The 56,434-nt window shown below is 63.0% G+C and carries 54 protein-coding genes (2 of these 54 running past the window's edge); 24 read left to right on the top strand and 30 right to left on the bottom strand.

Translation table 11 applies throughout. The annotated features are described in order from the left end of the window. The 6 genes from ACSBQT_RS02695 to ACSBQT_RS02670 form a co-directional block, all read right to left on the bottom strand. Positions 1-825: the 5' portion of a CoA transferase gene (locus tag ACSBQT_RS02695; RefSeq protein WP_410709594.1), read on the bottom strand. The gene continues 387 nt to the left of window position 1, outside the view; 825 of the gene's 1,212 nt are visible here — the first part of the coding sequence; the start codon lies at positions 823-825; the stop codon falls past the left edge of the window. Positions 826-837: 12 nt separating this feature from the next. Beyond that, positions 838-1,698: an FAS1-like dehydratase domain-containing protein gene (locus ACSBQT_RS02690; RefSeq protein WP_410709593.1), complete on the bottom strand. Its 861-nt coding sequence runs from the start codon at positions 1,696-1,698 to the stop codon at positions 838-840. A gap of 105 nt (positions 1,699-1,803) precedes the next feature. Then, positions 1,804-2,979, bottom strand: coding sequence for an acyl-CoA dehydrogenase family protein (locus tag ACSBQT_RS02685; RefSeq protein ID WP_435000797.1), 1,176 nt, complete (start codon positions 2,977-2,979; stop codon positions 1,804-1,806). 42 nt (positions 2,980-3,021) lie between these two features. Beyond that, positions 3,022-4,734, bottom strand: coding sequence for an AMP-binding protein (locus ACSBQT_RS02680; protein WP_435000796.1), 1,713 nt, complete (start codon positions 4,732-4,734; stop codon positions 3,022-3,024). Beyond that, on the bottom strand, positions 4,731-5,663 hold the full coding sequence (locus ACSBQT_RS02675) for an alpha/beta fold hydrolase (protein ID WP_435000795.1): 933 nt from the start codon (positions 5,661-5,663) through the stop codon (positions 4,731-4,733). The genes ACSBQT_RS02680 and ACSBQT_RS02675 overlap by 4 nt, the downstream gene beginning before the upstream one ends. 1 nt (position 5,664) lies before the next feature. After that, the gene (locus ACSBQT_RS02670; RefSeq protein ID WP_410709589.1) at positions 5,665-6,429 is read right to left on the bottom strand and encodes a hypothetical protein; all 765 of its coding nucleotides are present in this window, start codon (positions 6,427-6,429) and stop codon (positions 5,665-5,667) included. Positions 6,430-6,488: 59 nt separating this feature from the next. Between ACSBQT_RS02670 and ACSBQT_RS02665 the strand changes: the two genes are divergently transcribed. Continuing rightward, entirely contained in the window at positions 6,489-7,127 is a 639-nt protein-coding gene (locus tag ACSBQT_RS02665; RefSeq protein ID WP_410709588.1) for a TetR family transcriptional regulator, read from the top strand. Positions 7,128-7,129: 2 nt separating this feature from the next. On the opposite strand, the gene ACSBQT_RS02660 is transcribed toward ACSBQT_RS02665, so the two are convergent. Together ACSBQT_RS02660 and ACSBQT_RS02655 are read right to left on the bottom strand one after the other, a co-directional pair. After that, positions 7,130-7,639 (bottom strand): nuclear transport factor 2 family protein, encoded by a 510-nt coding sequence (locus tag ACSBQT_RS02660; protein ID WP_410709587.1) that lies wholly within the window; start codon positions 7,637-7,639, stop codon positions 7,130-7,132. Next, complete coding sequence (locus ACSBQT_RS02655; RefSeq protein WP_410709586.1) at positions 7,632-9,095, bottom strand: MFS transporter; 1,464 nt, start codon at positions 9,093-9,095, stop codon at positions 7,632-7,634. The genes ACSBQT_RS02660 and ACSBQT_RS02655 overlap by 8 nt, the downstream gene beginning before the upstream one ends. A gap of 113 nt (positions 9,096-9,208) precedes the next feature. Between ACSBQT_RS02655 and ACSBQT_RS02650 the strand changes: the two genes are divergently transcribed. Then, a complete protein-coding gene (locus ACSBQT_RS02650; RefSeq protein ID WP_410709585.1) occupies positions 9,209-9,679 on the top strand; it encodes a MaoC/PaaZ C-terminal domain-containing protein in 471 nt (156 codons plus the stop codon). A 20-nt stretch (positions 9,680-9,699) separates the two neighbouring features. On the opposite strand, the gene ACSBQT_RS02645 is transcribed toward ACSBQT_RS02650, so the two are convergent. The 3 genes from ACSBQT_RS02645 to ACSBQT_RS02635 are packed head-to-tail and all read right to left on the bottom strand — an operon-like array spanning position 9,700 to position 13,873. Continuing rightward, positions 9,700-10,848 (bottom strand): acyl-CoA dehydrogenase family protein, encoded by a 1,149-nt coding sequence (locus tag ACSBQT_RS02645; protein WP_410709584.1) that lies wholly within the window; start codon positions 10,846-10,848, stop codon positions 9,700-9,702. Positions 10,849-10,883: 35 nt separating this feature from the next. Further along, positions 10,884-12,626 carry a FumA C-terminus/TtdB family hydratase beta subunit gene (locus ACSBQT_RS02640; RefSeq protein WP_435000794.1) on the bottom strand — a complete coding sequence of 581 codons (1,743 nt, stop codon included), beginning with the start codon at positions 12,624-12,626 and terminating at the stop codon, positions 10,884-10,886. Positions 12,627-12,631: 5 nt separating this feature from the next. Further along, positions 12,632-13,873 (bottom strand): CaiB/BaiF CoA transferase family protein, encoded by a 1,242-nt coding sequence (locus ACSBQT_RS02635; RefSeq protein ID WP_410709582.1) that lies wholly within the window; start codon positions 13,871-13,873, stop codon positions 12,632-12,634. Positions 13,874-14,019: 146 nt separating this feature from the next. Between ACSBQT_RS02635 and ACSBQT_RS02630 the strand changes: the two genes are divergently transcribed. The 4 genes from ACSBQT_RS02630 (at position 14,020) to ACSBQT_RS02615 (ending at position 17,915) form a co-directional block, all read left to right on the top strand. Continuing rightward, positions 14,020-14,718 carry a GntR family transcriptional regulator gene (locus ACSBQT_RS02630; RefSeq protein ID WP_410709581.1) on the top strand — a complete coding sequence of 233 codons (699 nt, stop codon included), beginning with the start codon at positions 14,020-14,022 and terminating at the stop codon, positions 14,716-14,718. A gap of 226 nt (positions 14,719-14,944) precedes the next feature. Next, positions 14,945-15,988: a DctP family TRAP transporter solute-binding subunit gene (locus ACSBQT_RS02625; protein ID WP_410709580.1), complete on the top strand. Its 1,044-nt coding sequence runs from the start codon at positions 14,945-14,947 to the stop codon at positions 15,986-15,988. After that, a complete protein-coding gene (locus tag ACSBQT_RS02620; RefSeq protein WP_410709579.1) occupies positions 15,988-16,632 on the top strand; it encodes a TRAP transporter small permease in 645 nt (214 codons plus the stop codon). Before ACSBQT_RS02625 ends, ACSBQT_RS02620 begins: the two co-directional genes overlap by 1 nt. Next, on the top strand, positions 16,632-17,915 hold the full coding sequence (locus ACSBQT_RS02615; RefSeq protein WP_167193398.1) for a TRAP transporter large permease: 1,284 nt from the start codon (positions 16,632-16,634) through the stop codon (positions 17,913-17,915). The genes ACSBQT_RS02620 and ACSBQT_RS02615 overlap by 1 nt, the downstream gene beginning before the upstream one ends. Before the next feature lie 147 nt (positions 17,916-18,062). Here the strand turns inward: ACSBQT_RS02615 and ACSBQT_RS02610 are convergent, their stop codons facing one another. The 5 genes from ACSBQT_RS02610 to ACSBQT_RS02590 all read right to left on the bottom strand — a co-directional run bounded on the left by ACSBQT_RS02610 (position 18,063) and on the right by ACSBQT_RS02590 (position 23,568). After that, positions 18,063-18,626 (bottom strand): dihydrofolate reductase family protein, encoded by a 564-nt coding sequence (locus ACSBQT_RS02610; RefSeq protein ID WP_410709578.1) that lies wholly within the window; start codon positions 18,624-18,626, stop codon positions 18,063-18,065. Between the two features lie 268 nt (positions 18,627-18,894). Continuing rightward, positions 18,895-19,929 (bottom strand): helix-turn-helix domain-containing protein, encoded by a 1,035-nt coding sequence (locus ACSBQT_RS02605; protein ID WP_410709577.1) that lies wholly within the window; start codon positions 19,927-19,929, stop codon positions 18,895-18,897. An 85-nt stretch (positions 19,930-20,014) separates the two neighbouring features. Continuing rightward, positions 20,015-21,196: a serine hydrolase domain-containing protein gene (locus tag ACSBQT_RS02600; protein WP_435000793.1), complete on the bottom strand. Its 1,182-nt coding sequence runs from the start codon at positions 21,194-21,196 to the stop codon at positions 20,015-20,017. Positions 21,197-21,206: 10 nt separating this feature from the next. Then, positions 21,207-22,166, bottom strand: a complete 960-nt coding sequence (locus ACSBQT_RS02595; RefSeq protein ID WP_410709575.1) for an alpha/beta hydrolase — start codon at positions 22,164-22,166, stop codon at positions 21,207-21,209. Between the two features lie 94 nt (positions 22,167-22,260). Then, positions 22,261-23,568: an Nramp family divalent metal transporter gene (locus tag ACSBQT_RS02590; protein ID WP_410709574.1), complete on the bottom strand. Its 1,308-nt coding sequence runs from the start codon at positions 23,566-23,568 to the stop codon at positions 22,261-22,263. A gap of 216 nt (positions 23,569-23,784) precedes the next feature. On the opposite strand from ACSBQT_RS02590, the gene arr reads away from it, so the two are divergent. Beyond that, complete coding sequence (gene arr, locus ACSBQT_RS02585; RefSeq protein WP_410709573.1) at positions 23,785-24,195, top strand: NAD(+)--rifampin ADP-ribosyltransferase; 411 nt, start codon at positions 23,785-23,787, stop codon at positions 24,193-24,195. A 72-nt stretch (positions 24,196-24,267) separates the two neighbouring features. Here the strand turns inward: arr and ACSBQT_RS02580 are convergent, their stop codons facing one another. The 6 genes from ACSBQT_RS02580 to ACSBQT_RS02555 all read right to left on the bottom strand — a co-directional run bounded on the left by ACSBQT_RS02580 (position 24,268) and on the right by ACSBQT_RS02555 (position 30,603). Further along, on the bottom strand, positions 24,268-24,738 hold the full coding sequence (locus ACSBQT_RS02580; RefSeq protein ID WP_410709572.1) for a carboxymuconolactone decarboxylase family protein: 471 nt from the start codon (positions 24,736-24,738) through the stop codon (positions 24,268-24,270). Between the two features lie 8 nt (positions 24,739-24,746). After that, positions 24,747-25,121 carry a GNAT family N-acetyltransferase gene (locus ACSBQT_RS02575; RefSeq protein WP_410709571.1) on the bottom strand — a complete coding sequence of 125 codons (375 nt, stop codon included), beginning with the start codon at positions 25,119-25,121 and terminating at the stop codon, positions 24,747-24,749. A gap of 59 nt (positions 25,122-25,180) precedes the next feature. After that, positions 25,181-26,236, bottom strand: a complete 1,056-nt coding sequence (locus ACSBQT_RS02570) for a pirin family protein (RefSeq protein ID WP_410709570.1) — start codon at positions 26,234-26,236, stop codon at positions 25,181-25,183. A 73-nt stretch (positions 26,237-26,309) separates the two neighbouring features. Continuing rightward, positions 26,310-26,744 carry a MarR family winged helix-turn-helix transcriptional regulator gene (locus ACSBQT_RS02565; protein WP_435000847.1) on the bottom strand — a complete coding sequence of 145 codons (435 nt, stop codon included), beginning with the start codon at positions 26,742-26,744 and terminating at the stop codon, positions 26,310-26,312. 298 nt (positions 26,745-27,042) lie between these two features. Continuing rightward, on the bottom strand, positions 27,043-29,382 hold the full coding sequence (locus ACSBQT_RS02560) for an MMPL family transporter (RefSeq protein WP_435000792.1): 2,340 nt from the start codon (positions 29,380-29,382) through the stop codon (positions 27,043-27,045). A 9-nt stretch (positions 29,383-29,391) separates the two neighbouring features. Continuing rightward, positions 29,392-30,603, bottom strand: coding sequence for a PucR family transcriptional regulator (locus ACSBQT_RS02555; protein ID WP_435000791.1), 1,212 nt, complete (start codon positions 30,601-30,603; stop codon positions 29,392-29,394). Between the two features lie 164 nt (positions 30,604-30,767). On the opposite strand from ACSBQT_RS02555, the gene ACSBQT_RS02550 reads away from it, so the two are divergent. From ACSBQT_RS02550 to ACSBQT_RS02510, 9 genes are all read left to right on the top strand, one after another. Next, a complete protein-coding gene (locus tag ACSBQT_RS02550) occupies positions 30,768-32,852 on the top strand; it encodes a hydantoinase/oxoprolinase family protein (RefSeq protein ID WP_410709567.1) in 2,085 nt (694 codons plus the stop codon). Positions 32,853-32,862: 10 nt separating this feature from the next. Further along, positions 32,863-34,836, top strand: coding sequence for a hydantoinase B/oxoprolinase family protein (locus ACSBQT_RS02545; RefSeq protein ID WP_410709566.1), 1,974 nt, complete (start codon positions 32,863-32,865; stop codon positions 34,834-34,836). Positions 34,837-34,986: 150 nt separating this feature from the next. Then, positions 34,987-36,816 carry a dihydroxyacetone kinase family protein gene (locus ACSBQT_RS02540; protein WP_410709565.1) on the top strand — a complete coding sequence of 610 codons (1,830 nt, stop codon included), beginning with the start codon at positions 34,987-34,989 and terminating at the stop codon, positions 36,814-36,816. Next, positions 36,813-37,268, top strand: a complete 456-nt coding sequence (locus ACSBQT_RS02535; protein ID WP_410709564.1) for a ribose-5-phosphate isomerase — start codon at positions 36,813-36,815, stop codon at positions 37,266-37,268. The genes ACSBQT_RS02540 and ACSBQT_RS02535 overlap by 4 nt, the downstream gene beginning before the upstream one ends. A gap of 30 nt (positions 37,269-37,298) precedes the next feature. Next, entirely contained in the window at positions 37,299-38,075 is a 777-nt protein-coding gene (locus tag ACSBQT_RS02530; protein ID WP_410709563.1) for a triose-phosphate isomerase family protein, read from the top strand. After that, positions 38,072-38,842 (top strand): GntR family transcriptional regulator, encoded by a 771-nt coding sequence (locus tag ACSBQT_RS02525; RefSeq protein ID WP_410709562.1) that lies wholly within the window; start codon positions 38,072-38,074, stop codon positions 38,840-38,842. Before ACSBQT_RS02530 ends, ACSBQT_RS02525 begins: the two co-directional genes overlap by 4 nt. Further along, a complete protein-coding gene (locus ACSBQT_RS02520; protein WP_435000790.1) occupies positions 38,839-39,783 on the top strand; it encodes a sugar phosphate isomerase/epimerase family protein in 945 nt (314 codons plus the stop codon). Before ACSBQT_RS02525 ends, ACSBQT_RS02520 begins: the two co-directional genes overlap by 4 nt. Positions 39,784-39,818: 35 nt before the next feature. Further along, positions 39,819-40,589 (top strand): SDR family NAD(P)-dependent oxidoreductase, encoded by a 771-nt coding sequence (locus ACSBQT_RS02515; protein WP_410709560.1) that lies wholly within the window; start codon positions 39,819-39,821, stop codon positions 40,587-40,589. A 72-nt stretch (positions 40,590-40,661) separates the two neighbouring features. Further along, positions 40,662-41,552 carry an NAD(P)-dependent oxidoreductase gene (locus tag ACSBQT_RS02510; RefSeq protein WP_410709559.1) on the top strand — a complete coding sequence of 297 codons (891 nt, stop codon included), beginning with the start codon at positions 40,662-40,664 and terminating at the stop codon, positions 41,550-41,552. 15 nt (positions 41,553-41,567) lie between these two features. Here the strand turns inward: ACSBQT_RS02510 and ACSBQT_RS02505 are convergent, their stop codons facing one another. Further along, complete coding sequence (locus ACSBQT_RS02505) at positions 41,568-42,362, bottom strand: enoyl-CoA hydratase (protein ID WP_410709558.1); 795 nt, start codon at positions 42,360-42,362, stop codon at positions 41,568-41,570. Positions 42,363-42,387: 25 nt separating this feature from the next. After that, the gene (locus ACSBQT_RS02500; RefSeq protein WP_410709557.1) at positions 42,388-43,590 is read right to left on the bottom strand and encodes a CaiB/BaiF CoA transferase family protein; all 1,203 of its coding nucleotides are present in this window, start codon (positions 43,588-43,590) and stop codon (positions 42,388-42,390) included. Between the two features lie 131 nt (positions 43,591-43,721). Here ACSBQT_RS02500 and ACSBQT_RS02495 point away from each other — a divergent pair, with 131 nt between their 5' ends. The 5 genes from ACSBQT_RS02495 (at position 43,722) to ACSBQT_RS02475 (ending at position 48,659) form a co-directional block, all read left to right on the top strand. Then, positions 43,722-44,450 carry a GntR family transcriptional regulator gene (locus ACSBQT_RS02495; RefSeq protein ID WP_410709556.1) on the top strand — a complete coding sequence of 243 codons (729 nt, stop codon included), beginning with the start codon at positions 43,722-43,724 and terminating at the stop codon, positions 44,448-44,450. Positions 44,451-44,659: 209 nt separating this feature from the next. After that, positions 44,660-45,505 (top strand): tripartite tricarboxylate transporter substrate binding protein, encoded by an 846-nt coding sequence (locus ACSBQT_RS02490; protein WP_435000788.1) that lies wholly within the window; start codon positions 44,660-44,662, stop codon positions 45,503-45,505. A 140-nt stretch (positions 45,506-45,645) separates the two neighbouring features. Beyond that, positions 45,646-46,521, top strand: a complete 876-nt coding sequence (locus tag ACSBQT_RS02485; protein ID WP_410709554.1) for a 4-hydroxythreonine-4-phosphate dehydrogenase PdxA — start codon at positions 45,646-45,648, stop codon at positions 46,519-46,521. Beyond that, positions 46,518-47,132 carry a tripartite tricarboxylate transporter TctB family protein gene (locus ACSBQT_RS02480; protein ID WP_410709553.1) on the top strand — a complete coding sequence of 205 codons (615 nt, stop codon included), beginning with the start codon at positions 46,518-46,520 and terminating at the stop codon, positions 47,130-47,132. Before ACSBQT_RS02485 ends, ACSBQT_RS02480 begins: the two co-directional genes overlap by 4 nt. Positions 47,133-47,141: 9 nt before the next feature. Beyond that, a complete protein-coding gene (locus tag ACSBQT_RS02475) occupies positions 47,142-48,659 on the top strand; it encodes a tripartite tricarboxylate transporter permease (RefSeq protein WP_410709552.1) in 1,518 nt (505 codons plus the stop codon). Between the two features lie 71 nt (positions 48,660-48,730). On the opposite strand, the gene ACSBQT_RS02470 is transcribed toward ACSBQT_RS02475, so the two are convergent. Together ACSBQT_RS02470 and ACSBQT_RS02465 are read right to left on the bottom strand one after the other, a co-directional pair. Next, positions 48,731-50,221, bottom strand: coding sequence for a PepSY-associated TM helix domain-containing protein (locus ACSBQT_RS02470; RefSeq protein ID WP_410709551.1), 1,491 nt, complete (start codon positions 50,219-50,221; stop codon positions 48,731-48,733). 188 nt (positions 50,222-50,409) lie between these two features. Continuing rightward, positions 50,410-51,129, bottom strand: coding sequence for a hypothetical protein (locus ACSBQT_RS02465; protein WP_410709550.1), 720 nt, complete (start codon positions 51,127-51,129; stop codon positions 50,410-50,412). 97 nt (positions 51,130-51,226) lie between these two features. Here ACSBQT_RS02465 and ACSBQT_RS02460 point away from each other — a divergent pair, with 97 nt between their 5' ends. Both ACSBQT_RS02460 and ACSBQT_RS02455 read left to right on the top strand, forming a co-directional pair. Further along, positions 51,227-51,679 carry a hypothetical protein gene (locus ACSBQT_RS02460; protein WP_410709549.1) on the top strand — a complete coding sequence of 151 codons (453 nt, stop codon included), beginning with the start codon at positions 51,227-51,229 and terminating at the stop codon, positions 51,677-51,679. A gap of 2 nt (positions 51,680-51,681) precedes the next feature. Then, complete coding sequence (locus tag ACSBQT_RS02455; RefSeq protein ID WP_410709548.1) at positions 51,682-52,083, top strand: helix-turn-helix transcriptional regulator; 402 nt, start codon at positions 51,682-51,684, stop codon at positions 52,081-52,083. 75 nt (positions 52,084-52,158) lie between these two features. Here the strand turns inward: ACSBQT_RS02455 and ACSBQT_RS02450 are convergent, their stop codons facing one another. Beyond that, on the bottom strand, positions 52,159-53,436 hold the full coding sequence (locus ACSBQT_RS02450; protein ID WP_410709547.1) for an Nramp family divalent metal transporter: 1,278 nt from the start codon (positions 53,434-53,436) through the stop codon (positions 52,159-52,161). 210 nt (positions 53,437-53,646) lie between these two features. Further along, the gene (locus ACSBQT_RS02445; RefSeq protein WP_435000846.1) at positions 53,647-54,582 is read right to left on the bottom strand and encodes a dihydrodipicolinate synthase family protein; all 936 of its coding nucleotides are present in this window, start codon (positions 54,580-54,582) and stop codon (positions 53,647-53,649) included. Between the two features lie 159 nt (positions 54,583-54,741). On the opposite strand from ACSBQT_RS02445, the gene ACSBQT_RS02440 reads away from it, so the two are divergent. Then, positions 54,742-55,752 (top strand): LacI family DNA-binding transcriptional regulator, encoded by a 1,011-nt coding sequence (locus ACSBQT_RS02440; RefSeq protein WP_259358207.1) that lies wholly within the window; start codon positions 54,742-54,744, stop codon positions 55,750-55,752. 33 nt (positions 55,753-55,785) lie between these two features. Here the strand turns inward: ACSBQT_RS02440 and ACSBQT_RS02435 are convergent, their stop codons facing one another. Further along, positions 55,786-56,319, bottom strand: a complete 534-nt coding sequence (locus ACSBQT_RS02435) for a GNAT family N-acetyltransferase (RefSeq protein ID WP_410709546.1) — start codon at positions 56,317-56,319, stop codon at positions 55,786-55,788. Positions 56,320-56,357: 38 nt separating this feature from the next. After that, positions 56,358-56,434, bottom strand: partial view of an aldo/keto reductase gene (locus ACSBQT_RS02430; protein WP_410709545.1) — the end only. Its footprint extends 790 nt past the window's final position; only the last 77 of its 867 coding nucleotides appear in the window; the start codon falls outside the window, past its right edge; its stop codon occupies positions 56,358-56,360.

Raw genomic sequence — 56,434 nt, 5'->3', positions numbered from 1 at the left:
GGTCAGGTCGACATCCAGTAGCGGACCGATCATCTCGAGCTTCTCGCTCAGCCCGGTCGCTTTCCCCAAGCCTCGCCAGTGCTTGTTCGAGATGACGGCGACCATCACCTGACGTCCATCCGAACACTCGAACGACTGACCATAGGCACCGTAGAGACCATTGCCCAAAGCGCCTCTGGTCTTCCCTGTCGCCTGAACCTCGGCGATATAGCCGAGATTACCGACAGTCGCGAGCATGACATCGGACAGTGCCAGGGTGATCTCCTGCCCCTTGCCCGAACCACGACGATCCAACTCGGCAGCCATGATCCCGTTGGCAATATAGAGCCCGGCTGCGACATCCCAGGCTGGAAGAGCATTATTCACTGGCCGGTCGTCGTCGCCGGTGATGATCGGGAACCCGCTGGCCGCATTCACCGTGTAATCGACTGCCGGCGAACCATCGTGCCACCCACCCAAACGCAACATGACGAGGTCCTCACGATGCTGCTTGAGGTTCTCGTAGCTCAACCATCCGCGGGCCGGCAGGTTCGTCACCAGTGTGCCCGCCTCGGCGATGAGGTCGGTCGCAATCTTCTGCCCCTCCTCGGACTTCAGATCGAGCGTGACCGAACGTTTCCCCTTGTTCAGGGACGCCCAGTAGATGCTTGTGCCGTCATCGCTGATCGGCCACCGATTCGCATCGATGTTCCCACCGATCGGATCGATACGGATAACATCGGCACCCAACTGCGCGAGCGTCATCGCTCCCAAAGGTGCTGCCACGAATGCGGAGATCTCAACAACTTTGAGGCCGGTCAGGGGGGCGGGGCGAATGTCGGTCATGATGGGCTCTCCTCAGTTCTTCGTCGTCACGGTGGCAGCGACAGCGGTCTTCCCACCCGGGGCTATGGCCTGGAGTTCATGAACACCGGGTTCGGTCTCTCGGCCGACGAGGTGGATCTGCTCGCCGGCGAACAACGGGGACTTCGCGGTGAACCGGTATCCGGTCACGACCGCCTCGGGGTGGGTGGTCATGAACGCGTCGAGCAGCAGCGTCGCGGTCAGCGGTCCATGCGTGACCAGACCGGGATAGCCCTCGACCTCGGTAACGTACGGGTGATCGTAATGGATGCGGTGGGAATTGAACGTCAACGCCGAATACCGGAACAGCATGACCTCATTCGGTCGGACCGAGCGCGACCAGTCCCAACCGTCGGGGACGGGCGAGTCTTCTCGTGGGGGTTTCGCCGCTGATCCCTCCGGCGCCGAGGTGGCCTCGCGGTAGACGATCGTGTGCCGATCCGTCGTCGCCAAGACCCCATCCGCAGAAACCTCGTGACGCAGCTTCACGAAACACAGCGGTCCGGTGCTGCCGGTCTTCTCCGTGATCGACTCGATCGTCGTCACCCGCTCGATCGCCTGCCCGGGCAGGATCGGGGCGTGGAAGGTCAGATCACTGCCAGCCCACATCCGCCGGGGCAACGGCACCGGAGGCATGAACCCACCCAGCGCGGCATGCCCATCGGCTCCGAGCTCGCTCATCGGCACATCATCTTCGGAGAAGTGCAGCCAATGCCCGAGCGGGAACAAGGGCGCTGCCTGGTCGCCGTCGTGGCCGAGCAGGGTGGCCAGGCGTGCGGCCCGCTGGCCGTCAGCGGTCTCGGTGGCAGTGGCGCTGCGGCCAACCCAGTCCTGGAGGTTCGGAGAGTCACTCATCGCAGTCATCTTCCTATCGGTAGTTCGAGAAGTATGTCCCAATTGCTACGTGACGGCGGCTCAGATACCTCGCGCCAGGGTGCTGGGCCGCCGTCGGGTAGTAATTCAGCGGCCGAGGAGTTCGTCGGAGATGATGCGCATCTGGATCTCCGACGAGCCCTCGAAGATCTTCGTCAGGCGAGCATCCCGCCAGTGGCGTTCGACGGCGAAGTCCTTCGTGTACCCGGCACCGCCATGGATCTGCAGCGCCTCCGAGGTGACCTTCTCGCTCATCTCTCCGGCCAGGTACTTCACCATCGCCGCTTCCTTGTCACAGCGACGACCCGAATCGATCTCCGTGCACACGTGGTACATCAGCTGCCGGCACGCCTCGATCTGAGCGGCCATGTCCGCGACCTTGAACCGCAGATGCTGGAAATCAGCCAACGGATGGCCGAACTGCTCGCGTTCTTTCAGGTATTTGATCGAGTCCTCAAGTGCCGCCTGCGCCAGACCGATCGACCTAGCCGCCGTATGGGCGCGGCCCACTTCGAGACCGGACACCGCCTGGTAGAAACCGCGGCCTTCCTCACCGAGGAGGGCATCGGCAGGCAGGACGAAGTTGTCGAACGACAGCTCCCATGTCTTCCACCCGTGGTACCCGATCTTCTTCGCCGGCGCCCCGGAGATCCCCTCGGGGAAGGTGCCGCGTTCCTTCTCGACGAGGAACACCGAGATCCCCTGATGTCGCTTCTCCTCTGTGGAGGTGCGGGCGAAGAGGACGATGTAGTCGGCCTGATCGGCATACGTGCACCACATCTTCGTGCCGTTGATGACCCAACCACCATCGGCATTGCGCTCGGCCTTGCACCGCAGGTTCGCCACATCCGACCCAGCCTCAGCCTCAGACAGGGCGAAGGCGCCGAGGTACTCACCACTGGCAACCTTCGGCAACAGACGTGCCTCCTGCTCGGGCGAGAATCCACCACCCATGCCGTTGCCGCGAGCCAACAGCCCGGCCACCGACATCCAGGCACGGGAGAGTTCCTCAGCCACGAGGCAGTACTCGAACACACCAAGCCCCAGTCCCCCGTACTCTTCGGGGATGAGGATGCCGAAGAACCCCATCTCCGCCATCTGCTTGACCATCGACTCGGGGAACTGCCCTTCAACAGGGTCGAGTTCGTTGGCGATGGGCAGGACGACATCACGGGCGAACTCGCGGGCGAGCGCCTGGATCTCGAGGCGCTCCTCGGTCATCATGTGCGGAGTGTCCGGACGCGGACGCGGCTTATGAGTCATCTTCTGCCCTTTCTGGGGTCTTCGTGTCTTCTTCGATTCGTATCACTGTCCGACCACCGCCGGCTGAGCCGCCCATTCTCGAAGGACGGCGGTTTTGATCTTCGAGCCGTTCGTTCCCGCGGTGACGGGCATGGTTTCGACCAGGCGGACCTCGGTCGGGACCTTGAAGCTGGCGAGCTGCTGCCGGCAGTACTGCCGGATGTCCGCAGGTTCGGGAGTAGTTCCGGGCACTGGCTGAACGAAAGCGACGACTTCGGGCTCGCCGACGTCGCTGCTGCGCCCGACGACCTTGACCAACTCGATGTCCGGATGGGTGATGAGGTGCAGCTCGATCTCTGCGGGATCGACGAGGAACCCCCGCAGACGGATGACGTCACCCATTCGGCAGACGTATTCGAAAGCCTCAGGCCCTTGAGCGCGCCCGAGGTCCCCCGTCTGGAACCAGCCGTCGGCGGTGAAGTTCTTCCTTCCTTCTCCCTGATCACCGAGGTAGTGGTCGACGACGTTGGGACCCCGGAGTTGGACTTCACCTTCCGAGCCTTCGGACACAGGCTGGTCCGTGACCGGATCGGCGATGCGGTATTCGTAGCGAGGGTCGACGAGGCGACCGCCTCCCGAGTACCGCAGCTCTTCCGGGGTGTCGTTCGGCCAGAACGAAGTGAGTGCGAAGACTTCGGAGGATCCGTAGACGCCGACGGTGCGGGTGCCGAACTGTTCGGCCGCCCATTCGGCGATGTCGGCGGACATTCCTTGGAAATCGGCCACGCCTGCCCACCGCCACGATTCGAGTTTCGTGCCCGTGTCTTCGCAGACCTTGCGCACTCGGGAGAGCATGTCGTCGGCTCCGACGAAGTGTGAGCCGGAGAAGGTGCTCCAGGCCCGGACGAGTTCTTGTTCGTCGAAGACCGGGTGAAGGAGGACTGCCGCTCCGCCGAAGAGTGCCCCCATTCCCGCCGAGTATCCGAAGACGCCCGAGTACGGGAGGGGTTCGACGAGGACGTCACCGGTGGTGAAGCCGATTCGAGAGGCGACCTCCTGGGAATGAGTGATGACGGCGGACTCCCGGTGAGCCGCGAGCTTCGGCATCCCCGTGGAGCCGGAAGTCGTGAAGGCAACCGACAGCCGGGATTCTTCGGGTGCGGCCGCGGCGAATGAAGTCGCTGCCTGATCGATGGTTGACGACTCCGCTGGGACGAGCACTGCCCCTGCGCCGAGGTCGTAGTCAGCGATCTTGGGTTCGCTCGCGGCTCCCGGCACCGCCCAGACGAATGCCTTCGGCGGGGTGAAAGGCTCCCCCGGTGAACGGTCCTGCTGTGCGGCAGTTTCCTGGTCCACCTCGGCGATGGCCTTCCGTGCGGTAGCGAGGAAGTCGAGGTTGCGGAATCCGTGGGCCACGACGAGCACCTGCGGGCGGGCCTTGGTGAGGACGTGCCCCACCTCGGCGACGTTGTAGCGGGTGTTCACCCCGATCACGTGGGCACCGAGCGCGGAAGCCGCGAACTGCCACGCATAGGTATCGGACCAGCTTGGCAGCCAGACTGCGATGCAGTCGTTCGGGCCGACACCGTGCTCGGCGAACAGATCGGCGAACTCGTTGGTGCGGGCGAGCAGATCCGAGACGCTGATACGCACGTGGCCGGACTCGGTGCTTTCACGGGCGGCACCGGTTGGCACCGGGTCGATGAGGGCCGTCCGTTGCGGGTCGGTTTCCGCCCAGGTTTTCAGATGACCGTAGAGAGTGGCGGGTGAATTCATGAGCGGGCGGCCTCCAATTCTTCGGTCTTTCGGTCAGCGTTGCAGGCATCGGCACTGCCGGAATCGGGAAGATCGGTATCGGCACCGCGAGTGCCGGCACTGCGCACCCAGGAGTCGACCGCCTCGGCGAAGTCCGACATCTCCTCCATCGGATAGTGCCCGATTCCCGGCAGGAGGACGAAGGTGCCTCGGGGGATCGACTCCGCGTCATGGCGGATCGCTGCGGTGTCGATCCACAGGTCGTCCTCACCGGCGACGAGCACCGTCGGGCAGGTGACAGCGGGCAGGTCCTCGCTGACGTCGTGGCGCCCCCAGCCGATGAGATCCGAGTTCGACACGATCGGATCCTCCCTGCAATGCATCCGGGCGATAAGTTCTCGCTGTTCCTCGTCGATTGCCGAGCCGACGACGGCTCGCGTCCCCCAGTAGGTGCGATCGCCGCGGGAGGGCGTCGAGATGTCGACGAGCTCACGTGTCAGGCCTCGCAGCGAGACGTGGCCGGGGCGGGATCCGGCGGCCATGGCGATGGCCGCGATGATGCGGTCCCCGGCGCGCACGGCCAGGTCGATCGTGATCTTGCCGCCGATCGAGCACCCGACGGCGACGAATCGATCGATCCCGAGCTGGTTGAGCACTGTCAGACCGAATCGTGCGTATTCGCCGAGGTCGGTCACCGGCCCGCTCTTCGCCGGCTCGGTGCGGCCGTGTCCGGGCAGGTCGGGAACGATAACCCGGTAGCCGAGGGCGGCGAGGTCGGCCGCCACGTGACGGTACTGGACTCCGGACTGTCCTGCGGTGTGAACTGCGAGCAGCGGTGTCGCGTCGATGTCGCCCCAGTCTTCGACGAACGCGATGCGGTCGTCGATGATCAGCTGGTGAGCGCGGAGGGTCGTCACTGCCGGACCGTTCGTGTGGTTCAGTGTCGTCATCTCAGGCCACCTGCAGATTCGTGTCGAGGACGCGTTCGGAGCCGACATAGCCGGCTGTGACGGCCATGGCTCGAGCGTGGTCGATGATGCGGATCAGTGCGCTGGTCATGCGCAGGTACTCGTACCCGGATCCGGAGGAGCGCATCCTCCCGCTCATCGCGGTCTCCATGAAGCGGTTGCGCTCGGCGGTCACGAGATCAACGAAGACGTCGCCGGGGATGGAGAGCACGAAGTCAGCGCCGAGGATGGAGCGGGCGACGACCTCGAGCACGTGACCGCGGTAGCAGCGAAAGTGCACTGGGCGACCGCCGATGGCGATGCCGATCGTTCCGTCGTAGGCCTCGATGAGTGTGGAGAACTCGGAGTCCTCACGCAGGCGATCGCGCAATGCGCTGTTCCAACCAGCACTGCCTGGGCAGAGCAGATCGGACACGTCGTCGCTGTTGTCGATGGCTTCGGCGAAGGCGAAACGCACCGAGGCGGAATAGGCGGCGTCCCCTTCGAGATGAGCTGTCACCTCGGTCCGCAGCTCCTGTCCCTTTTGAGGCAGGACGGCCGTCACCACCGCAGACGGGGAGACGAGTTCGCCGTCGTCGGTCTGGACCGTGCCGTTCGTCTCCAGCTCAGCCGAGACCAGTCGGACCGACTGCCCCAGCTCCTGACCGATCGCCTCGGCAACGGAGTCGGCCAGCGCCAGCGGACTTGACGCAGCCAGTGCGTCAGCATCGGCGAGCAGTCTTCGGCCGGGTTTGAGCGGGGTGGTCATGACAGTTCCTTCCGGGTGTGCTTATGAGTGCAGGTGAACTTATGAGTAGATTGGTGCCCATGGAGGACACCCCAACCAATGCGAACCGGCGGCGAGCAGCGCCGAGATTCATCGACCGTGACACGGTTGTCCACGCGGCTCTCGAGGTGTTCTCCGCGCAGGGGTTCCACGGCGCGTCGACGCGGCAGATCGCGAAGGCGGCGGGCACTTCCCTGTCGAATCTCTACAACTACTTCGGGTCGAAGAGTGAGATCCTCGAGTTCGTGCTCGAAGAGACGGCGCGAACCCTGGCCGATTCGCTCGAGGAAGCGGTCGGCGCAGCGGGAACGGACCCGTTGTCGAGGCTCGAGGCCGCGGTGCGTGCCTACGTCGATTTCATCGTGGCCCAGCCCCGCGCCTCGGTGGTGGGCATCACCGAATTCCGCTACCTCGAGGGGGAGAACCGCGCCGAGGTGGTCACCGAAAGAGACAGGACGGAAGCGGTGTTCCGGGCTGCGATCTGTGACGCTGCTGCCGCCGGAGAGTGCGAGGTGCGCAATCTCGGCTCGGCGGTGCGCGGCGTCGTCACCCTCTGCAACTCGATGTCGACGTGGTACCGGCCCGACGGTGAACTCTCGCCCGCCGAACTCGCCGATCTGCAGGTCGACCTCGTCTTCGGTCTGGTCCGTGCCGCCACGCGGCCTGTCTCTTCCGACTGACATCATCCGAGCCGTTCGACCGTTCGGGCATCGGCCGCGTCGACGGCGGGTGGGAACGAGAATCGTGCCGCGTCCCATCCGGATTCGAGCGACGACCAGAAGAAGAACGAGACTCGACGCTCCTGGAATCGCCACCCGTGTGCCGTCCTGACCATCGTGTCTTCGTACCGACCGGCCGCGATCTGGGATTCGCCGTCGACGACGCAGGGCTGGAGCAGCCAGGTCGTCCCCGTCGCGGAGTCGCCGTCGAGCTCCACGGTTTCGTTGGAGCTGAAGTGCCACCACGATGTCACGGTCGAGGAATTGAGCTGTGGGAAGAACTCGAGCATCTCCGCACGGCCGCGTGCAGTGGACAGGCCGACGAACGCGCCGTCCTCGGTGAACGTGTCGGCGAGGTCTTCCCAGCGACCGTCATCGAGTGCCTGGCAGTATCGGGCGCGGAGCTGCCCGATCTCGTGGATGTTTTCGAGGCGAGTGATTCTCTCTTCGAGGGTCAGTGTCGTTTCAGGCATGTTCGGCCTCCTCGGGGGTTGTCGACTTCGGCGCGGCATCGAGCTTGCCTGCTTCGCGAAGTTCGCGTTCTTCGATGTCTGCGGCCGTCTCATGCAGGTTCGCCTGGAAGCGTTCCCTGATGGAGTACACGGCGACGAATGTGATGACGGCCATCGCGATGATGTAGAGGGAGACGCTCGCCGAGGTGCCGGTCGCTTCGATGAGCGAGACCATGATCATCGGTGCGAGGCCACCGGCGAAGACGCTCGCCAGCTGGAATCCGAGGGAGGCTCCGAAGTACCGGACATCGGCGGGGAACATCTCGGCGAACAGAGCTGCCTGAGGCCCGAACATCATGGCGTGCAGGGTGAGACCGACGATGATGGCTGCCGCGACGAGGAACGGATTGCCGGTGTCGACGAGCCAGAAGAACGGGAAGGCCCACACGCCCATGAGCACGGTGCCGAGCAGGAAGATCTTCCGACGGCCGTGTCGGTCGGACCAGGCCCCGAAGTAGGGGATCGTGAAGATCTGAGTGGCGACGGCGAGGCAGACGATCATGATCATCGTCGTCTGCGAGAGCCCGACATTCGCGGTGCCGTAGGACAGCATTCCGGAGATCATGATGTAGAAGGTGCCGTTGACGACGAAGAATGCGCCGGCAGCCTGCAGAATCTGCTTCCAGTACAGCCGCAGGGCGCGCAGGAAGGAGACGCGAGGCATCTTCGTACCGGCGGTTGCGGCCTCCGCCTTGGCCTGCATCGACTTGAAGACGGGGGTCTCTTCGATCTTCATCTGCACGAAGATTCCGACAGCAACGAGGAGGATGCCCGACAGGAACGGCACCCGCCAGCCCCACTCGATGAAGGCGCCTTCATCGACGAAGAGCAGGATGCAGAGGAAGAAGGCGTTGCCGATGATGATGCCGGCGACGGTGCCCAGCTGAACGAGGGAGCCGTAGAATCCGCGACGCTTCAGCGGTGAGTGCTCGGTCAGCAGCAGCGTGGCGCCACCCCATTGGGCGCCGACGCCGAGTCCTTGGATCAAGCGTGCGGTCACCAAGAGGATCGGTGCCCAGATTCCGATGGTCTCGTGGCTGGGCAGCAGTCCAATTGAGGTTGTGGCCAGTCCCATGACGATCATCGAGGCGACGAGCGGTCCCTTGCGGCCGAACTTATCGCCGAGTGCTCCGGCGATGATGCCGCCGACGGGACGGGCGATGAAGCCCACCGCGAGTGTGCCGAACGAGGCGATGGTTCCCAAGGCTCCTTCGAGCGAGGGGAAGAAGACATGGCCGAAGACGAGCGCCGAGGCGGTCGAATAGATGAGGAAGTCGAACCACTCGAGCGCTGTGGCGATGACAGATGCGGCAGCGAGGCGAGTCATCTTGCCTTCGTCGGGTGTTTCGAGTTCGGTCGTGGTCGTGCCGGACGTGGTTGCGTCAGGGCCGGTGGGTGAGTTGGGTGCTGATTGCATTTTCACTCCTCATTGAGCAGGGAAGAACGTTCGTTCTTGTATGCTGAGTATGACAGAGGCGCTCCACCCAGGCAACAGGCGCCCGATTTCGGCCCCTGACCCAGGAGGACTCCATGCTCGAGAAGCGCACCACTGACAACAGCCTCTACTTCGAGGACCTCGAGGTCGGCCAGGTCTATCGGTCCCCCGCGCGGACGCTGACGGAAGCCGACCTCACAATGTTCTCGATGCTCTCGGGCGACTGGAACCAAGTCCATGCCGATGCCGAATACATGGAGGACCGAGGCGGACGGCTGTTGCACGGCGCCTTGGGAATCGCCGTCCTCACCGGGCTGATGGACCGAGCCGGCTGGTTCGCGCAATCGGCCATCGCCATGACCGGACTCGACGACTGGAAGTTCCTCACGCCGCTGCGCATCGGAGACACAGTGACTCTCGAGATGGAGATCCTGTCCTGTCGGAAGGTCTCGGCAGGAGACAAGGGCTTCGTCGACCGGCGCTTCACTCTGTTCAATCAGCACGGCGAGAAGGCGCAGGAGGGGAGATCCGGATTCCTCATCGAGCTGACACCGTCCACGCCGTGACCAAATAGGGCCGATGACCCTCAGGCCTTGTTTCGGCCGATGAGCTGTTTGGCGATGACGTTCATCTGGATCTCGTTCGTGCCTTCGCCGACGATCATCAGAGGAGCGTCACGGTAGTAGCGTTCGACGTCGTATTCGGTGGAGTATCCGTAACCGCCATGGACGCGGATGGCGTCGAGGGCCACCTCGGCGGCCATCTCCGAGGCATAGAGCTTCGCCATTCCGGCCTCCATGTCCACACGCGCACCCGAATCGTAGGTGCGGGCGGCGTGGAGGACGAGCTGCCGGGCGGCCTCGAGCTTCGTGGCCATCGTGGCGAGCTTGTTGCCCACGGCCTGGTGCTTCCAGATCGGCTTGCCCATCGACTCGCGCTCCTGCGAGTACTTCACCGCGTCATCGAGGGCGGCCTGCGCGACGCCGAGCGACCGGGAGGCGACCTGGATGCGGCCGATCTCGAGTCCCTTCATCATCTGCTTGAACCCGACGCCCTCGGCCTCACCAAGCAGCTGCGACTGCGGCTGCCGGAGACCGTCGAAGGACAGCTCGCACGTCTCGACGCCCTTGTACCCGAGCTTCGACAGATCCTGGGAGACCGTGAAGCCCTCCCCCTTCTCCACGAGGATGATCGAGATGCCCTTATGACGGGGTTCCGCCTCCGGATCGGTCTTGCACAGCAAAGCGATGAGGTCCGATTTCCGGGCATTCGTGATCCACGTCTTCGACCCGTTGATGACGTAGTCGTCTCCATCCTTCGCTGCTGTGGTGCGCATCGCCTGTAGATCGGAGCCGCCGCCGGGTTCGGTCAACGCCATCGTCGCTCGCAGCTCTCCCGTGGCCATCCGCGGCAGGTACTTATCCTTCTGCTCATCGGTGCCGTATTCCTGGAGGAGCTTCGCGACGACGGTGTGCCCGCCCATGGCACCGGCCAGGGACATCCACCCGCGAGCCAGCTCCTGAGTTATGAGCGCATACGCCTCGGTAGAGACCTTGCCCATCCCCCACGGCTCGTCGATGGCGAGCCCGTAGATGCCCATGTCCTTCATCGTCTGGATCCATGCCTCGGGGTATTCGTTGGCGTGCTCGACCTTGTTGACGCTGGGTTTGACCTGTTCGTCGATGAATTCGGCGACCAGGTCGATCATCATCTGCTCTTCATTGCTCACTGCCATGGTGAAATCCTCTGTTCGTTCGTCATTTGGAAAGTTCAGTCCAGTCGGGTGCCGTCACGCACCGTGCGGGTCCGGCCGAGGCCGAGCGTCGGTGGGCCGGTGCTGTCGAAGAAGTCATTGCCCTTGTCGTCGGTGATGATGAACGCCGGGAAGTCGTCGACGTGGATCTTCCACACTGCCTCCATCCCGAGCTCCTCCATATCGCGGACCTCGACCGAGGTGATGCAGTCCTTGGCCAGCCGGGCGGCAGGGCCGCCGATCGATCCGAGGTAGAAGCCCCCGAATTCGGCGCAGGAATTCTTCACCTGCGCAGACCGATTGCCCTTGCCGAGCATGATCATCGACCCGCCGGCCTCCTGGAACTGCCGCACATAGGTGTCCATCCGCGACGAGGTGGTCGGACCGAACGACCCCGAGGGCATCCCCTCGGGCGTCTTCGCCGGCCCCGCATAGTAGATGGGATGGTCCTTGAAATAGTCGGGAAGCTCCCCACCGCCGTCGAGGCGCTCGCGCAGGTTCGCGTGCACGATGTCGCGGGCGACGACGACCGTTCCCGTCAGCGACACACGGTCACCGACGGACAGTTCGGACAGCTGTGCCTGCAGGCTCGGCATCGGTCGGTCGAGGTCGATGGCGGTGACATTGCCGGATTCGATCTCCTCGACCCGGCCCATCGCGGGCAGGAACCTCGCCGGATCGTGTTCGAGCTCTTCGATGAACACGCCGTCGGAGTTGATGCGGGCGATGATCTGCCGGTCGGCCGAGCAGCTCACGGCGATCGCGATCGGCAGGGATCCGTTGTGTCGGGGCAGCCGGACGACGCGAACATCGTGGCAGAAGTACTTGCCGCCGAACTGGGCACCGAATCCGAGGTTCTGGGTGAGTTCGAAGACGGTCTGCTCGAACTCCTTATCCCGGAATCCGTGGCCCAATTCGGCGTCGCCGGTCTCCGGCAGATCATCGAGGTAGTGGGCACTGGCGAGCTTCGCGGTCTTGAGCGTGAATTCGGCCGACGGCCCGCCGATGACGACGGCCAGATGATAAGGAGGGCAGGCCGCGGTGCCGAGGGTGGAGATCTTCTCGGCGAGGAAGTCGAGCATCGCCGACTCGTTGAGCACGGCCTTCGTCTCCTGGTAGAGGAAGGACTTGTTCGCACTGCCTCCGCCTTTGGCCATGAACAGCAGCTCATAGTCGTCGTCGGGACTCAGCGCCACCTCGATCTGGGCGGGCAGGTTGGTGCCGGTATTAGTCTCGTCGAACAGGCTCGTCGGTGCCAGCTGCGAGTACCGGAGGTTGAGTTCTTCGTAGGCACGGCCGATTCCGCGCGACAGATGCTTGGCATCATCGCCGTCGGTGAGCACGTTCGGTCCGCGCTTGGCCGAGACGATCGCGGTGCCCGTGTCCTGACACATCGGCAGGATCTCCCCGGCCGAGACCGCGGCGTTCTGCAGCAGGTCGAGGGCGACGAAGACATCGTTGTCACTGGCCTCGGGGTCATCGATGATTGCGCGCAGGCTCGCCAGGTGGTCGGTGCGCAGGTAGTGGGAGACCTCTTTGAAGGCCACCTCGGCGAGGTCGGTCAACGTCAACGGTGCCACGTGGAGGAAGGAGCGGGACGCTCCGGCCACCTCGGCGTGGATCTGCTCGACTCCGGCGATGTCGAGCTGGCGCATCACCGGGCCGTCACCGTGCGTGGGCAGCAGAGGTGAGTAGGCGAAGTCATCGGCTCCCGCCGAGGCGGCCCCGCCGTCGGTCGGTTGTGCGGGTTCTTCATTCATCGTCGTCAGATCACCCCGTTGGCGCGCAGTTCGCCGATCGTCTCGGCATCCATCCCCAGCTCGCCGAGGATGGACTCCGAATTCTGCCCCACCGCCGGGATCGGGTCCATGCGATTGCCCACCCCGGACATCTCGACCGGGGGCGCGAGCATGGAGATCGGACCGGCCGGGGTCTCGACATCGTGCCAGCGGTGGCGTTCGGTCAGCTGCGGATGGTCGGCGATCTCGCTCATATCGCGTTGCCGGGAGTGGGCGACGCCGGCTGTCTCGAGCAGTTCGTCGCAGGCTTCGCCGGTGAGCGCGGAGAAGGCTCGCTCGATGATCTCCTGAAGCTCGTGTCGGTGGGCGTAGCGGTGAGCGGCACGGTCGAAGCGTTCGTCGGTGACCATATCGGGGCGGTCGAGGACCTGGGTGGCGAAGCGTTCCCATTCGCGTTCGTTCTGGATCGCGAGCATGATCTGAGTACCGTCGCCACAGGTGAACGCACCGTAGGGGGCGATGGCGGCGTGGGAGGTGCCGGCTCGGGTGGGACGGGTGCCGCCATAGCGGGTGAAGTAGAGGGGGTAGCCCATCCATTCGACGAGAGAGTCGAAGAGGCTCGTCGACAAGGTGGCTCCAACACCGGTGCGCTCGCGGTTGTACAGAGCGGTGAGGATGCCGGAATAGGTGTACATTCCCGCGGCGATGTCTGCCGTCGAGATTCCCGTCTTCGCGGGGAACTCCTCTGTTCCGGTCACGGAGACCAGTCCTGCCTCGGCCTGCACAAGTGCATCGTATGCCTTGGCATCTTTGTACGGCCCGTCCGTTCCGTATCCGGAGATCGACGCATGGATCAGCCGAGGGTTGATCGACCGGAGCTCGTCGGCACCGAGGCCGAGTCTCTCTGCCGCGCCGGGGGCAAAATTCTGGATGAAGACATCCGCCGAGGCGATGAGATCGTGGAGGATCTTCAGCCCGTCGGGACTCTTGAGATCGAGCGCCAGGCTCTCCTTATTCCGGTTGATCCATACGAAATGGCTCGAGAGTCCATTGACCGTCGTGTCGTATCCGCGGGCGAAGTCGCCGACGCCTGGGCGTTCGATCTTGATGACCCGGGCTCCGAGGTCCGCCAGCTGGCGTGAGGCGAACGGGGCGGCGACAGCCTGTTCGCAGCTGATGACAGTGATGCCGGACAGCGGCAGGTTCGAGGCGGTCGCGTCGTCCTGCCCCGCGGGGCTCGGTACGGACGTCGGTGCAGCAGTGGCCATCGGCCCTCCACGACGAGGTGTGAAACGTTGACATCCACATCATACATATCTCCACAGATAATGCATTCTTTAGTCCCGGCTGATGCCTGAGCCTGTAGACTGAGACCATCGAGACATGAAACCGACACCCCGACAGCGGGTGACGTATGAACGAAAGGCATCGGGTGGACCAGGAGTCGGCATCGACCAAACGGGACGTCATCGTCCTCGGCCTGCGCCGAAAGATCCTCTCTCGCGAGCTCGATCGCGGCGAACGACTGCGACAGGATCAGGTCGCCGACTGGTTCAATGCCTCCATCACCCCCGTCCGCGAGGCCCTGCGGATCCTCGAAGCCGAGGGACTCGTCACCTCCGAAGCCCACCGGGGCGTCCGTGTCGCCGGCGTCGACGTCGACCGTCTCAAATCCCTCTTCGTCACCCGAAAGCTCACCGAGACCTTCGCCATCGCCCGCGCCACCACACGGATCTCCAGGCACGAGCTGCGCCAGGCCGAACGTCTACTCGAGGCCCTCGACGAGGCCAGCGCCGAGGGCGATTCACTGGGACGCAACACCCGCAACGAGGAGTTCCACTTCTTCTTCTACGACCGCTGCGGAATGCCCGCGCTGCGCGACGACATCGCCGCACGCTGGCGAGCGTTCCCTTGGGACCTCACCCTCGACAGTCCCGAGAGACTCGACCAGGTGCACGCCGAGCATCAGTCGATCGTCGACGCTGTCCGCGACGTCGATCCGGACGCGGCGGCGCGCCACCTCGGCGATCACATCACGAACGGCTTCCTCCGCCTGGCCGAGTCGACGACCGGTCAGGCAGTCTCCGACCCCTTCGACTTCGACACGGACTGACGCCATCGAGGCAGGCTGCGAACTCACAGTTCAACAAATAATGCATTATTTCGACGATCATATTGGAAATCAGCGAAAAGTCCTCTAGGCTCGTGAACGGTCGATCGAGAACCTGACTCGACATGAACTCTCCTCACGGCAATGACCGGCCGTCGTCTTCGGTGAGCTCGTCCGCACACAGGCTCCCGATCGGCTTCGCCCCTGGCCAACCAGACTGGAGCTGACGATGACGTCAATGAGACGACCGAGGTGGAAGCCGCTCATCGCGGGCCTCTCGATAAGCCTCCTGCTGCTGAGCGGATGCAATCCCGCCCGCAGCGGAGACCAACAGAAATTCGAACTGCGCTTCGCCCATGTGACCTCGGTGGGCACACCGAAGGGACTTGCCGCAGACTTCTTCGCCGAACAGGTCGAGAAGAAGTCCGGCGGCCGCATCGAGGTCGAGGTGTTCCCGAACTCGGAACTCTACGGCGATAAGGACGAGATGCAGGCCATCCAGTCGAATGCCGTCCAGGTCCTGGCCCCGGCGAGTGCGAAGTTCACGACGATCGCACCGAGCCTGCAGGTTCTCGACCTGCCGTTCATCTTCGACGACCCCGACGAGATCCCCGAGGTCGCCAGTCCCGATACCGAGATCGGCAAGGCCATCTACGCGAACCCCGATCTCGAGGAGAACGGGCTCAAAGTCCTCGGTCTGTGGGATTCGGGCATGAAGCAGATCCACTCGAACAACAAGACGCTGAAACCCGAAGACATGAAGGGCAAGAAGTACCGCATCCAGCCTTCAGACGTGCTGCGCACCCAGTTCGAGACCTGGGGTGGGATTCCGACCCCGCTCGCGTTCGCCGAGGTCTACAGCGGACTGCAGCAGGGACTCATCGACGGAGGCGAGAACACCTACTCGAACATCCAGTCGCAGAATATGCACACCGTCCAGAAGTACGTGACCGAACTCGATCACGGATACATCGGCTACATCCTCACTGTGAATAAGCGCTGGTACGACGAGCTTCCCGACGATCTGCAGACCGCAGTCGACGAGGCCGCCGATGAGGCCAGCGAATTCAACCGCAAGGAAGCTCAGAAGGTCAACGAAGAGTCGAAGAAGACCATCGAGGAATCCGGCGGCACGGAGATCGTCATCCCGAGCAAGGACGAGCGTCAAGCCTTCAAGGACATGGTCGTGCCGTCCGAATACGAGAAGTACCGCGACGTCATCGGTCCCGAGGTCGTCGACGAGCTCCTCGAACGCAACGAGAAGAGGGGCTGATGATGAAGACCATCGACAAGTACCTCAGCCGGCTCGAGAACGTTCTCGCCGGCGGCTGCCTCATCGCGGCCACCGCCTTGGCGGTCTTCGCCGTGCTTCTGCGCAACATCACCGGTGACGTCATCTTCTGGTCCGAAGAAGCCGTCATCTACCTCATCATCTTCTCGACGTTCTTCGGCGCGGTGGTCACCCTGCGCCACAACGAGCATGTGGCCGTCGACATCATGCCTGCTCTGCTCAAGGGCAAGGCGAAGAAGTTCTTCGTCGTCCTCGGCGGACTGGCCACGCTGGTCTACGCCGGCTTCATCGCCTACCTGTCCTGGGCACTCATCACCGAACCGTTCTCGCGGACGACGATCACCCCGGCGCTCAAGCTGCCGCTGTGGGTCGTCGAGCTCTCGCTGGCCGTGGGCATGACGCTGTTCTTCATCCGCGCCGTGGAGATGACCATCCGCGCCCTGCGCACTCCTGCGGCGGAGCTCGACAAGGATGTCCTCGCCGAGGAGGCCGCCGCCGTCGGCATCGATGTTGAGGACCTCGCGATTGTCGATGACGGAAGCGACCGCGCGAACCGCGCGGACGGGGACAACGGGAATGACCGCCTCGGCGATGGCAGGAACGATGAGAAGGGAGGCGATCGCTGATGTTCGAAGCCACCATCGTCCTCGTCGTCGTTCTCATCGCACTGCTCGTCACCTCGGCGCCCATTGCGGTCGCCTTGGGCCTGACCAGCCTCGTCTACTTCTACTACTTCACGCTCATTCCGATGACTCAGGTCTCGGAACGGCTGTTCAACGCGCTCAATTCGTTCCCGCTCATGGCGATCCCGTTCTTCATCCTCGCCGCGAACATCATGTCCCGCGGTGGGATCTCGAGGCGGCTGACCGACTTCGGTGCGGCCATGGTCGGGCACCTGCGCGGCGGTATGGCGATCACCACGGTGCTCGCGTGCATGTTCTTCGCCGCAGTCTCCGGATCATCGCCGGCCACGGTCGTCGCGGTCGGTGCGCTGATGATTCCGGCGATGATCAAGAACGGGTACCCGAAGGAATTCTCCACTGGGCTCGTCGCCACCTCGGGGTCGTTGGGAATCCTGATCCCGCCGTCGATTCCGCTCATCGTCTTCGGCATCGCCACCGAGCAGAACATCGGCGACCTGTTCCTCGCGGGCGTCCTGCCGGGCATCCTCGCCGGCGTGATGCTGCTGGGCATGGCTGTGTTCGTCGCTTGGAAGAAGGGCTACGGTCACGCCGGGGTCGGCTTCCGGATGTCGAACAAGGACAAGTTGAAGGCGTTCCGGGATGCGATTCTCGCCCTTGCGCTGCCGTTCCTCGTCCTCGGCGGAATCTACTCCGGATGGTTCACCCCCACCGAGGCGGCCGCCGTGGCCGTCGCTTATTCGCTGGTCGTGTCGCTGCTCATCTACCGCGAGATCAAGATCTCGCAGCTGTGGGAGGTCACGCTGGCGTCGGTGAAGACCTCGGCGATGGTCATGTTCATCATCGCCAACGGCATTCTCTTCACCTTCGTGCTCGCCAGTGAGCGGATCCCGGGTCAGATCTCGACGACGATCACCGAATGGGACCTGCAGCCGTGGCAGTTCCTCATCCTCGTCAACATCCTGCTGCTGTTCGTCGGCTGTGTGATGGAGACATCCTCGGCGATCCTCATCCTCGCCCCGATCCTGCTGCCGATCGCGATGGAGCTGGGCATCGACCCGATCCACTTCGGGATCATCGTGGTGATGAACCTCGAGATCGGCATGATCACACCGCCGCTTGGGCTCAACCTGTTCGTCGCCTCTGGCATGTCCGGTATGAGCGTCGTCGGAGTGGCGAAGGCCGCGATCCCGAGTGCGCTGGTGCTGCTGGCGGCACTCGCGCTGGTCACGTTCGTACCGTTCTTCGCCACGGCGTTCGTGGGGTGAGCGTGTAAGTCAGAGCGAGCCGCGCGATTCGATTGGGACCGCGGGCCGGGTCGGGGCACAGTGAGTGCAGTCGACCTGGCCTGCGGTTTTCTGTCTCCGGAGGTCTCTGTCACAAGTGACAGTGAGTCGTCGCTCGCCGCAGACGGCCTATTCGGATGCGCGAGGCGTCGGCCCATCCACGACGCGGTAGGTGGTCTGCACCATTCCGCCGTCGAGGACCTCAGTCCGGACGTGTTCCAGGTCGACATCGCCGCCGAGCGGACCGAACAGTGATGGCCCATCGCCGATGAGCACGGGTACGTAGGAGAGCGTGATCTCGTCGACAAGTTTCGCAGCTAAGAACCAACGAATGGTCTCCCCGCCATCGGCATAGACCCTCCGACGACCATCTCTCTGCAATGCGTCGATGGCGGATTCGGGGCTGCGGTGCACGGTGATTCGAGAGTCGACACCCGGTGGGAGGGTCGTGCTGATCACGTGGATCGGGCGGTCGAGGTACGGCCAGTCTTCGTAGGCTGCGATGGCTTCAAAGGTCCTCCGCCCCATCACCAAGGAATCAACCGACTCGAGGAACGGAGTGAACCCCGCGTCTCCAGCAGCTGCGCCTCGTCTGGTCAGCCACTCCAAGTCCCCATCCGGACGCGCGATTCGCCCGTCGACGCTCAGACCGAGGAAGACGAAGGCGCGGACGGACTGCTCTGACCCGGACATGTGGTCAAGTGTCTCAGCTGCGAGCAGCGACATTCAATAGAGAACGGTCCCAGATCGATGAACAGTGAGTTCGCCGCCACCTCTTGACGACGAGCGCACTCACAGTCGTAGGTTGGATGCCATGACTCTCCTCAACGACTTCGAGGTCTCTCCCATCGGCTCGTCGAAGGCGGCCGCAACATCGTCGACAATCCGAAGTGGATCAGTTCCGGACGGGAGTGAGGGAGGAGCGCCGCCAGTCGCTCACCCGACAGCGGCCAAGAACACCTCACCCCACGGGCCCCGGAAGTTCAAGCACTCGGGAATTGCGAAGCCGCCACCGGAGCACGCTGATGCCCAACCTGGTGCGGTTGTAGCCAGACAGCGGGTCGTAGCCGAGGCAGCGTTCGATCTGCTCGGCCCGGCTCTGCACCGTGCTGTGGTGCAGACCGAGGTCGCGCGCCGCCTGCCTGATCGTCGGTGCTTCGAGGAGCACGCGCACCGTGGACTCTGCCCACGGCGAGTCCATGATCTCGTCGATCAGCGCAGCGTCCGGATCGGTTGTGTCAGATGATTCGGCGAGCAGTTCGACGAGCCCACCGAAGTTTTCCGCCCGCACGAGCCCTTCCTCGGGCGGGCGGCTGAGCCGCAGTGCCACCACAGCTGCCCGAAGTGACCGCGGCAATTCTCCGATCGACCCGGACGGCCCCAGTCCGGCCGGTGTCACGGCGACACCCTCAGTGTCGTCGGTCACGATGACCACCTGCAGAGTGCCATGTTCGCTGGTGATGACATCGGTGGGACCGGCGGGTCGTTTCTCGAAGACGGCGAACAGCGGGGCCGCGAGGACTCGATATCCCGAACCAGGCGTCAAACCGAGGCGAACCGCGGCAGCACTCCGGTCTTCGGGCGTCGCAGCAGGATCTAGGGCGAGCGCCACGTCCCGCGGGGTTTCCAGCTGTTGCCGTTCGAGACCGAATCTCACGCCGATGGCCAGGCCGAATCTCTCAAGGATGAGTTCATCGTTGGGCAAGGCACCGTCCTCCCGCTCGAGCCAGACCTCGGAATCGTTCGGCAGGGACAGGGCGGCCACCTCGGCGGGTCGGTCTCCCGGAATCGAGATTCCGCCTGAATCGACCCTCAGCTGCCTGCTCCCGTCCCCACTGCGAAAGCCGGCCGGGCAACCGGCCAGAGCCGCGGCCGCAGAGGCGAGGGCATGGGAATTGACCTCGCCGGCCATGAGTTCGTCGAAGCAGGCGATGACGCGCAGACCCAGGCTCACCTCGGGATCTAGCTTGGCAATCCTGCCGAGCAGCTCCTGCACGTCACCACCTCCTCGTTCGTCCGTCGGTCGACGATTGGCAGTCCACGATTGTCGCCCGACGGTCGCGATTCGCCTCGGTCGCGAATCAGCCTTTCAGAGCATCGTAGACTGCCGTCTCCATCTCGAGATACCCACCGACGGATTCGGGGTCGGCGAAGGGGAAGATCTGTGTGGCCCAGTACCCGCCGATCTTGTTCTGTCGGTCGAACCAGTAGTAGAGGTTGGCGAGACCCGCCCATGCGGCTGCGCCGGCCGGGCGTCCGGTCGGGGCGTCCTCCTCGTTGATCATGAACGTGTATCCCCAGGTCTTCGGCATGCCGGGGAAGAACTCCGCATCGTTGGACAAGCTCGGGATGACTCCGGGCAGCAGTTTCACCCGAAGATCGCCGAGGTGGTTCTGCGTGGCCATGTCCACCGTTTCGGGGCGGAGGACGACGGTTCCGTCGTCGGCTGCTCCGTCGTTGAGCCACATCCTGATGAACTTCAGGTAGTCATCGACGGTCGAGAAGAGTCCGTGGCCGCCCATCTCCACCTCCGGATCGGGCAGCATGAAGTCGGACGCCGCGAGTTCGCCGTCGGTGCGCTGGTGCATCGTGGCCTGCCGCTCCTGCATCGACGCGGTCGGACGGAAGGTGCTGTCGTCCATGCCCAGCGGTTCGAGGACTCGGGTGCGCATCGCCTCACCCAGAGTCTTTCCGGTGATGCCTTCGATGACCTGGCCGGCCCAATCCATGTTCGACCCGTACTCCCACTGGGTGCCGGGATCGAACAGCAGCGGAGTCTCCAATGCCTTCCTGGTGGCGGTGACGATGCTCGGCTGGCCGTGTTCGCGGGCGAGTCGTTCGTACTTCTCGTTGAAGAAGTCGTAGCCGAAGCCGGCGGTGTGCAGCAGCAGCTGTTTGGTGGTCGGTTCGCTGGCGGGTGCCCGGAGGATCGGTTCTCCGCCGTCGTCGAAACCGTCGATGACCTGCACGTCGGCCAGTCCTGGGGCATAGTCCTTCGCCGGGGCGTCGAGGTCGAGCTCTCCCGACTCCACCAGCTGCAGTGCCACGGTGCCGGTCAGGGCCTTCGTCGTGGAGAAGATCATGAACACGGAGTCCGTGGTCATCGGCTGCGGATCGTCGAGGGAGCGGACTCCTGCAGCAGTGAGACTGATGGTCTCCTTGTCGGTGGTCACTCCGGCGACGACGCCTGGGACGCCGCCGCTGTCGACGGTCTTCGTGGCCACGCGGACAACTGCGTCGTTGACAGCTGTGTTCTCAGACATGATGTTCCTTTCAGTCGGCCAGGAGCTTCTCGATCCAGGCCATTCGGGTGCTGATCATTCCTTGCGCAAGGTGTGTATGGGCGGCGAAGATGTCGAAGGCGTGGAAGCCTCCGGGCCACACGTGCAGCTCCGCTTCGCTGCCGTCGTTCCAGAGGGCCGAGGCGTAGGCGACGGCTTCGTCCCGGAAGATCTCGGCCGAACCCACGTCGATGTACGCGGGCGGCAGATCGGTGAGGTCGTTGGCACGCGATGGTGCGATGTAGGGCGAAACCGCCTCGGTGCGGTAGTCATCGCCGAGCATCGCCTGCCATCCGGTTTCGTTGCTCACCCGATCCCAGACGCCGATGCCGTCGAACTGATGGGTCGACGGTGTGATGCCTCGGTCGTCGAGCATCGGGTAGATGAGCAGTTGGCCCTTGAGCTTCGGTCCGCGCCGGTCCCGGGCCGCCAGCGCCATTCCGGCGGCCAGTCCCCCTCCGGAGCTGGCTCCGGCGACGATGAGTCGGGCGCGGTCGACGCCGAGGGTGTCGGCGTTCTCTGCCGTCCACAGGAGCGCGGCGTACATGTCCTCACGCGCATAGGGGTCTTGGAACTCGGGCGCCAGGCGGTATTCGGGGCAGATGAGGATCGCACCGATCTTCTCGACCCAGTCGAGGTTGAGGCCGAGCGCGCTGAAGCGATCGCCGAACATCAGCCCGCCGGAGTGGGCGTAAACGATCGTCGGTCGTCGTCCGGTGTCCCCGGATCGTCTGAAGACGGAGATGGTGATGTCCTCGCCGAGGTGGCCCGGCACCTGATATTCGGAATGTTCGACCCGACGGCCGCTGAGAGTCTCCGCCAGCGGCTCCGAGGCGTACGAGACTCGCATGAAGTCGATGAGCGAAGGAGTGATGGTCGGCGGAAAGACCCCGCCGATGACGGACAGACTCGCGGCAAGCTCCGCGTCGAATCGTGACCGTCGTTGTGTCATGTCACCAAGTATGCCGACCCCGGCACCGTGGCACTACCGCCAGACCATCGTGCTTTTCGGGCAATCACCCGACAGTTGTCGGGTGCGCGTCACTTCACCCGATGAACCCCATCACCGACTCCTTGACCTGGAGGATCGCCAAGAATCCGAAGAGTGCCAGGCACACGGTGAGCAGCAGATTCGACCACCACGTGTTGCGCAGACCGGTCGGCACGGATCCGCGGTTGAGGATGACGAGCAGGGCGAGCGCGAGCACCGGCAGGATGAACGCGCTGATCGCAGCGTAGACGAGCACGAGGGTGACGGGCTTGCCGAGCCCCATGATCACCAGCGTCGCCACCGACAGGTAGACGAGCGCGCCGCGGAACTCGACCGACTTCGCCGACATGTCGAAGCGCGCCTCGTCCTGGTGCGGGTAACGCCTGAGCACTCGCAGGCAGTCGGCGGTGACGTAGGCGATGCCGGAGAATCCGCCGAGCACGCTCGTGTACACCACGGCGAGGAAGCTGATGAGGAAGACCATTCGTCCGACGTCACCGATGCGGCTGACTAGACTGTCGGCGATCGCGAACAGTGAGTCGTTGTCCGCGATCGTGAAGCCCTGGCCGTAGAGGATGAAGGCCCCGACCGCACTCATCGCCACGGCGAAGACGAAGACGAGGCCGTAGCTGATGACGAGGTCGAGGCGGACGACGGGTTTCCAGTCCGGACTCCGCCAGGACTTCTCCCGGATCCAGAACGAGTACGCGAGGATGCCGGTCGCCCCGCCGACGCCGCCGATGAGCGACATGACCGTGATGATGGACGTGTTCGGGAACGTCGGGACCACGGTCTCGGCGGCGACCTGTTGGGCGCCGTCACCTTGGAAGACGGAGATTGCGAGCGCGATGATGCCGAAGAACATGATGATCCCGAAGCCCATCATCGCCTTTTCGACGAGACCGTAGCGGCCGATGCCCACCAGCACCGAGGCCGAGAGCAGCACGACGACGGCCGTCGGCCAGAACGGCAGGACGGGGAAGATCGCCTGCAGGATGTTCGTCGTCACCGCAACGACGCCGGCGCCGAAGAAGAGCCCGACGAGCAGTTCGGCGATGAGGAAGAGCACCGGGAAGGTCCGCCCGCCGAAGCCGGTGAGGTGGGACAGCAACGACCGGTCCCCGCTCATCTGCAGCCGGGAGACCGCCTCGGAGAGCACGAACTTGAGCACGATGCCCACCGTGAAGACCCAGATGAGCGCGAGACCGTACTCGGCCCCGGAGTTCATCGTCGTGATCATGTCGGAGGCACCGACGCTGGCCAGCGCCAACACGATCCCCGGACCGATGAGGCGGAGGCGTCCAGCCCATGATGTCGGCGCCGAGGCGGCGTTCTTCGTCTGCGATGTCGTTTCGGCGGACATTGGCGGGGTGGGCTCCTTCACGTGGGTTCGTCGACGCCGCCGGAATCGTTCGCACGGGCATCGTTCGCTCAGGAGAGTATGGCCGAGGTTGCCGCATTTCGGGACAGAAGTCTCAGCTCGTGGAATACTGTTGGTCCACGCTTCTGTGCTCGTTGTAGTCCATTCTAGTCGCCAGTTCTGGGACCGATCCGCAGCTTGCGCGCGTATATTCGAGGCATGTCTGAGCTGCTTGATGACGGGCCGTTCTTCCACGGCACCAAAGCGAAACTGAGTCCGGGCGATCTGCTCACCGCGGGGTATGCATCGAATTACCGCCCCGAGGTGGTCATGAACCACATCTATTTCACGGCGATCATCGACGGGGCAGGGCTCGCCGCCCAGGTCGCCGCCCTCGACGGAACGCCGCATGTCTACGAGGTCGAGCCCACCGGTGACTTCGAGGACGATCCCAACGTCACCGACAAGAAGTTCCCGGGCAATCCCACCCGGTCCTACAGAAGCGCCGAACCGCTCAGGGTGATTCGCGAGGTCGACGGCTGGCCGCGTATGACCCCTGAGGAGCTGCAGACATGGCGGGACAAACTCGCGGCCCTTCTCGACGACGACAGCGCCGAGATCATCAACTGAGTCGCGGCTGCCAAAAACACAAAGCGTCCGGCTGCAACGACACGATGCTTCCTTCTGAGAGCCCGCAAAAACTCAGTCCTGCTGAGCTCCGAACACCGGGTGGTCGCTGGCGATCGAGATGCGGTTGAACGCGTTGATGAGGATGATCGACCACTCGATCGCCGAGATCTGCTCGGTTGTCAGATGCTGGGCCGCGTCCGCGGCGATCGCATCGCGATCCTCCATCTTGTCCAGCACGGTCAGCGACTCGGCCAGGGTCAGGGCCGCGAACTCCTGATCAGTGAAGATCTCGGCCTCGTGCCAGCTCGGCAGCACATCGAGCTTGAGCTGAGAGACTCCGGCATTCCGTGCGGCCGGAGCATGGATGCTCAGGCAGGTGCGGCAACCGTTGATCTGCGAGACCCGTGTGTTCACGAGCTCGATGAGCCCGTCATCGAGTCCTGCGGCACGCGAGGCCTTCCGCGATGCCGCGGCCGCCTGGGCCATCGCCTTGTAGTTCTCGGGGTGGATCTTGTCGATGAATGGTCGACTCGCGTTGCTCATGCCGTCACTCACGCCTGTCGCTTGACGATGTCGATGTCGGCACCCGTCGCATTGCGGTACTTTCCGCCCTGTGCCGCGTAGTCATCACCGGTCTCCTGCAGCTTCTTGACGAAGAGCGGGCAGACGGGCACGACGGTCACACCACGCTCACGGGAATCATCGAGCGCTTCGGCGACGAGGAACTTCGACAGTCCGCGACCGCCGAACTGCTCGTCGACGACGGTGTGGTGGAAGATGCGTTCGGTCTCCGGGTCGGGACCGGGCAGAAAATACGCGTGGCCGGCGACGGTGCCGTCGGCGACGGCGATGTCATAGGACCGGGTGGCCTCGTTGATCGACACGGTCACCTCGGCGCCGGTCTTGTCCTCGAATGTCTTCACCATGGCGATAACCCTTTCGTCGTGCTCTGCTGGTACTGGGTGGAGCGGAATTCGGCACGGCTCTATTCCGCGGGTCCACCTTGGACCTGGGGCGGCGGATTCTTCCGCGGTCTGATCGTGACGTCGGGCAGCCTCGGCGCGGGGAGCCTTCCCATGCCGTCGGCGTTCTGACCGGGCCCGCCCTTGCCGACGTAGCCGTCGACGGCGCCGAAGCGGTCACCTTCGGCCTGCCATTCCTCGCGGTACCGGGCGATCTCATCGTGGGTGCGGCCGACAAAATTCCACCACATGACGATCTCTTCGGGGAACGGTTCGCCGCCGAGGAGGATGACCCGGCCGGGATCCTCGCCGTGGTTGGCGATGCGCAGTTCGTCGACGCCGATGCCCGTATAGCCGATCGACGCGACCGGCAGATCGACGTTCTCCAGGGCGATATCGCCCGAATCGACGAGGAGGCCGTGCTCGAACCGCGGATCGACGGGCAGGTCGACGGTTGCGCCCGGATCGAGGCGTATCTCGACGCCGACCAGCGGGGTGTGCGTGTGCACCGGTGAGGAACCTTCGCCGAGGCGGCCGAGGAAGACGAGCATCTCTCCGCCGGCGAAGGAGACAGGGGCGGGTTCGAAGTGCTCGAATTCGCGTTCGGGCTGGTGGCGGGTGGCCTCGGGCAGGGCAAGCCACAGCTGGACGCCGTGGAGGGTCGTGGTCTCCTCGGTCGAGACCTCGGAGTGGCAGATGCCGGCGCCGGCGGTCATGAGGTTGACCTCGCCGGGCATCACGAGGCCCGCGTTGCCGCCGGAGTCGATGTGCTGGATGGCGCCTTCGAACAGCCAGCTCACGGTCTGCAGTCCGGTGTGCGGGTGCGGGGCGACGTCCATGCCGCCGGTGACCGAGACATCGGCGGGTCCGTAGTGGTCGACGAAGCACCACGGGCCGATGAGGGAACGTTGACGCTGCGGCAGGGTCCGCCGCACGGTCATCGCTCGGGGCCCACCCAGCGGCACGTCGCGGGAGGTGATGATCTCGACTGGGGAACGTCCCTGCTGGTCGCAGGCCGGCCCGGGCAGTCCCCCAGCCTTGCAGACCACTTGATCGGGGCGGGTCTCGACGTTGCTCATGGCCACATCGTAGCCCTCTTCGCGGCGGGCGGGGAGGGGGACAGTTCCGCGCGAATGCCGCTCGCCCGCTCCCCTACTCGACCGGGCAGATCTTCGAGACGAGCTCGAAGATCACGTCGGCCTCGGCATCCGTGAGCCCGGCGAAACTGGCGAAGATGATCTCCGCATTCGTCGCGGCCGCCTCGTCGCAGAGCCGTAGTCCTTCCTCGGTCAGGGCGACGAGCACCCCGCGCTGATCCTCCGGGTCGGGCTCTTGCGTGACCAAGCCACGATCCTCGAGCTTGCCGAGCAATCGACTGAGCGCGCTGCGGCTGATCACGAGGCTGCGCAGCAGGTCTCGATGGCGCACCTGGGCCTCGGGTCGGGCGTTGATGAGCACGTCGAACTCGTTCACGGTCAGCCCGTGCCGTGTCCGGAACTCGTGTACGAACCTCGTATAGAAGTCCTGATACTTCTCCATCATCAGACGCCAGGCCGCGATCTTGATTGGGCCGTTCTGCCTGATCATGCTGCTCACAGGAGTCGTCTTGTCCATCGGTCCGCCCCCGCTCGTCGATGTGTCATGCCACACTTTTGTTGCATAGTCAACAGAATAGTAGTTCAATGATATTACTGGCCCCAGATTCGGGGCCCGTCGACCACCCCTCGGCGTCAGTACCCGGCACATCCCCAACGTACCCCCGGCTGGAGAGATTGAGCAGAGTCGCCCGGACTCCGGTCTCACTCCGGGGGTATCGTGTTGCCGCCGTCGGCCCTTCATCATCGGTTCGACCTCGCCGAGGCGGCTCGCCCGATCCCCGCCCGGCTCAGTCTTGCGGGATCCGCTTCCGCCACGGCCACCACACTCCGCGTCCGATGTCGTAGACGAGCGCCGGGACGACGAGCGAGCGCACGAGGATGGCGTCGAGCAGCACGCCGAAAGTGACGATGAAGGCGAGCTGGACGAGGAACATGATCGGGATGACCCCGAGTGCCGCGAAGGTCGCCGCAAGCACCACGCCCGCCGAGGTGATCACCCCACCCGTCGCCACGAGCCCCTTGAGCACGCCTGCCCTTGTGCCCACCTTGAGCGACTCCTCGCGCACCCTGGACATGAGGAAGATGTTGTAGTCGATGCCGAGCGCGACGAGGAAGACGAAGGCGTAGAGCGGCACCGAGGGATCGGCGCCCGGGAATCCGATGAGGTGGTTGAACACGAGCGCCGAGACTCCCAGCGCGGTGCCGAAGGACAGCACGGTCAGGACCACGAGCAGCAGCGGCGCGAACAGGGACCGCAACAGCAGGATGAGGATGACCGTGATGACAACCAGGATGATCGGGATCGCCAGGGTCCGGTCCGCCTCGGCGGTGTTGTTCGTGTCGAGGTCGACCGCGGTCTGCCCGCCCACCAGTGCATCGGGGTCGACGTCGTGGACGGCCTCGCGGATCTCCGTCACCGTCGTCTCGGCAGCCAGGGAGTCCGCCGCATCGGAGAGGGTGACTTCGAGGAGGACCTGACCGTCGACCTCGGTGGGATCGATCGCCGCCGAGCCGCCGGCAGCATCCGGTGCGCCGCTGCCCGGGCCACCCTGCGGGGGCTGGAGCTTTCCGTCCTCGTCGATCCCGATGGTTCCGCTCGGGGAATCCTCAGCGGCCACGGTCATCGAACCGACCCCGCCGAGGCGGCCGACCGCCTCGGCGGCAGTGCTCAGTTCGTTCGCATCGAGCACGACCTGGGTCGGAGTTCCGGACCCACCTGGGAAATGCTCGGCCAGGACGTCCTGGCCGTCACGAGCCTCGGATTCGCCGAGCACGAACTCGCTCTGCGCGACCCCGGAGGCCTTGAACTGCGGCACCGCGATGAGCGGCAGAGCCAGCAGGATGACGAGTCCGATCCAGATCAGGCGCGGTCGCGCGGCGATCCCACCCGCGATCCGGGCCCACATTCCCTTCTTACGGAGCCCCACCTCGGCGGTCGCCACCTGGGGTCGGAACGGCCAGAACACGGCACGACCGATGATGACGAGCGCGGCAGGCAGGAAGGTCAGCGCCGCGAGCATGGCAACGACGATCCCGATGGCCGCGACCGGGCCGAGGGCGCGCGTCGACGCGAGGTCGGTGAGCAGGAGGACCAGGAGGCCGGCGATGACGGTGCCTCCGGAGGCCGCGATCGGTTCGGCCACGCCCTTGAGCGCAGCGAGCCCGGCCCGAACACGATCCGGCTCGGCCTGCAGGGCATCGCGGAACCGGGCCACGACGAGGAGGGAATAGTCCGTGGTGGCGCCGACGACGAGGATGAAGAGGATGCCCTGGACCTGGCCGTTGATGAGCAGGATCCCGGCGTCGGCGAGATGCCAGATGACGAAGATCGACGCGGACAGCGCCGCGACCGAGGTGAAGAGGACGATGACCGGCAGCAGCGGAGAGCGGTAGACGATGACGAGGATGACGAAGACTGCTATGAGGGCGACGAGCAGGAGGATCCCGTCGATGCCGGCGAAGGCCTCGGTGAGGTCGGCGGCGAACCCGGCGGGGCCGGTGACGTAGACATCGGCAACCGTGGCCGGGGTGGCGACGTTGCCGGACTCATCCGGCGTCGCATCGGCGGCATTCGCGGTCGGGAAGGTGTTGGCGATGACGTCTCTGATCTTCTCGACGTCATCGGCGGTGGTGTCGGAGGAGACGGGGAGGATGAGTTGGAGGGCGTCGCCGTCGTCCGAGGGGATGACCGGTGAGGCGTCGGCGGCAAGCAGACCGTCGTCGTCGAGTTCCTTCGCCACGTCGTCGAGGGCCACGGAGTCGTCGTCGGTGAGGCCGTCCGTGTTCTCGAGAACGACGATGGCGGGGACATAGTCGGCGTCACTGAAGCGGTCGATGATCTCCTGTGCTCGGGTCGATTCGGCGGACTCGGGGAGGAACGATGAGCGGTCGTTCGTGGCGACCTCGGAGATCTTGCCGAAGTACGGACCTCCGACACCGGAGATGCCGACCCAGGCGACGAGGAGGACGGCGAAGAGTGCGAGCAGTGCCCCACGACCGCGGACGGGACCCTTGGGGTGCTGTTTGGGCGCGGCAGCTGTGTCGGCGCCGTTTACGTCGTCACCGGCGGGACCCCCTCGGCGAGGGTCGGGGTTCGGCGGCGTCGAGGTCAGGAGGTGACGGGGCATGGTCTCAGCTTACGCGTGTTCGGCCGTATCGAGGCATTGCAGAGCGAGGACGATCTCCGCCGCGGTCCGTGGATCGGTGAGGCGTGCGCCCAATACCTTCTCGATCTGCCCGATTCGATAACGCACAGTGTTCTCGTGCACATGCAGCCGACCTGCAGCCTCAGAAATGTTGCCGCCGCTTTCCACGTAGGTGCGCAGTGTGGTGGAAGATTCGGGCTTGGCGATTATCGGGTTGAGGAAAGCAGCGACGAGGCGGCGGTCGAATCGTGAACTCATGCGGGCCGCCGCCCATTCGATCGGGCGCATGCGATCGACGAAAGCGAACCTCGACTCCCCCGCCGAGGCAAGCGCCACGTCCGCCGTCTGCAGCATCTCCGGTACCTGACTGAGTGCCGTGAAGAGTCCGGAGACCCCGACTCCGATGAGGCCGAAATCGTCGAGGCTACCCTCGATATCGAAGTCTGCTGTACACAGCGCGGTCCGTTCGACCATCGAACTGACGTGCCCGGAATCCTTGATGACCAGGCCGCGCCCCGGGTTCGGGGTCGGTTTCCCATGCCCCGAGTCGGAGGCGTCGATGCGGAGGCGCAGGGCGCGAATCGGCTCGTAGGCCGCAAAGCCGAAGGTCTCGAGGACCCGCCAGAGCGCCGGTTCGCGACCGGGAGAGACACCGGCCTCCAAGTCGCGCAGAACCCGCGACGATTCCTCCCGTCGATTGCTGATCGAAAAGGACTCGAATCCCTCGAAGGCGCGCAGAAGTTTGGACAGAACATCGAGGATCACCTCAGCGGAAGGGTGGGTGGTGCCCGTGCCGCTGCCAGCTCTGCCCTCCCCAGTTCCACTTCTGCGCTCGCTGCCGGCAGTACCGGCCTCTTCGTCATCGGCGTGGACGGCGAAGACGATGACATGGGCGCGACTGCGTAGTCGCACTGTCCGAGCGTGCACCTTCCAGCGGCCGATCGCACCGGACGTCGACTCGGCCCAGCCCGCTGGTGTCGCCGGACCGACGACCTCCTCCTGAGTCCACCGGGCGATGAGGTGGACCGGGGCGGAACCGACGGACCTGACGACTTCGCCGAGTTCGTTGATGACGAGACCTGCGCCCCGACTCATCCGCGCTACCCGGGAGAGCGCCGATTCAAGCGGATCTGCAGAATTCATCGCGCTCAAAAGTTCATCGAAGATCCGCTCTCGTGCCAGGGCGTCTCGGCTCGAATCCATCGAATTTCACCTCTGCTCCCACTCGCCTGCTGCATCATTCCGCGCCGTCGGCACGGCTTTGTGATTCTTACAAATCTAGCCGTCTTTTCCTTCGTCTGCTCCATTGACCGGCCCGATCATCGAAGGCCAGGCTATGAGGGAAACCACAATCAAAGGAGATGACCGTGGCAGATCTACGCGTCGCAGTTGACGTCGGCGGAACGTTCACCGACATCTGTGTATTCGACGAATCCACCCAGACAATGCGGGTGACGAAAGTCCCGTCCACCCCGGACAACCCCATGGAGGCTGTCCTCAACGGAGTGAAGCGGGCGAACATCGACCTCAGCCAGGTCGAGCTCTTCTCACATGGCACGACAGTTGCCACCAATGCGCTCATCACTCGCAGATTTCCCAAATCAGCGATGGTGACGACCAAGGGCTTCCGCGATGTCATTGAGATCCGCGATGGTACGAAGGACGATCTGTGGGACGCCTATTCCGATGTATCCGGCCCCTATATTCGTCGCCGTGACCGTTTTGAGGTCACGGAACGCATCGACTACGCGGGCAACATCGTCACCGAGCTCGACGAAGACGAGGCCAGGAAGCTCGGCCGCCTGCTGAAGAAGCGCGGTGCCGACACCGTGGCCGTCTGCTTCGTCAACTCCTATGCGAACGCCGCGAACGAGATCCGGATGCGCGAGATCCTCTCCGAGGAGCTCCCCGGAGCCAGCATCTCCACCTCGGCCGAGGTGCTGCCGGAGATCTTCGAACACAACCGGTTCAACACGACTGTCGCCAATGCCGTTCTTGGTCCGTTGGTATCCGGCTACGTCGAACAGCTCGACTCCAACCTGACCGAGGACGGCTATGCCGGAGAACTCCTTCTCCTCCATTCGGGTGGTGGATCGATGACCTCGGAGATGGTCAAGCGGTTCCCGGTGCGACTCGCGGCCTCAGGAATCGCCGCCGGCGCGATCGCCGCTCAGCACGTGGCCGAGCAGTGCGGTCATGCCAATGCCGTCGGACTCGACATGGGCGGCACTTCGACGGACATCTCACTCATCGCCGACAGCGAACTGCGGGAGACGAACGAATGGGAAGTCGAATACGGCCACCCCATCGTCTTCCCGAGCATCGAAGTACTCACCATCGGCGCCGGCGGCGGCTCTTTGGCCCACATCGACATCGCCGGCTCCCTGCGCAACGGGCCGCAGTCGGCCGGTGCCGCTCCCGGTCCGGTCTGCTATCGCCGCGGCGGCGATCAGCCGACGAACACCGATGCGAACCTCGCCCTCAATCGTCTGGGCACCGACCTCGCCGACGGCGAGATGACGCTGGACCGGGAGAGCGCACGGGCAGCGATCAAGGAGAAGATCGCCGATCCGCTCGGCCTCGATGTCGACTCCGCGGCCGAATCCATCGCCCAGGTGGCCAACGCGAACATGGCAGATGCGGTCCGCCTCGTGTCCATCCGTCGCGGGCTCGACCCCCGGGACTTCGCACTCATCGCCTTCGGCGGAGCCGGTGCACTGCACGGGGCGGACGTCGCTCGCGAACTCAACATCCCCTCTGTCATCGTTCCGCCCAGCCCGGGAGTCACCTCGGCGCTGGGGTGCCTCCTCGTCGACATCCAGCACGACCTGTCGCAGATGTTCACCGGTGTCGCGGACTCCGCAGACGCAGAAACGGTCGAACAGCACTTCCGCGAACTTGAACTCGAAGGTCGTGATCGACTGCGGCATGAGAAAGTCGCCGAGGAAGACTCGGTCTTCGAACGTGGCATCTCGATGCGTTACCACGGCCAGTGGCGGTCGCTGCAGGTGAAGATGGGCTCCGGCCCGAACGCACTGCGGGAGGCCGTCCAACTCTTCCACGAGGAACACGAGAAGCAGTACGCGTTCCGGCAGGATGACACCCCGGTCGAGATCTACCAACTCCACCTCAAGGCACTCGGGAAGACGCCGAAGCCGACCTTCAAACCGACCCCTGTCAGCAGCAAAGATCCCGGTGAGCCGCTCGAGGTCCGCGACGTCTATTTCGACGGTCAGTGGCATTCGACGCCGGTCTACCAGCGGGAGAACTTGCCCTCGGGAGCTGCGTTCATCGGACCGGCGATCCTCAACCAGATTGACTCGACCACCGTCATCCCGCCGAACTCGTCCGCCGTGATCGACGAGTGGTTCAACATCCGCATCGCGCTGACGGCAGAGACTGCAGAGCCCGCGCTGTCAGCTGCGAACAATTCAACACAGAACGGCCTGTGAGGAGAGACCCATGACCACAACAACGGAACAGTCGACGTCCACGCTCGACCCGGTGACATTCGAAGTACTCAAGAACGCATTCGCGACCAGCGTCGACCTCATGAGCGAACAGATCCTGCGGACCTGCTATTCGTTCGTCATCTATTCACGTGACTTCTCGTCGGCACTTTGCGACCGCGACGGCAACACTGTCATGCAAGGAAGTGCAGACATCGCCGTCCACGTCGGCACCCTGCATTTTCAGTGCAAGGCCGTCATGGAGGAGTTCGGCGACGACATCAACCCTGGTGACGTCTTCCTCATCAACGACCCCTATCGAGGCGGTACCCACTTCAACGACGTCAGCTTCATTCGCCCGATCTTCGCTGATGACGAAATCATCGGCTTCGCGCAGAACAAAGGACACTGGGCCGATATCGGTGGGTCCGTCCCGGGCTCGTTCGATGTCTCTGCCAGTGAGCACTTCGGTGAGGGTCTGCGTATCACCCCGCTTCGGGTCTGGCACAAGGGCCGGTTCCTCCACGATGTGGCTCAGCTGCTCGTGTCGAATACGCGCGCTCCCGATCAGGCCCTCGGCGATCTCAACGCCCAAGCCGAGGCCACAGCTGTATGCGAACGCGAAGTGCTCCGCCTCGTCGACAAATATTCGAAGGACACGGTCCTCGATGCGATGCAGGAGACGCAGGACTATGTCTGCCGCACCGTGCTCGCCAGCCTCGGCGATCTGCCGAAGGGCGAGTGGGAGACAGTCGACTTTCTCGACGGCGATCCGGCTAAGGGCGAGGGGCTGGCTCCGATCCGGGTGAAGCTCACGCTCGACGGGACAGGTATCCACTATGACCTCACGGGATCCGCTGAGGCGGTCTCAACGTTCCTCAACTCCGGCTACGGGACGACTTTCTCTGCGATCTACGCGGGAACGAAGACGTTCTTCCCCGAGGTTCCGCTCAACTCCGGGTTCTACCAGGCGGTGACCGCAGAGATCGGTGAGGAGGGCACCGTCGTCAACGCTGGCTGGCCGCATGCCGTGACCGGGTTCTGTTCGGGCCCGTACGAGAAGGTCATGAACGCGATCTTCGAACTGTGGTCCCACATCATGCCCGAACGCGCGATGGCGTGTGCATTCAACCTCGAGTATCTGCTCGTCGGTGGGCATGATGCCAGGACCGAATCGAGCCCGTACTTCATGTGGTACGACTGGATGGCAGGCGGCTGGGGCGGCCGGTCGACGAAGGACGGCTCCTCCGCGACGTCTCCGGTCTTCGGTACTGGGCTTGCGGTCCAACCAGTTGAAGGTCAAGAGCGACTGACTCCCGTTGTCACCACTCAGCACTCGATCAACATCGATTCCGGAGGTCCCGGCAGGTTCCGCGGTGGTTGCGGCGTGAATAAGGGCGGCATCCTCACCGATGCGACCGGTGCAGTGATGAGCTACTGCTGCGACCGCGGGCGGTCGACGACGTGGGGCATCAATGGCGGACTGCCGTCGATCCCCCATGGAGTCTGGCTCAATCCTTCGTCAGAGAACCCGCGCTACTTGGGTGCCACGTTCTCAAATGTAGCCATCAGCCCCGGTGACACGTTCGAACGACCAAGCGCCGGAGGTGGTGGCTTCGGTGACCCGCTGGATCGGCCGACTGCCGAGGTGCTCGAGGACGTCATCGACGGCTATGTCTCCATCGATCGAGCGGCGAAAGACTACGGCGTCGTCATCCGTGAGATCGATGCCGAACTCGATGAGTACGAGATCGATGAGACCGCGACAGCGACGGAGCGGGAACGGATCCGCTCCGAACGTGCGTCCTGGCTGGAAGCCGACCCCGCCGAGGTGGCCCGCCGTTACCGCGCTAATGAGATCACCGTCCACGACGTCATCCGCCAATACGGCGTCGTGCTCGATTGGGGCACCGGAGAGCTGTTGGAGAAGTCAACGGGACAGTTCCGCGACAGTATGCGGACTCGATCCGCTTCGCACTGGAGCTGAGCACCTCCAACTGAAAGAGCGTCCCCGATTCGAAACAGAATCGCGGGGCGTTCTTTCGTAGGTCGACATGATTCGCCCGCCGGCCACCTTTTCGTTTTCATTTTGATCCTATAGGATCTATGAAATAGGAATCAGTTCAAGGGAGAACTCGTGACCCGATTATTCAACGACCCGGATAACTTCGTCTCAGATATGTCGCGCGGCTTCGCGCTCGCCTCGTCCCGGTGGGTGCGAGCAGTCAACGGCGGCGTCGTGCGTTCAACGAAGAGTCATGAACCGACGGTCTCCCTGGTCATCGGCGGCGGCAGCGGCCACTTTCCTGCTTTCTCCGGCTTGGTCGGCCCTGGCCTCGCACACGGGACCGCGATGGGCAACGTTTTCGCCTCGCCCTCGGCGAAACAGATCCTGTCAGTCGCCCGCAGCTGCGACCAGGGACGAGGCATCCTCTTCAGCTACGGCAATTATGCGGGCGACGTCCTCAATTTCGATCAGGCTCAGCAACAGCTGCGCACTGAAGGCATCGACACTCGCACGGTCGTAGTCACCGATGACATCTTCAGCGCGTCCCGAGACGAGATCGACAAGCGCCGAGGCATCGCTGGAGATCTCGTCGTATTCAAAATTGCCGGCGCCGCTGCGGAAGCCGGTCTCGAGCTGAACGAGGTCGAGCGTCTCGCCCGAGTCGCCAATCGCTGCACTCGGTCGATCGGAGTCGCGTTTTCCGGATGCACTCTCCCCGGAGCCGATGAGCCGCTCTTCACCGTCACTGAAGGCAGCATGGCGGTCGGCCTCGGCATCCACGGAGAACCCGGCATCGACGAAGTTCCACTCCCCACAGCAATTCAGCTGGCCGAATTGCTCGTCTCACGGCTCCTAGACGAGGCGCCTGACTCGTCTCGACGAGTCGTTCCCATCCTCAATGGGTTGGGCACCGTCAAGTACGAAGAGCTCTACCTTCTCTACGGCCTCATCGACCCCCTGCTGAGGGAAGCCGGATACGAACTCGTCGATCCGGAAGTCGGTGAATTCTGTACGAGCTTCGACATGGCGGGACTCTCACTGACCCTCCTTTGGCTCGACGATGAACTTGAACAGCTGTGGGAGGCACCATGCTCCTCGGCGGCCTTCACTCGCGGCGAGCTCGGAAGCTTCAATCGCCAGTCGGAGTTCGCGCAGCAGGAGCTCCAGGGCGAAGATCCTGCGGATTCCGCCTCGGTACCTGCGTCGCCTCACGCGTCGCCAGCATCCAGACGGCTCGGAAGAGAGATCTCCGATGCCGTCGAACAGATCGCAGGCGTCCTCGACAATGCGTCCGGCGAGCTCGGCCGTCTCGACAGCGTTGCCGGCGATGGTGACCACGGGATCGGCATGCAGCGTGGGTCGAAAGCCGCAGCACTCGCCGCAGCCGAGGCCACGAACCGCGGTTGCAGCGCCGCAGAGGTGATCCGCGCAACCGGCGAGGCTTGGGCCGATGTCGGCGGAGGCACTTCTGGAGCCATTTGGGGACGGATCATCTCCACGCTCGCTGATGGGTTCGCCGGGGACCGAGTCCCTGACCCCCCTGACATCTCCGCTGCTCTCATGGCAGTGGTCGGTGAGGTCCGCTCGTTCGGAGGCGTTGACATCGGAGACAAAACTTTACTTGATGCGCTCGTACCGTTGGCGACAGAGTTCTCACGAAGTATCGGATCCGGCAACAACGTGTCCAGGAGTTCGACGTTCGTTCAAGCGACCTCTCGCGCCGCTCATGCAGCGACTCGAGCAGCCCGCACCACCGCCGATCTCGTCCCCAAACGAGGTCGAGCCCGCGCCCACGGAGATCGAAGCGTCGGCACCCCGGACCCGGGTGCGGTCTCACTGGCGATTATCGCCGAGTCCATTGCCGACCGCCTGACCTCTCACGCATCTTCAAGCGCCGCGCCCACTGGCGACAAAATCATTCACCCCGACAGCACCGAACGAAAGGCGGCCCGACCATGACACTGCGAGTAGTCATCGGATCCGATGATGCGGGATTCGACTACAAGGAGGTCATCAAGTCTGACTTGGGAGATGACCAACGCATCGCGTCAGTGCTAGACGTCGGCGTCGACTCCCAGTCGCACACTTTCTATCCGTCAATCGCGACAACTGCTGCAGAGTTGGTCGCTCGAGGAGATGCCGACCGTGCAATCCTCATTTGCGGGACCGGACTCGGTGTGGCGATCGCGGCCAATAAGGTAAAGGGAATTCGAGCGGCCACAGCCCACGATTCGTTCAGCGTGGAACGCTCCGTTCTGTCAAACGATGCACAGGTCCTCTGCATGGGTCAACGTGTCATCGGGCTCGAACTCGCCCGCCGTCTGGCTCGGGAATGGATCGGCTACACGTTTGATCCGACGAGCGCGTCGAACGAGAAATTGGCACAGATCAGCGCCTACGAGTCTCAGTGACCGATGGTCGGCACAACCGAGTCTTCTCTATTGTCTCCGCTCCCAGACTGGCTCATCGGAACCAGCCTGAAGATGTACATGTCTCACGCCCAGACGACAGATTGGGCCATCACTGTCAACGAGCTCACCCACGCGCATTCGATGTTTACCTCAGGAACAGCCGAGCTCGTTGTCCTTCCTCAATTCCCGTCGATTCCAGCCTGCCTCGACCTCACCGGTCCCCTGCAGGTCGGCGCCCAGAATCTCTCAGCCGAAGACGCCGGCGCGTGGACAGGAGAGGTCTCCGGAGCCGTACTCGCTGAACTGGGCTGCCGCTACGTCGAAGTCGGCCATGCCGAACGTCGCCGCCATTTCCACGAGACCGAAGCAGTCATCCGTGCAAAGACCGCCGCGGCAATGCGGCACGGCCTGATCCCGATTCTGTGCGTGGGCGAGGAAGCCGAAGGTTCCCCAGAAGCAGCCGCTGCCGAAGTTGTCACCCAGATCCACTCAGCGCTGTCCGCCCTCACCGACGGCCTGCCGACTCGAGGTGCCGTCGTCATCGCCTACGAGCCGATGTGGGCGATCGGTGCACCCCAACCCGCCGACCCTGCTCACATCACCGCAGTATGCAAGGCCGTCCGCTCCAGCAACCAACTTCCCGCCCTCGACTTCCGCCTCATCTATGGCGGCAGCGCAGGACCTGGGCTCCTCACAGAACTCGGCTTCGCCGTCGACGGCCTCTTCCTCGGCCGCTTCGCCCACGACCCCCATTCACTGTCGAAGATCCTCGACGAACTCGCCGATGTCATTATGCTGAAATCATGAATGCACAGCCTTCAATTCCCCGCGCAGACATCGAACGCCGTGGACTCCGCGATCTTGTCTACGAGCACATCCTCGAAATCCTTCTCACCGGTGAGATTTCGCCAGGCGAAAGAATGTCTATCGACGGATTGGCCAGGCAGCTCAATGTCTCCCCGACGCCGGTGCGAGAAGCACTCGTCGACCTCGAACGCACCGGTCTCGTTGTCCGCGAAGCCTTGCGCGGCTACCGCGTTTCGCCTCCTTTGGATCGAGGACAGTTGCAGGAGCTCTTCGTTGCCCGCGAGACAGTGGAGACCGCCGCAACGAAACTGGCGACACCGGCCGATGACGAGCTGCTGCGCTCACTCGAAGCGGCTCACGCCGCGCACGAAAAGGCCGGCGACAAAGTTCGCGAGACCGCAAAGTACGCCACCGAATCCTCTGACAGTCCCGAAGAGGTGCGGCGGGTCCAGGTGAGCGCCGCGCAGGAATACTTCGCCCGTGACCGAGACTTTCACGACAGGATTCTCGAACATTGCGGCAACCGCTACCTGGTCAAGATGTCGCAGGACCTCGGCGCTCAAGTGCACCGTCTCCGGCAGGCACTGCCGCACGGCATCACGGATGTCGGCGAAGCTCTGTCCGAACACCGGGCGATCGTCGAGGCTTTCGCGTCGCCGGACCCCACTGCACCGGAAGCGGCTATGCGCCACCACGTCAGAATGGTCGCTCACCGAGCACTCGTAGAAGACCCTCCTCCCCCACCCGACAACCACGAGGACCCATGAATCCAACCGAGCACACGATCGCCTGCTGCATGCACGGCTTCCCCCCTGCTGACCGCAGTGGACAGTCGCTGACGGCAGCCGACCCCGCGTCCTGGGCCACAATCTTCTCTGCTCTGGCCAGCCTGGAGTTCACGGCGCTCGAGATCGCCGACAGCCATATCCGTCCGGCCGACCTCACCCCCGAACGACGCGACGTTCTCAAGCGTCTTGCTGCTTCGGCGGGAGTCGAACTCACCTCCGTCCATGTCCAACGCCAGTCGATCATCGACCCCGACCACGGAGCGGCGAACCTCGACTACGCGCACCGAACAATCGATGCCGCAGCTGAACTCGGGTGTCAGATCTTCTCCACGGGACTTCACCAGCCCTTCTCCTCGGCTCAGCGCAAGGCTTTGTGGTTCTGGACAGCGAAGGGCTGGGAAGACCCTACCGACCCTGACGTCCGGGCACTCGCGGTACGCCGACTGCGGGAGCTGGGCAAGCATGCCGCCGAGGTGGGGCTGCCGATGTCGTTGGAGATGTACGAAGACACCTATCTTGGAACAGCCGAATCTGCGGTTCGCCTCATCGAGGAGATCGGGCTCGACAATGTCGGTCTCAACCCCGACATCGGAAACCTCATCCGCCTGCGCCGTCCCATCGACGACTGGCGAGAGATGCACGAGCTCGCTCTGCCCCACGCGAACTACTGGCACATGAAGAACTATCAACGCGATGAAGCTGCCGACGCCTCGTGGTTCACGTCCCACCCGACCACACTTCAAAACGGAATCATCGACTACCGAGCAATGGTCGCCCGTGCTGTGGAGCTCGGCTTCGACGGCCCATTTCTCATGGAACAGTACGGAGGCGACAGCCTCGGAGTCTGTGCGGAGAACAGAACGTACCTCAAAGGACTCCTCGCTCAGGCTCAACCGACGAAAGATATGGCATCCTCATGACGTCCACTGCTTCTGGTTCAAACTCCCTGCTCTCAATGGGCGCCCCCTTTCCCTCAAACCGTACGGCTGTCCTCACCGGCGTCGGCAGCACCAACGGGATCGGCAGGCACACCGCTCACCGCCTCGCACAGTCCGGTTGGAACCTCGGACTCATCGCGCGTCGCGACGATCAAGCTGGTGACTTAGCCGAAGAGATAGCGAAATCGTATGGCGTCGCTGCGCTCGGCATAGGCGCCGACGTAACTGCGTCCGATGAGGTCGCTGAGGCGGCCGCCGCCTTCGAGTCAGACCTGCCCCAAATCGTCGCTCTGGCGAACTTTGCCGGAGTCTCGTCGTCTGTGACCTACTTCGAGATCACCGACGAAGAGTGGACCCGGGTGATCACGAACAATCTCACGTCGACCCACTTGGTCACGCAGGCATTCGGACGCATTATGGCGAAGAACGGATTGGGCCGGATCGTCGGACTGTCTTCGGTCACTGCTCAAAAGGGCGGCGGAACATTCTCCAAGACCGCTTATGCCGCAGCCAAGGCGGGGATCGTCGGACTCATGCGCGGAGTCGCCCTCGAACTCGGTCCTCACGGGGTGACGGCGAATTCCGTGTCTCCTGGGCCGGTCGACACCGACATCATGGGCGGACCACTCGATGACGAACGCCGTGCAGCGATGGGAGCGGCAACCGCGCTCGGCCGCATTTCGGTGCCAGAAGACGTCTCAGCCACTGTTGAGTTCCTGTTCAGCGAAGGAGCCGGACACATCACAGGACAGACCTTGAGTATCAACGGCGGCCTCTACTTCCACTGAACACTTCAACCCCGTCGAAATCCCAACTCCGCGTAGTCGAGTACACCAGCGAATCGATCCAATGGAGGATCCATGTCCGTCAGCGCAGAACACATCACTTTTCTTGGCCTGGGTGCCATCGGCCTGCCCATGGCCCTTCGGATGCAACGAGCCGGATTCAACGTTACTGGGGTCGATCCGTTTCCCGACCCCAGGGCTCACGCCAGCGCAGAGGGTCTGGCGACGGAAGAGAGTCCGCTGTCGGCAGAGACCGCGGCGACGGTGATCGTCATGGTCGCCGACGGCGCTCAGCTTGCGCAGGCTCTCGACGGTGACATGCAGACGGGAGCTCCTCCGCTTCTCACTCTCATGTCACCTGGATCCGTCCTCATCATCATGAGCACAGTCGGACCTGATGCAGTCCGTCTTGCCTCCACACGAGCCGAGGAATTCGGCATCGTCGTACTCGACGTGCCTGTCACAGGCGGCATCGCTGGCGTCCTGAACGGAACCCTGAGACTGCTCGCTTCCGGCGCCAGGCACGTTCTCGAATCGCGTCGGAACGTTCTCGAGTCACTCGGGACGGTCATCGAGTGCGGTGAGCGGATCGGCGACGGCCAGTCCTTCAAAGCGGTGAATCAGCTGCTGTGCGCTGTGCACATCGTGGCTGCGGCGGAGGCCCTGACTTTGGCCGACAGGCTCGGACTTGACCAGAAGGCCGTGCTCGAGGCGATGACGTCCGGAGCCGCCGACTCTTGGATGCTCGGTGATCGGGGTCCTCGCATGCTCGAAGGTCTCGATACTCGAGTGGCGAGCGCTGTGGGCATCTTCGTCAAGGACACCGCCCTCGTCACCGAAGTTGCCGACGCCCTCGACATCGACCTGGCCGTCCTTCCTGTGGCGGCGCAGAAATTCGCCGAAGCGGCGAAACTCGGTCATCTCCGCCGCGACGACTCCCAAGTGATCCGAACCTACGATTCCTGACCTTTCGAGCCCAGTTCAACGACCGAGCCACTCATAGGGAGTCTTGTCGATGAAGGCGCCCACGGCATTATGGAAATCTTGCGAACCATAGATCCACTCGACGATGTCCTCGTCATCGACAGCCCCACCCGAGTCCGAGATCCGGCGCACAACTTCCTTGACCGACCACATCGTCAGCGGCGCGTGGCCTTTGAGCGTACTCGCCCACTCTGCCGCTGCCTCTGCGATGTCGTCAGTCACAAGTCCGACGAAACCGGCACTCAGTGCTTCATCGGCTTCGATGAACCTGGCACGCAACAGCATATCGACCACGCGGGCACGGCCGAGCAGCTCGGTAAGCAGCCTCAACGTGTCCGCAGACAGACAGTTACCGAGTGTTCTGGCGATCGGCACTCCGAAGCGTGCCCTAGATGACGCGAGTCGCACGTCCGCGCAGGCTGCGATTCCCAGTCCCCCACCGACACAATATCCGTCGATCGCCGCGATCACCGGCACATTCACACCTCGCAAACGAGAGAGTACCTCGGAAATGCGCTTTTCATAGGCCACGCCCGCGGCACCGTCGAACTCGGCGAACTGGGCAATATCCGTTCCGGCGACGAAAGCCTTCCCGCCTGCTCCGCGTAAGAGCATGACGCGAACTGAATCGTCCTTATCGGCCTTCGCACACGCCTCGGCAAGCCCCATATACATGTCCCACGTCATCGCATTGCGGGCCTCTGGCCGGTTGAATGTGACAGTGAGGACTCCGTCGTCGACGTCGACGAGTAGGTCTCCGGATGCCTCGCCGCTGTCTGCTGTATTGCCCATCATCATGCCCTTCCCTGTGTGCGCCTCATTGTGATCTCAAATCAGCGAGTTCGGCCTCCGAGAACCCGAGGTCTTCGAGCAGCGCATTGTCCGCGCCGAGAGATGGACCGGCCGACCCACGCCTTACAGGTGTTCGAGAGAATCGCATGGGTGAGCCGATCTGTCGCACCGTACCGGCGACCGGATGTTCGGAGTCCCAGAAGAAGTCACGACTTGCCAGATGATTGTCAGTGAAGACCTGCGAATAATCACTGATCGGAGCGCATGGCACACCTACCTCGTTGAGTACCTGGATAATCTCGTCTGTGGTCATGTTCGAAGTCTTCTCTTCGATGAGTGCGATGAGGGCCTCTCGATGAGCCAGCCGGTCGTAGGATTCTTTGAATCTCTCATCGTCGAGCAGCTCCTCGAGTCCGAACCCCCGACAGAAACTCACCCAATTCCGTGGAGTATTCGCTCCGATTGTGACAAATCCGTCCGATGAGTGGACCGCCTGATAGGGAGCCTGGTTCTGGTGCGCGGAGCCGTTCGGACGGCCAACCTTCCCTTCGACAAAGTAGGCCGCCGCTTCCCACACTGCATAGGAAACCCCGCTTTCGAAGAGAGAGACGTCGATGTACTGCCCCTGCCCTGATCGATTTCTTTCGATGAGCGCCGATGTGAGTGCCAAGGCCACGTACATCGCAGATGTGAGATCGCAGATGGGCACCCCTACCTTTGCTGGGGGCGCGTCGGGCTGGCCGGTGATGCTCATAAGCCCGCTTCGAGCCTGGGCCATGATGTCAAGACCCGCCAGCTTCGCCAGCGGACCGTCCTGGCCCCACCCGGAGGCTGAAGCGTAGATGATGCCGGGGTTACGTTCTCGAACGTCCTCATAGTCGACGCCGAGACGCTGCATCACGCCGGGTCGCATGTTCTCCACGATGACATCGGCTGTCTCGGCCAACCGCATGAAGGCTTCTTGACCAACCTCTGACTTGAGATCGAGTGTGATCGATTCCTTGTTGCGGTTGATGAGCATGTAGGGGGCGCTCTCCCCATTGACGAAGGGCCCCGTGCTCCGTGTCTGATCTCCGCCGATCGGGTTCTCGATCTTGATCACACGTGCGCCGAGGTCGGCCAGCTGCATCGTCGCAAACGGTCCGGCCATGAACACTCCCAGTTCAAGAACTGTCACCCCGGCAAGCGGCCCCGCTCCGTCGGTCGGCCCGGATTCGGTCTCATTCATGCGTTCCTCCTCAGATTTTCATCGATCCTGTAGGAATCACGCCACCACTGCGTGGGCAACCCATTGATTTAAGGGTGTGATCCGCGTTACAGTCTTCACACTACTGTATACAAAAGAGGATCTATTCGGAAGTGGCATCTTTCATCCCATCCCAACCCAGCTTGGCAACCTTGGCCAGGCAAGCACTCGAACGGACAATCCTCGCCGGGAACTACCTGCCGGGAGAGCGACTCGTTGAGGAACGCCTCTGCGAAGAGCTCGGCATCTCACGGCCCCCGCTCCGCGAGGCGCTCAAGGAATTGGCACATTCAGGACTCGTAGAACACGTTCCCCGCAAGGGCGTACGGATTATGTCAATCACTCAACACGATGTCTTCGAGATCGCCACTCTCCGTCGTGATCTCGAGAGAATGGCAATGAAGCTGACCCACCCCGAGCTCGCCCCAGATCGGGTCGAAAGGTGCCGCGAGACGCTTCGGGAGATGGAAAGGATCGCCGAAACCGGCGACGAAGGCGATATGGTCTCGGCCGGGTTCGAGTTTCACTATGCAGTCGTCGGCCTCGCAGGGCACGCCAGAATCGAATCGACTTATCGGGCAATGGCGATGCAGCTGCAGATGTGCATGGCACTGAACAACCAGGCCCGCCGAGAGATCGAAGATCTCGACGGCAATGTAGCCCGGCACGCTCGCATGCTCGAAGTCATCCTGCAACGAGATCCGGATGAGATCGAACGAGAATTCGACGACCACGGAAACCTGTCATTCCTCATCGATACCGTCGATCAACTCGACGGAGCAACACCGGAATCCGACCGGTGGCTCGAGGAGGTGCGCGCCTCGCTGTCCGCGACGACTTGAGTCCTGTCATCGACCCCACCTGAGAGCACCACCACGCAACGCACAATCGGGCACCACAGAAAATTCTGTCAAAGGAGATGGAAATGCATTCGAAGAATCTGCTCACCACCGCGGCCGTGACCGGAACACTTGCCTTGGGTCTCAGCGCCTGCGGCCAAGCATCGGGGAACGCGTCTGGAGGGGAATTCGAACCGAAGGGCAATGTCACGATGATCGTGCCGTTCGCGGCCGGAGGTGGAAGCGACATCGCAGGCCGAGCCACCGCCTCGGGGCTGGAGGAGGCTACGGGCAAAACCATTACGGTGCAGAACATCGACGGCGGCTCGGGCGCCGTGGGATATTCGGAGTTCCTCGGCCGTTCCGGTGACCCGAACTACTTACTCGCCACGGAGACAGCGATGCTCGCCCTTCCTGCGGTTCAGGATGTTGAGTTTACCCATGAGAGCTTCACACCGATCATGAAGCTCGGCGATGACTTCACCCTCATCGTCACGAAGGCAGACTCCAAGCTCGACACCTGCTCCGACCTCACAGACAAGGGAAAGAAGGGGCGGACCGTCGTCGCGATCTCCGGCGCAACGGGACTCGACAACATTACGTTCACTCTGATGGAAAAGGCTACCAAGGCGAAGTTCGACCGCGTACCGTTCGAGTCCGGTGCGGAAGCCATCACCGCCGCGCTCGGCGGCCAGGTCGAAGCGATCTCGGTCAATCCCGGTGAAGTCTCCGGCCAGCTCGAGTCGGGTGATCTCAAGCCGCTGTGTGCTGCGGCTGACAAGCGTTACGAATACCCCGAGCTCAAAGACATTCCAACGGCAAAGGAGCAAGGTATCGATGTTGCCTTCGCGCAGTTCCGCGGTGTCATCGCTCCGGGAGACATTCCCGAGGAAGCGAAAGAGTACTGGATCAAGAAGGCTAAAGAGTTTGAGAAGTCCGACGCGTACAAGACTTACATCGAAGACAACATGATGCAGCCAAACGCTGCCTACGGCGACGACTTCGCGACTTACCTTTCTGAGAACGACAAAGAGCTGCGAGCAGCAATCGGAGAATGACAATGATCTCAGCACAGCCACGAATCGTTCTCGTCCCTGGAGACCTCTCCGGTGTGGGGCCTGAGCTCACTGCCCGGCTTCTCGCCGACCCCGCCAACCGCGACCGTGCGCACCTACTCGTCACATCGACAGAGGCCGAATTGGACTCTTTCGCGCGCACGGCGGGAACAACGATTCCCGACCCCGACAGCATAGAGTTCCTCGGCACTTCCTACCAGGGACCGGTCATTCCCGTCGGCGAGGTCAGCATTGCCGCCGGACAACGCGCTCTTGCCGACCTCTCCACCGCACTCGACCTGTGTGCCGGCGGTGAAGCGGATGGGGTGCTCTTCCTACCGCTGAACAAAGGGGCGATGGGGCAAGCCGGAATGACCGAGGAAGACGAATTGCGCTGGTTTGCCAAGCGGCTCGCGTTTACCGGTTTCACCTCTGAGCTCAATTTCATCGAATCGCTTGTCACGGCGCGAGTCACCTCTCACGTTCCGGTCGCAGAGATTGCCGACGGCATCAGTGCCGGCAAAGTGCTCGAGACGATCGAACTGCTCGATCGCGTCGTATCTCAGACTCGCACGTCGAAACCGCGACTGGCAGTATGCGCACTCAATCCACACGCCGGAGAAGGCGGAAAGTTCGGCAGAGAGGAGATCGACGATATTGCCCCAGCTATTGAGTTGGCTCGTTCTCGCGGAATAGATGTCGAGGGGCCTTTTCCGTGCGACACGCTCTTCGCCCGGGCGGTCGGCGGTGACTACGACGGTGTGGTGACGATGTACCACGACCAAGGGCAGATCGCGATGAAACTACTCGGCTTCGACCAAGGCGTCACAGTCCATGGTGGGATACCGATTCCAATCGCCACTCCTGCTCACGGCACAGCCCACAACATCGTCGGCACAGGCAGAACAGAAATCGGTCCGAGCTCACACGCTTTCGATCTGGTAGTCCGCATGGCCGAGAACAGCCGGATCACCTCAGGTACCGATGAGCTCAGCAGCGCAGAGGTGATTGTCCGATGAGTTCGACTACTGAAGTTTTGAAGGACCCGCCGCGGAACAGGCCCGATGTCGCCGATGTCGTCGGAACGTCGATTCTCGGCATTGTCGGAGCCGGAGCCGCCGTCGTGGGTTTTGGCTACGGCCTCACAGCCGAGGGTGGCCAAGTCGGTCCGGGGATGTTGCCGTTTCTCACCGGCGCGTTCATCTTTCTCGCATCAACGGCCGAGATCTTCCGCCTCTTCTTTGCCCGGGTGGGAACTTCCGGCGGTCGAATCATGTCGGCGGTCGAGGACATTGAAGCTCAGGCTGCCGAATCAATTGATGCCGTCGCCGACTCTCGATCTGAGCTGGGCAATGGTGACGACCTCGATACCTTTGGTCGAACGGAGAAACAGCGCAATCGCGCCCCCTTCTACATATTCATCACGTTCGGAGTCGCCCTCGCGCTCATCCCTATCGCCGGCCTCATCATCTCTCTGGCTGCCGCGATCCTATTTCTCCTCCTCGTCGTCGAGAAACAGAAATGGTGGACCTCTGCTGCCACAACGATCGGCGCAGCTGTCTTCGTCTACATCGTCTTCGGGCTCGTACTGTCGGTTCCACTGCCGACAGGCATGCTCGGACTGATCTGAGGAATTTCCATGATCGACAATCTCATGCTCGGGCTGGAAACCGCAGTCAGCCCCGAAAACCTCCTGTGGTGCTTCGTCGGAGTTCTCCTCGGCACCGTCATCGGACTGCTCCCTGGACTCGGCTCGACAACTGGTGTGGCGATTCTCTTGCCAGTGACGCTGGCATTCGAACCGGTCACCGCTCTCATCATGTTGGCCGGTATCTACTACGGCTCACAGTACGGATCCTCAATCAGTTCGATTCTCATCTCCACCCCGGGCGACTCATCGAGTGTCGTTCTCACCCTCGATGGGTATCAGATGGCGCGAAAAGGGAGAGCGGGTGCCGCACTCGCAATCTCCGCCTTGGCGTCGTTCTTCGCTGCGATAGTCTCCCTCATCGGACTCATCGCTCTGGCACAGCCGATCGCGAAATTCGCACTCAACTTCGGACCGGCGGAGAACCTGGCGATCATCCTGCTGGGAATGGCGACAATCGTATCTTTTGCCGGGGAGAACATACTGCGCGGCATCACCATGGCCGCTGCCGGATTGCTCGTATCAATGGTCGGCGTGGCTTCCGGCTTCTCCACAGCGCGGTTTACCTTCGGCAGTGTAAACCTCCTATCCGGCCTTGATTTCGTTGCGGTGATGATCGGAATCTTCGCGGTCGGTGAAGTTCTTCATCAAATCCGCCGAGGCGGCGAAAAGCCCATTCGTGCACGTTTCAAAGATCTGCTGGTCACCAAAGAAGAGCTCGCCCGCTCCGCTCCTGCAACAGCACGCGGGACGGCTCTCGGCTTCTCCGTCGGGGTCCTACCTGGAGCCGGTGCCACCTTGGCGACGTTCCTGGCCTACGGAGTAGAGAAGCAGGTGAGCCGGTTCCGACATCTCATCGGAAAGGGCGCGCCCGAAGCGGTCGCATCTCCAGAAGCAGCAAATAACTCTGCTGCCAACGCGAGCTTCATTCCTACCTTGGCTCTCGGCATTCCCGGAAGCGGGACGACTGCGGTCCTCCTCGGCGCTTTCGTCATCTTCGGGCTCCAGCCTGGACCGCTGCTCTTCGAACAGGAACCTGACCTGGTTTGGGGTCTGCTTGTCAGCTTCTTCTTCGGCAACCTGATTCTGCTCGTGCTCAATCTCCCGATGGCTCCGGTCTTCGCTCAGATTCTGCGCATACCATACGTCTTCCTCTACCCGATCGTACTGATGATGAGCTTCGTCGGTGCGTTCGCCTTGGGAAACAACACATTCACACTGTGGGTCGTCTTCTTCGCTGGACTGCTCGGGTACTTCATGAAGCGGTTCGATTTCCCAGCTGCTCCATTCGTCCTCGGTCTGGTCCTCGGCCCTCTGCTCGAAAAGTACCTGGTCCAGACCTCAGCGATGGGAGACGGCAATCTCCTCATCATGTTCCAGCGGCCGCTATCGCTCGTCCTTACAGTTGCGGCTCTTATCGCTTTGACATATCCGCTGGTCGGCGCCGTTATGCGCAATCTCAAGACACGAAAGGCCGGCGCATCGAGTAAAGAGAAGGTCACGCACTAGTCACATCTCTTCTCCAATGACTGTGGGATCGTAGCCTGAGGCGACGATCCCACAGTCTTTCCGCCCTACATTCAGGCGTGAGTCCCATTGCGTTTCATCGTCAGCGACCCAACCGCCACATCGATGACGACGAACCCAATGAGGCTGATGCCCATCAACGGCAGGAACACACCGACCACGATCGCGGCGACGACGACCGCAGCCACTCCCCACCACGGAGCCCCGTTCAGCACACCGCGTGCGGGTGCGCGCCCGAACCCCTTCGCCGGATTCCGCTTCGGCCGACGCTGCCACCACATGACATAGCCCCAGACCACCATCGACGCGATGCCGATGGCGAGCGCGAAGAGCACGATCTGGTTGGCCAATCCGAAGAGTGTGCCCATGTGCAGGTCGACGCCCCAGCGGGCGAGCTTCGCGGCCACACCGTAGTCGGAGAAGTCGACCCGGTCGGTGGCCTCCATCGTCTCGGGGTCGAAGGCGACCGCGCCGACCTGGGTGGGCCAACTGCGCTGGATCTCCTGCACCACCCACGCGGATCCTTCGTCCTCGGGCGGCAGGATCTCGACGGCTCCGGAATCGATGCCGACTCCGCGCGCCATCGACAGCATCATGTCGAAATCGGCCTGATCGGTCTCGGACCCTCCTGAGGCACCGGTTCCCGGGTGGCCTTCGTGACCAGCGTGACCCTCGTGTCCGGACCCGCCGTCAGCATGCGCGGCGGCGGCGCTGCCGAGTTCCGTCGACACCGCCGGGGTCTCCCAGCTCAGCGCCGCACGCAGCTTCGTCACGTTCTCCCCGCCGAACTGCGACCACGTGATCCCGGTGGCCGAGAGGAAGAGCATCCCGATCGCCGCCCAGACACCGACCGAAGCATGCCAGGAGAAGGTGCGGCGCAGCCCCTTGTGCTTCCGGCTAGGTCGTAGCATCGCGGCGGGCTTCTTCGTTTTGCGAGCGCGGAGGATCCAGAGCACGAGACCCGCGGCGGCGACGATTCCCAGCCATGAGGCGGCGAGTTCGCTGTAGATCCGTCCGACGTCGCCGAGGTGGAGGCTGCGGTGCATCTGATCGATCCACGTCCGCAGCGGCAGGGCACTCGAGGTGCCGTAGACGGTGAGGTCACCGACCACCTCGGCGGTGGCGGGATCGACGAAGATCGCCCGGGATTCGCTCTCGCCGAGGCTGGGATCGGAATACATCACTCGCGTGGTATCGCCCGGCTCGGGGGCCGGCCGCACGGCGGACAGCGTCGAATCGCTGCCTGCGATCACGGTGTTCGCGGCGTCGATCTGATCGGCCAGTGGCAGCGGATCGTCGGTGGCGGGGACGCTGAGCTGGTCGGCATAGACCACCTTTTCGAGCGTCGGGCTGATCGCATAGGCCGCCCCGGTGAGCGCGGCGATGAGGATGAACGGGCCGATGAGGATGCCCGCGTAGAAGTGGAGACGGCGCAGAAGCGGACCGAGCCACGGAATAGGACGGTCGGGGCGGTCGGGGTGGTTACGTTGGCTGGTCGGTTCCGGGCCCGAGCTTTCGGGCACGGTTGATGAAGGGGTGGTCATGATGATGCTTTCTCTCAGTTGCGCTGAACCGGATCCGGTCGGCTTGATGCCCTCGACGAGCAGACACTGTCGACGGGCAGCTGAGGTCGGCAGTCGTCGCACGCTACCCGCAGTCGCGGTCCACGACCAGATACGGTCAGCAGTGATCGCACCGACTCACGAGAGCCGATGCGCGGATGTGATGAGTGTCAGAAAGCAGGCTGCGGTGGCCCTCGCCGCAACACCGGGGATCGGCACACACCGAGGCTGCGAGGCAGTTCGGGCTCGAAGCCGATCAGTGACCGAGGCTTCTCGATCTGCGCCCGCAAGACGACGAGGCGCGGGATGACCGCTCGGATGATGAGGCGGGCGAACTCGCCGAGCATGATCGGCAGTCGCTCGGCCCAATAGATCATCGCGATGGTCACGATCCCGGCAACGCAGTGGGCCAGCAGCATCGCGGGAGACGAGTGCGAATGCATCTCGGCTGCTGCACCCACAGAACCATCCATGGCAGGCATGACTGCGGAATCATGAGCCATCTGCACCCCGCCGCTGGGCGACGCATGCATCGCCGCTTGGTGGACTCCATGCGCCGGCGAGTGGTGTGAGTGCGAGCCGATGAGCGTGGCGAGACCGTTGTCGGAGCGCGCCATCGTGTTCGACGATGCAGAACCGTGCGGAGTGAAGAGGGAGAAAAGAAGGTGGAAGAGCGTCTGGCTGATTCCGACGGAAACTGTCAGCCGCGGCAGCGACATTTGGCGCCCGGCCAAGAGAACGCAGACGAGGGTCGACAGCGCCAGCGGCACGACGACACCCATCGCAGTCGGAAACGATCCACCGCCGAGGATGTGCGACGTCAGCGCGACAAAGGTCGCGAATGCTGCGGCGAGGGTGCCGCGCAGAGCGCGCCGGTGCCTGACTCTCATCATCACGGGTCTATTTTCACACAGGTGGAATCACCCCAGAGTGATCGTGAGAGATCGGGTCTTGCGGCACGCACTGAACCATAGGTACCGTACCAATATGACTACAACCCCGCAGACGTCATCGCCCACCAACGCACGGACCCTTCTACTCCCGTACACGCTCGGTCTCATCATCGCCATGGCCATCGTGCAGATCGTCGTCGCTACCACCGGCGGCGAGGTCACGATCCTCGCCGGTGGACTCACAGCACTCGTCGCCATCGGAATCGCGGTGTGGCTGTGGCGGAACCTGACCGCGCTCAAACGTGTCCGCTTCGGCGTGGTCATCGCCCATGCCATTGCCTTCGTCACCGTCACCACCTCCTTCAATCTGCACGCGATCCTCCGGGTGATGTTCCTCGGCTTCGAAGTCGACGGCGCCGGAGACGCGGCCCGCACCCTGCTCGAGAGCTCGTGGTTCGGAGCCACCCTCGTGATGAGCGCCCTGTGGGGGCTTGGACTGCTGGTCCACCTCCTCGGCTCAGTCCTCGGCCGCGGCTGGGAGGACTGAGGATGGCGACAGACTCTCCCTGCATCACAACCGGGGAGACGGGCGGCTCGGCCGCGCTCTCCCCTGAAGAGCGCGAATGGCTTGATCACCGCGTGGACTCGTGGGTCGAGACCTACAAGAAGTCGATGCTCACCCCGGTCACGCTTTCCCTGGTCGCAAAGCATCAGCCGGCCGAGATCTCGACCATTGCCGAGGCGGTCACCGCCGCCACCGGCTGGCAGATCACCGAACGCGGCCTCTACCGCACGATCAAGCGTCTGCAGGATTCGGGGTTCTTGCAGAGCACAGCGGTCGATGCCCCGCGCACCGGGGCGAAGCGCAAGATGCTCTCGCTTACCCCGCTGGGAGCGAGTTTTCTGTCGGGAGTCCAGGGCCACCTCGTCGAGGTGTCGGAGGAGGAATGACAGCACCGGGAGCCCAGACCGGCAGCAAAGCAACGCGACGGGGTGGCCCCCGAAGGAGCCGCCCCATCAGAATTCTCAGACGAAGAAATTGATGAGCAGTCGAATCGATAGGGCACATACCGAGACAACACCGATGATGCCGAACACGTTTTGCCACCACTTGTTGCGCAGGCGCCCCATCAGCACCTTGTCATTGGCCATGAAGACGATCAGGATCGCGAGTATCGGCGCCACCAAAACTGTCAGAGCCTGAGCCAGGATGATGAGTTGGACCGGAGACCCCTGGAACAGCAGAGTGACCATCAGCCCGAACGCAAGAACACATCCGCTGGTCACTCGAGCAGTCACCGTGCCCGCCGACGCTCCCCGACCGAAGGCGTCCGAGAGCATCGTTCCGCCTGCGATCGCGTTCGGAATCATTGACGAGAGAGCGGAGCCGCAGAAGCCGAGAGCGAAAATGAACCCGCCGACCGGTCCGGCCAAAGGCTCGAACACCTTAGCCAGTCCGGCGAAGGAATCGAGTGGAGTTCCGGTCTGGCCGAGTACGGCGGCAGCAACGACAATAACGAGGATGGTCATGATGCCCGGAGCCACAATTCCGGGAATCGTATCGACCAGCGAGACGGTCCTGTACTCCCCAGCAGTCCGCTTTCTCTCTTTCGTCGCATACGAAGCGTAGAAAGCAGCATTGATCGAGAAGTTTGTGCCGACCAGCGCAATCACCAGGATCCACGCTCCACTGGGCACAGACGGAATGAGAGACGAGGCAGCTTGAGTCCAATCTGCGCCCGAAACGAACGCGCTGACCACGAAGCAGATGGCCATGACAGCGATCATCACGACAAGTATCTTCTCGACTACGGCGTAGGTGCTTTTGATGAACAGGATGGACGCCACGAACAAGGTGCAGATAAGCGACCACATCACTGGCGCCGTACCTGGCACCAACAGGGACAATCCGAGTCCAGCGCCGGCGGCGTTGCCGACGGAAAAGCAGAGGGTGATGAGGAAAACGCCGATCCCAGCGACCATCCCTGCCGCGGCACCCAGCCTCTTCTTGATCGAAGAGATCAGGGATACAGGGGACTGGATTCCGAGCCGCACGCTCATGTCGGTCAAGAAGATCATGAGAATCGTTGACACCACGATCACCCAGATCAGGGTGTATTGATACGCACTTCCCGCTTGGACGGCCGAGGCCAGATTGCCGGGCCCGAACTGCCAGGCACCAGCAACGAAAGCCGGTCCGATGAGCGCCAGGGTCCGCCAGAACCGGCGCGGATAGCCGGCTGCGGCAGAGGGTTCAGTGGCCATGGGCTGGACAGTGCCCTTCTGGATGGTTTGCTCAATCATTGTTCGCTCCTCCTTTGGAGCAGGACTTCATTGTCTCAATTGTCACGTCAGCGCGATGGCGCACTCATCACTTCGCCGAATGGATTGCGGTTCTCCCGGTCAAGAACCGCCGGGCCCGGAGGTCACGCCCAGCCGCTTGAGGATCGGCTTTTGTCAATCAAGCCCTATCCACTCGGAGCACTGGAAACGTGACCTCCGTTCGAAAGAGCCTCAGGCAGGAACAGCGACCTGCCCGAGTCCAGCCGAAGCAAACGCTGCGGCAATCTCCTTGTCAGCTCCGCTCTGGAGCGGCAACAGCGGCTCGCGGACTGTCGCGTGGTCGAGAATGCCTCTAGCCACGAGACCCCATTTGAGGGCCACAGTCCCTTCCATATGCGAGCCACGGTGGTAGACGTTTTTCGTCACCGGCAGCAGCTTCTCGTGAATGGCATGGGCCCGATCGTAGTCATGCGCCTTACCCGCATCGATGAGTTCGACGAGTAGCTCGGGGGCGATATTGCCGTACCCAACGAGCAGGCCGTCGACATCGAACATCGTCGGAAGCAGGTACTCGTCGTGGCAGGAGAGAACTTGGAGCTCGGGATAGGCAGCACGCAGCGCGGGAATCTCGGTGTACCAGCGGCGCATGTTGCGCACTCCGTTCTTCGTCGCGAAGACCCCCTCCTGACCGGCGATATCGAGCTGGGTATCCAGGTCGTATGTGGCCTTTGTATTGTCGGGGTATTGGAAGAGGATCATCGGCAGACCGCTTTCCTCATAGATCGCACGGTAGCGGGTCTGGGGCGCGCCCTGCTGGTATCCGAAGCGAAGCCATCCATGCGAGGGGTAGACGAGCCCGGCACTGGCACCTGCATCTACTGCGCGCTTCGCCTCTTCGGCCGCAACAGCATTCCCCTCTTGAGTGATGCCCGCAATGATCGGAATCTCTCCATTCACGGAATCCCGGAAAGCTGAGATGACGTCGGACTGCTCTTTCTGGGTGAGGAACGTTCCCTCACCGGCATGCCCGAGCACAACGAGGCTTTTGACTCCTTCAATGGAGCCGAGCCATCCGCCGAGGCGTTTGATTGCCGCAAAATCGATCTCACCATCCACAGTGAACGGTGTGACGGGGGCAGGGCTCAGTCCGCGCAGATCCAGTGACATTTCATCCTCCTTGATTGATGTTGCAAACGTTCGCGGGAACGTTTGCAGGAACGATTTCAAGTATGCTGTGATGGCGAAAAGAATGTCAAGCATTCATTTTGAATCGCTTTGGTCACGGCATCGGATCAGGCGATTCGGATACCTTGGATCGGAGCCCACATGAGCGCACGAGACTCTTCGGTCGTGACCCTGCGCGACGTGGCGGAACGCGCCGGAGTGAGCGTATCGACCGTGAGCCGAGCACTGGACGAGAGGATGCCGACGTCGAAGTCGGCGTCGGCAGCTCGGATCCGCGAGATCGCGCAGCAGATCGGCTACCGTCGTAATGTCTTCGCTTCGAGCCTGCGCCGCGGGGAGACCGCGATGCTCGGTGTCGTGGTTCCGAGACTGACCGATGCGGTGATGGCACTGATGTTCGAAGCTATCGAAAGGGCCTCCCGCAAGCGGGGCCACTATGCAGTCGTCGCCACCAGCGGCGATGACCCTGATGACGAACGGCTCGCCGTCGAACGATTGCTCGACCGCAATGTCGACGGGCTCATCCTCGCTAACGCACGGATCGATGACTCTCTTCCAGCGATGTTGAGGTCCCAGAAGGTGCGACACTCACTCGTCCTGCGCACTGATGGGGTGAGCCCGAGCTCGTTAGGCGATGATTTCCAAGGCGGGTACTTCGCGGTCCGCCATCTTCTCGACCTTGGACACAGAAGCATCGCCATTGTCACCGGTCCGGACTTCACCTCGAGTGCGAATGACCGAGTTGCTGGAGCTCGTGCCGCTGCGGCGGAAGCCCGGGTAGAGATCAGGGACGACAATGTCATTTTCGCTGGGTATGGCGTAGACGCTGGAATAGACAGCGGCAAGAGACTTCTCGAATCAGATACTCCCCCGACAGCGATTTTCGCTGCGAACGACAACCTCGCCATCGGAATTTCCACAGTTGCTGCACATGCTGGCAAGACACTCGGACATGACCTGTCCATCGTCGGCTACAACGACATACCCCTGGCTGAAAAGCTTCCGGTTCCGCTGACAACAGTGAGAGTCCCGTTTGATCAGATCGCCGAGACTGGGGTCGGGCTTCTCTTTGACGAGCAAGGAATGGCACCCGTGCATAAGGCACTGCCCGTCCTCATTCCGCGCAGATCAACAGCACCACCAGTGGATTGATCTTGTCTGAGTCCGTGACTCAGACTCCGTGCCTTATGAGCTGCGATCCCGGCGATAGACGACGTGCCACCCGTCATCGACCGGGTTGTCGGGCGGGATGGGGCCCTCGGCGATCCGTTCATATCCGGCAGCCTCGAGAGCCCTCCACGATGCCGGATTCCCCGCGATCACGGGCACGATGATCGCCGAGGCGGACGGGCAGTCAGCGAAGCAGAGTTCAGTGAACTCCCGGATCATCCGTGTGCCGATGCCCTTGCCGGTCGCGGCGACCTCTCCGATGAAGTAGTCGATCGTCAGCGCATCTCGCGGGGCGTCGGACAGAGCGATGAGTTCCCGCTGCTCGTCCGCATAATCCCAGATCGCACTGCGTTGGATGAACCCGACCGGCACCCCGGCGTCCTCGACGATGAAGTCGAATGATGGTTCGGTGCCGTCGATGCTTCCGCCGAAGTCTCGTTCGATCGCCTCCGGAGTCGTCTCGTGATTCCAAAAGCGGGCGACGTGGGGCGAGCCGAGCCACCGCGCGAGCAACGGAAAGTCAGCCCGGGTCGTCCGCCGGAATTCCACGTGTCCCCTTGCTCGGCTTCACACGTCGCCGTGCTGCCTCACATCTCTTCGTGTGTCAGCGGGTCACGGTCCTTCATCCGACCGCGCTCGAGTCCGGAGATCGCAGCCACCTCGG

The sequence above is a fragment of the Brevibacterium sp. H602 genome, assembly GCF_051172395.1.
Lineage (GTDB): Bacteria > Actinomycetota > Actinomycetes > Actinomycetales > Brevibacteriaceae > Brevibacterium.
This window is presented reverse-complemented; position numbering and strand designations above follow the sequence as displayed.

Bases quoted from the DNA above. Each gene is read 5' to 3' on its own strand.
- ACSBQT_RS02690 (WP_410709593.1), bottom strand. From the start codon at position 1,698: ATGAGTGACTCTCCGAACCTCCAGGACTGGGTTGGCCGCAGCGCCACT.
- ACSBQT_RS02685 (WP_435000797.1), bottom strand. From the start codon at position 2,979: ATGACTCATAAGCCGCGTCCGCGTCCGGACACTCCGCACATGATGACC.
- ACSBQT_RS02680 (WP_435000796.1), bottom strand. From the start codon at position 4,734: ATGAATTCACCCGCCACTCTCTACGGTCATCTGAAAACCTGGGCGGAA.
- ACSBQT_RS02675 (WP_435000795.1), bottom strand. From the start codon at position 5,663: ATGACGACACTGAACCACACGAACGGTCCGGCAGTGACGACCCTCCGC.
- ACSBQT_RS02670 (WP_410709589.1), bottom strand. From the start codon at position 6,429: ATGACCACCCCGCTCAAACCCGGCCGAAGACTGCTCGCCGATGCTGAC.
- ACSBQT_RS02665 (WP_410709588.1), top strand. From the start codon at position 6,489: ATGGAGGACACCCCAACCAATGCGAACCGGCGGCGAGCAGCGCCGAGA.
- ACSBQT_RS02660 (WP_410709587.1), bottom strand. From the start codon at position 7,639: ATGCCTGAAACGACACTGACCCTCGAAGAGAGAATCACTCGCCTCGAA.
- ACSBQT_RS02655 (WP_410709586.1), bottom strand. From the start codon at position 9,095: ATGCAATCAGCACCCAACTCACCCACCGGCCCTGACGCAACCACGTCC.
- ACSBQT_RS02650 (WP_410709585.1), top strand. From the start codon at position 9,209: ATGCTCGAGAAGCGCACCACTGACAACAGCCTCTACTTCGAGGACCTC.
- ACSBQT_RS02645 (WP_410709584.1), bottom strand. From the start codon at position 10,848: ATGGCAGTGAGCAATGAAGAGCAGATGATGATCGACCTGGTCGCCGAA.
- ACSBQT_RS02640 (WP_435000794.1), bottom strand. From the start codon at position 12,626: ATGAATGAAGAACCCGCACAACCGACCGACGGCGGGGCCGCCTCGGCG.
- ACSBQT_RS02635 (WP_410709582.1), bottom strand. From the start codon at position 13,873: ATGGCCACTGCTGCACCGACGTCCGTACCGAGCCCCGCGGGGCAGGAC.
- ACSBQT_RS02630 (WP_410709581.1), top strand. From the start codon at position 14,020: ATGAACGAAAGGCATCGGGTGGACCAGGAGTCGGCATCGACCAAACGG.
- ACSBQT_RS02625 (WP_410709580.1), top strand. From the start codon at position 14,945: ATGACGTCAATGAGACGACCGAGGTGGAAGCCGCTCATCGCGGGCCTC.
- ACSBQT_RS02620 (WP_410709579.1), top strand. From the start codon at position 15,988: ATGATGAAGACCATCGACAAGTACCTCAGCCGGCTCGAGAACGTTCTC.
- ACSBQT_RS02615 (WP_167193398.1), top strand. From the start codon at position 16,632: ATGTTCGAAGCCACCATCGTCCTCGTCGTCGTTCTCATCGCACTGCTC.
- ACSBQT_RS02610 (WP_410709578.1), bottom strand. From the start codon at position 18,626: ATGTCCGGGTCAGAGCAGTCCGTCCGCGCCTTCGTCTTCCTCGGTCTG.
- ACSBQT_RS02600 (WP_435000793.1), bottom strand. From the start codon at position 21,196: ATGTCTGAGAACACAGCTGTCAACGACGCAGTTGTCCGCGTGGCCACG.
- ACSBQT_RS02595 (WP_410709575.1), bottom strand. From the start codon at position 22,166: ATGACACAACGACGGTCACGATTCGACGCGGAGCTTGCCGCGAGTCTG.
- ACSBQT_RS02590 (WP_410709574.1), bottom strand. From the start codon at position 23,568: ATGTCCGCCGAAACGACATCGCAGACGAAGAACGCCGCCTCGGCGCCG.
- arr (WP_410709573.1), top strand. From the start codon at position 23,785: ATGTCTGAGCTGCTTGATGACGGGCCGTTCTTCCACGGCACCAAAGCG.
- ACSBQT_RS02580 (WP_410709572.1), bottom strand. From the start codon at position 24,738: ATGAGCAACGCGAGTCGACCATTCATCGACAAGATCCACCCCGAGAAC.
- ACSBQT_RS02575 (WP_410709571.1), bottom strand. From the start codon at position 25,121: ATGGTGAAGACATTCGAGGACAAGACCGGCGCCGAGGTGACCGTGTCG.
- ACSBQT_RS02570 (WP_410709570.1), bottom strand. From the start codon at position 26,236: ATGAGCAACGTCGAGACCCGCCCCGATCAAGTGGTCTGCAAGGCTGGG.
- ACSBQT_RS02565 (WP_435000847.1), bottom strand. From the start codon at position 26,744: ATGATCAGGCAGAACGGCCCAATCAAGATCGCGGCCTGGCGTCTGATG.
- ACSBQT_RS02560 (WP_435000792.1), bottom strand. From the start codon at position 29,382: ATGCCCCGTCACCTCCTGACCTCGACGCCGCCGAACCCCGACCCTCGC.
- ACSBQT_RS02555 (WP_435000791.1), bottom strand. From the start codon at position 30,603: ATGGATTCGAGCCGAGACGCCCTGGCACGAGAGCGGATCTTCGATGAA.
- ACSBQT_RS02545 (WP_410709566.1), top strand. From the start codon at position 32,863: ATGACCACAACAACGGAACAGTCGACGTCCACGCTCGACCCGGTGACA.
- ACSBQT_RS02535 (WP_410709564.1), top strand. From the start codon at position 36,813: ATGACACTGCGAGTAGTCATCGGATCCGATGATGCGGGATTCGACTAC.
- ACSBQT_RS02525 (WP_410709562.1), top strand. From the start codon at position 38,072: ATGAATGCACAGCCTTCAATTCCCCGCGCAGACATCGAACGCCGTGGA.
- ACSBQT_RS02520 (WP_435000790.1), top strand. From the start codon at position 38,839: ATGAATCCAACCGAGCACACGATCGCCTGCTGCATGCACGGCTTCCCC.
- ACSBQT_RS02515 (WP_410709560.1), top strand. From the start codon at position 39,819: ATGGGCGCCCCCTTTCCCTCAAACCGTACGGCTGTCCTCACCGGCGTC.
- ACSBQT_RS02510 (WP_410709559.1), top strand. From the start codon at position 40,662: ATGTCCGTCAGCGCAGAACACATCACTTTTCTTGGCCTGGGTGCCATC.
- ACSBQT_RS02505 (WP_410709558.1), bottom strand. From the start codon at position 42,362: ATGGGCAATACAGCAGACAGCGGCGAGGCATCCGGAGACCTACTCGTC.
- ACSBQT_RS02500 (WP_410709557.1), bottom strand. From the start codon at position 43,590: ATGAATGAGACCGAATCCGGGCCGACCGACGGAGCGGGGCCGCTTGCC.
- ACSBQT_RS02490 (WP_435000788.1), top strand. From the start codon at position 44,660: ATGATCGTGCCGTTCGCGGCCGGAGGTGGAAGCGACATCGCAGGCCGA.
- ACSBQT_RS02480 (WP_410709553.1), top strand. From the start codon at position 46,518: ATGAGTTCGACTACTGAAGTTTTGAAGGACCCGCCGCGGAACAGGCCC.
- ACSBQT_RS02475 (WP_410709552.1), top strand. From the start codon at position 47,142: ATGATCGACAATCTCATGCTCGGGCTGGAAACCGCAGTCAGCCCCGAA.
- ACSBQT_RS02470 (WP_410709551.1), bottom strand. From the start codon at position 50,221: ATGACCACCCCTTCATCAACCGTGCCCGAAAGCTCGGGCCCGGAACCG.
- ACSBQT_RS02465 (WP_410709550.1), bottom strand. From the start codon at position 51,129: ATGAGAGTCAGGCACCGGCGCGCTCTGCGCGGCACCCTCGCCGCAGCA.
- ACSBQT_RS02460 (WP_410709549.1), top strand. From the start codon at position 51,227: ATGACTACAACCCCGCAGACGTCATCGCCCACCAACGCACGGACCCTT.
- ACSBQT_RS02455 (WP_410709548.1), top strand. From the start codon at position 51,682: ATGGCGACAGACTCTCCCTGCATCACAACCGGGGAGACGGGCGGCTCG.
- ACSBQT_RS02450 (WP_410709547.1), bottom strand. From the start codon at position 53,436: ATGATTGAGCAAACCATCCAGAAGGGCACTGTCCAGCCCATGGCCACT.
- ACSBQT_RS02445 (WP_435000846.1), bottom strand. From the start codon at position 54,582: ATGTCACTGGATCTGCGCGGACTGAGCCCTGCCCCCGTCACACCGTTC.
- ACSBQT_RS02440 (WP_259358207.1), top strand. From the start codon at position 54,742: ATGAGCGCACGAGACTCTTCGGTCGTGACCCTGCGCGACGTGGCGGAA.